At 74.6% G+C, this 57,134-nt stretch carries 46 protein-coding genes and 1 riboswitch (2 of these 47 only partly in view); of the genes, 19 read left to right on the forward strand and 27 right to left on the reverse strand.

The features are described from left to right. Both ACH4SL_RS23110 and ACH4SL_RS23115 read right to left on the reverse strand, forming a co-directional pair. Positions 1–276, reverse strand: partial view of a DUF4232 domain-containing protein gene (locus ACH4SL_RS23110; protein WP_398448464.1) — the 5' portion only. The gene continues 366 nt to the left of window position 1, outside the view; 276 of the gene's 642 nt are visible here — the first part of the coding sequence; it begins with the start codon at positions 274–276; its stop codon lies beyond the left edge, outside the window. A gap of 276 nt (positions 277–552) precedes the next feature. After that, entirely contained in the window at positions 553–1,161 is a 609-nt protein-coding gene (locus tag ACH4SL_RS23115) for a DedA family protein (RefSeq protein WP_398448466.1), read from the reverse strand. A 331-nt stretch (positions 1,162–1,492) separates the two neighbouring features. Here ACH4SL_RS23115 and ACH4SL_RS23120 point away from each other — a divergent pair, with 331 nt between their 5' ends. Next, the gene (locus ACH4SL_RS23120; protein ID WP_398448468.1) at positions 1,493–2,593 is read left to right on the forward strand and encodes a hypothetical protein; all 1,101 of its coding nucleotides are present in this window, start codon (positions 1,493–1,495) and stop codon (positions 2,591–2,593) included. An 81-nt stretch (positions 2,594–2,674) separates the two neighbouring features. On the opposite strand, the gene ACH4SL_RS23125 is transcribed toward ACH4SL_RS23120, so the two are convergent. The 3 genes from ACH4SL_RS23125 to ACH4SL_RS23135 form a co-directional block, all read right to left on the reverse strand. Further along, entirely contained in the window at positions 2,675–3,760 is a 1,086-nt protein-coding gene (locus ACH4SL_RS23125; RefSeq protein WP_398448470.1) for a P1 family peptidase, read from the reverse strand. Between the two features lie 29 nt (positions 3,761–3,789). Further along, positions 3,790–4,149, reverse strand: a complete 360-nt coding sequence (locus tag ACH4SL_RS23130) for a hypothetical protein (protein WP_398448472.1) — start codon at positions 4,147–4,149, stop codon at positions 3,790–3,792. 70 nt (positions 4,150–4,219) lie between these two features. Next, positions 4,220–4,540 (reverse strand): DMT family transporter, encoded by a 321-nt coding sequence (locus tag ACH4SL_RS23135; RefSeq protein ID WP_398448474.1) that lies wholly within the window; start codon positions 4,538–4,540, stop codon positions 4,220–4,222. A gap of 31 nt (positions 4,541–4,571) precedes the next feature. After that, a riboswitch (guanidine-III (ykkC-III) riboswitch) is annotated at positions 4,572–4,632 on the reverse strand. Positions 4,633–4,875: 243 nt separating this feature from the next. Here ACH4SL_RS23135 and ACH4SL_RS23140 point away from each other — a divergent pair. Further along, on the forward strand, positions 4,876–6,519 hold the full coding sequence (locus tag ACH4SL_RS23140) for a GDSL-type esterase/lipase family protein (RefSeq protein WP_398448476.1): 1,644 nt from the start codon (positions 4,876–4,878) through the stop codon (positions 6,517–6,519). Here the strand turns inward: ACH4SL_RS23140 and ACH4SL_RS23145 are convergent. The 3 genes from ACH4SL_RS23145 to ACH4SL_RS23155 form a co-directional block, all read right to left on the reverse strand. Then, positions 6,509–8,122 (reverse strand): CocE/NonD family hydrolase, encoded by a 1,614-nt coding sequence (locus ACH4SL_RS23145; RefSeq protein ID WP_398448478.1) that lies wholly within the window; start codon positions 8,120–8,122, stop codon positions 6,509–6,511. The genes ACH4SL_RS23140 and ACH4SL_RS23145 overlap by 11 nt on opposite strands. A 296-nt stretch (positions 8,123–8,418) precedes the next feature. Beyond that, positions 8,419–11,280 (reverse strand): glycosyl hydrolase family 95 catalytic domain-containing protein, encoded by a 2,862-nt coding sequence (locus ACH4SL_RS23150; RefSeq protein WP_398448480.1) that lies wholly within the window; start codon positions 11,278–11,280, stop codon positions 8,419–8,421. Positions 11,281–11,758: 478 nt separating this feature from the next. Further along, positions 11,759–12,835, reverse strand: coding sequence for a LacI family DNA-binding transcriptional regulator (locus ACH4SL_RS23155; protein ID WP_398448483.1), 1,077 nt, complete (start codon positions 12,833–12,835; stop codon positions 11,759–11,761). 204 nt (positions 12,836–13,039) lie between these two features. Here ACH4SL_RS23155 and ACH4SL_RS23160 point away from each other — a divergent pair, with 204 nt between their 5' ends. From ACH4SL_RS23160 to ACH4SL_RS23190, 7 genes are all read left to right on the forward strand, one after another. Continuing rightward, positions 13,040–14,329, forward strand: a complete 1,290-nt coding sequence (locus ACH4SL_RS23160) for an ABC transporter substrate-binding protein (protein ID WP_398448485.1) — start codon at positions 13,040–13,042, stop codon at positions 14,327–14,329. Between the two features lie 28 nt (positions 14,330–14,357). After that, entirely contained in the window at positions 14,358–15,257 is a 900-nt protein-coding gene (locus tag ACH4SL_RS23165; RefSeq protein WP_398448487.1) for a carbohydrate ABC transporter permease, read from the forward strand. Next, entirely contained in the window at positions 15,254–16,180 is a 927-nt protein-coding gene (locus ACH4SL_RS23170; RefSeq protein ID WP_398448489.1) for a carbohydrate ABC transporter permease, read from the forward strand. The genes ACH4SL_RS23165 and ACH4SL_RS23170 overlap by 4 nt, the downstream gene beginning before the upstream one ends. Next, positions 16,177–18,867: a hypothetical protein gene (locus ACH4SL_RS23175; protein ID WP_398448491.1), complete on the forward strand. Its 2,691-nt coding sequence runs from the start codon at positions 16,177–16,179 to the stop codon at positions 18,865–18,867. Before ACH4SL_RS23170 ends, ACH4SL_RS23175 begins: the two co-directional genes overlap by 4 nt. A gap of 562 nt (positions 18,868–19,429) precedes the next feature. Beyond that, positions 19,430–21,475 (forward strand): DNRLRE domain-containing protein, encoded by a 2,046-nt coding sequence (locus tag ACH4SL_RS23180; protein ID WP_398448493.1) that lies wholly within the window; start codon positions 19,430–19,432, stop codon positions 21,473–21,475. 230 nt (positions 21,476–21,705) lie between these two features. Continuing rightward, positions 21,706–22,731: a LacI family DNA-binding transcriptional regulator gene (locus ACH4SL_RS23185; RefSeq protein WP_398448496.1), complete on the forward strand. Its 1,026-nt coding sequence runs from the start codon at positions 21,706–21,708 to the stop codon at positions 22,729–22,731. A gap of 167 nt (positions 22,732–22,898) precedes the next feature. After that, positions 22,899–24,371, forward strand: coding sequence for an MFS transporter (locus ACH4SL_RS23190; protein WP_398448499.1), 1,473 nt, complete (start codon positions 22,899–22,901; stop codon positions 24,369–24,371). Between the two features lie 110 nt (positions 24,372–24,481). Here the strand turns inward: ACH4SL_RS23190 and ACH4SL_RS23195 are convergent, their stop codons facing one another. From ACH4SL_RS23195 to ACH4SL_RS23230, 8 genes are all read right to left on the reverse strand, one after another. Next, positions 24,482–25,102, reverse strand: coding sequence for a TIGR03086 family metal-binding protein (locus ACH4SL_RS23195; RefSeq protein WP_398448501.1), 621 nt, complete (start codon positions 25,100–25,102; stop codon positions 24,482–24,484). Beyond that, a complete protein-coding gene (locus tag ACH4SL_RS23200) occupies positions 25,090–26,121 on the reverse strand; it encodes an RNA polymerase subunit sigma-70 (RefSeq protein WP_398448503.1) in 1,032 nt (343 codons plus the stop codon). Before ACH4SL_RS23200 ends, ACH4SL_RS23195 begins: the two co-directional genes overlap by 13 nt. 115 nt (positions 26,122–26,236) lie before the next feature. After that, complete coding sequence (locus ACH4SL_RS23205) at positions 26,237–26,992, reverse strand: SDR family oxidoreductase (protein WP_398448506.1); 756 nt, start codon at positions 26,990–26,992, stop codon at positions 26,237–26,239. Between the two features lie 112 nt (positions 26,993–27,104). Next, positions 27,105–27,473 carry a DUF427 domain-containing protein gene (locus ACH4SL_RS23210; protein WP_398448508.1) on the reverse strand — a complete coding sequence of 123 codons (369 nt, stop codon included), beginning with the start codon at positions 27,471–27,473 and terminating at the stop codon, positions 27,105–27,107. A 60-nt stretch (positions 27,474–27,533) separates the two neighbouring features. Next, complete coding sequence (locus tag ACH4SL_RS23215) at positions 27,534–29,561, reverse strand: GTP-binding protein (protein ID WP_398448510.1); 2,028 nt, start codon at positions 29,559–29,561, stop codon at positions 27,534–27,536. Positions 29,562–29,747: 186 nt separating this feature from the next. Continuing rightward, positions 29,748–30,497, reverse strand: a complete 750-nt coding sequence (locus ACH4SL_RS23220; protein ID WP_398448512.1) for a succinate dehydrogenase/fumarate reductase iron-sulfur subunit — start codon at positions 30,495–30,497, stop codon at positions 29,748–29,750. After that, positions 30,494–32,452 carry a fumarate reductase/succinate dehydrogenase flavoprotein subunit gene (locus ACH4SL_RS23225; protein ID WP_398448514.1) on the reverse strand — a complete coding sequence of 653 codons (1,959 nt, stop codon included), beginning with the start codon at positions 32,450–32,452 and terminating at the stop codon, positions 30,494–30,496. Before ACH4SL_RS23225 ends, ACH4SL_RS23220 begins: the two co-directional genes overlap by 4 nt. A gap of 10 nt (positions 32,453–32,462) precedes the next feature. Beyond that, complete coding sequence (locus ACH4SL_RS23230) at positions 32,463–33,167, reverse strand: succinate dehydrogenase cytochrome b subunit (protein ID WP_398448516.1); 705 nt, start codon at positions 33,165–33,167, stop codon at positions 32,463–32,465. Positions 33,168–33,260: 93 nt separating this feature from the next. On the opposite strand from ACH4SL_RS23230, the gene ACH4SL_RS23235 reads away from it, so the two are divergent. Beyond that, positions 33,261–34,193 carry a LysR family transcriptional regulator gene (locus ACH4SL_RS23235; RefSeq protein WP_398448777.1) on the forward strand — a complete coding sequence of 311 codons (933 nt, stop codon included), beginning with the start codon at positions 33,261–33,263 and terminating at the stop codon, positions 34,191–34,193. A gap of 30 nt (positions 34,194–34,223) precedes the next feature. Here the strand turns inward: ACH4SL_RS23235 and ACH4SL_RS23240 are convergent, their stop codons facing one another. Further along, a complete protein-coding gene (locus ACH4SL_RS23240) occupies positions 34,224–35,672 on the reverse strand; it encodes an MFS transporter (protein WP_398448518.1) in 1,449 nt (482 codons plus the stop codon). A 98-nt stretch (positions 35,673–35,770) separates the two neighbouring features. Here ACH4SL_RS23240 and ACH4SL_RS23245 point away from each other — a divergent pair, with 98 nt between their 5' ends. Continuing rightward, positions 35,771–36,181 carry a winged helix-turn-helix transcriptional regulator gene (locus ACH4SL_RS23245; RefSeq protein WP_398448780.1) on the forward strand — a complete coding sequence of 137 codons (411 nt, stop codon included), beginning with the start codon at positions 35,771–35,773 and terminating at the stop codon, positions 36,179–36,181. A gap of 24 nt (positions 36,182–36,205) precedes the next feature. On the opposite strand, the gene ACH4SL_RS23250 is transcribed toward ACH4SL_RS23245, so the two are convergent. Together ACH4SL_RS23250 and ACH4SL_RS23255 are read right to left on the reverse strand one after the other, a co-directional pair. After that, positions 36,206–36,829: an RraA family protein gene (locus ACH4SL_RS23250; RefSeq protein WP_398448520.1), complete on the reverse strand. Its 624-nt coding sequence runs from the start codon at positions 36,827–36,829 to the stop codon at positions 36,206–36,208. 61 nt (positions 36,830–36,890) lie between these two features. Continuing rightward, a complete protein-coding gene (locus ACH4SL_RS23255; RefSeq protein WP_398448523.1) occupies positions 36,891–38,948 on the reverse strand; it encodes a phosphocholine-specific phospholipase C in 2,058 nt (685 codons plus the stop codon). A gap of 318 nt (positions 38,949–39,266) precedes the next feature. On the opposite strand from ACH4SL_RS23255, the gene ACH4SL_RS23260 reads away from it, so the two are divergent. The 3 genes from ACH4SL_RS23260 (at position 39,267) to ACH4SL_RS23270 (ending at position 44,240) form a co-directional block, all read left to right on the forward strand. Next, on the forward strand, positions 39,267–40,874 hold the full coding sequence (locus tag ACH4SL_RS23260) for a purple acid phosphatase family protein (protein ID WP_398448783.1): 1,608 nt from the start codon (positions 39,267–39,269) through the stop codon (positions 40,872–40,874). A 222-nt stretch (positions 40,875–41,096) separates the two neighbouring features. After that, on the forward strand, positions 41,097–41,765 hold the full coding sequence (locus ACH4SL_RS23265) for a helix-turn-helix domain-containing protein (RefSeq protein ID WP_398448525.1): 669 nt from the start codon (positions 41,097–41,099) through the stop codon (positions 41,763–41,765). A gap of 90 nt (positions 41,766–41,855) precedes the next feature. Continuing rightward, positions 41,856–44,240 (forward strand): glycoside hydrolase family 65 protein, encoded by a 2,385-nt coding sequence (locus ACH4SL_RS23270; RefSeq protein ID WP_398448527.1) that lies wholly within the window; start codon positions 41,856–41,858, stop codon positions 44,238–44,240. A gap of 12 nt (positions 44,241–44,252) precedes the next feature. On the opposite strand, the gene ACH4SL_RS23275 is transcribed toward ACH4SL_RS23270, so the two are convergent. From ACH4SL_RS23275 to uppS, 3 genes are all read right to left on the reverse strand, one after another. Next, complete coding sequence (locus ACH4SL_RS23275) at positions 44,253–45,317, reverse strand: alcohol dehydrogenase catalytic domain-containing protein (protein ID WP_398448530.1); 1,065 nt, start codon at positions 45,315–45,317, stop codon at positions 44,253–44,255. A gap of 95 nt (positions 45,318–45,412) precedes the next feature. Then, positions 45,413–46,132 carry a class I SAM-dependent methyltransferase gene (locus tag ACH4SL_RS23280; protein ID WP_398448532.1) on the reverse strand — a complete coding sequence of 240 codons (720 nt, stop codon included), beginning with the start codon at positions 46,130–46,132 and terminating at the stop codon, positions 45,413–45,415. Between the two features lie 41 nt (positions 46,133–46,173). Further along, positions 46,174–46,950, reverse strand: a complete 777-nt coding sequence (gene uppS, locus ACH4SL_RS23285) for a polyprenyl diphosphate synthase (RefSeq protein WP_398448534.1) — start codon at positions 46,948–46,950, stop codon at positions 46,174–46,176. Between the two features lie 351 nt (positions 46,951–47,301). Here uppS and ACH4SL_RS23290 point away from each other — a divergent pair, with 351 nt between their 5' ends. Next, positions 47,302–48,771, forward strand: coding sequence for an MFS transporter (locus ACH4SL_RS23290; RefSeq protein ID WP_398448536.1), 1,470 nt, complete (start codon positions 47,302–47,304; stop codon positions 48,769–48,771). A gap of 33 nt (positions 48,772–48,804) precedes the next feature. Further along, positions 48,805–49,581: a TetR/AcrR family transcriptional regulator gene (locus tag ACH4SL_RS23295; RefSeq protein ID WP_398448538.1), complete on the forward strand. Its 777-nt coding sequence runs from the start codon at positions 48,805–48,807 to the stop codon at positions 49,579–49,581. A 540-nt stretch (positions 49,582–50,121) separates the two neighbouring features. On the opposite strand, the gene ykgO is transcribed toward ACH4SL_RS23295, so the two are convergent. After that, the gene (gene ykgO, locus ACH4SL_RS23300) at positions 50,122–50,244 is read right to left on the reverse strand and encodes a type B 50S ribosomal protein L36 (protein WP_398448540.1); all 123 of its coding nucleotides are present in this window, start codon (positions 50,242–50,244) and stop codon (positions 50,122–50,124) included. A 116-nt stretch (positions 50,245–50,360) separates the two neighbouring features. Here ykgO and ACH4SL_RS23305 point away from each other — a divergent pair, with 116 nt between their 5' ends. Beyond that, the gene (locus ACH4SL_RS23305) at positions 50,361–50,627 is read left to right on the forward strand and encodes a hypothetical protein (RefSeq protein WP_398448542.1); all 267 of its coding nucleotides are present in this window, start codon (positions 50,361–50,363) and stop codon (positions 50,625–50,627) included. A 3-nt stretch (positions 50,628–50,630) separates the two neighbouring features. Here ACH4SL_RS23305 and ACH4SL_RS23310 read toward each other — a convergent pair whose 3' ends face one another. After that, the gene (locus ACH4SL_RS23310; RefSeq protein WP_398448544.1) at positions 50,631–51,551 is read right to left on the reverse strand and encodes a LysR family transcriptional regulator ArgP; all 921 of its coding nucleotides are present in this window, start codon (positions 51,549–51,551) and stop codon (positions 50,631–50,633) included. Between the two features lie 68 nt (positions 51,552–51,619). Here ACH4SL_RS23310 and ACH4SL_RS23315 point away from each other — a divergent pair, with 68 nt between their 5' ends. After that, positions 51,620–52,234 carry a LysE/ArgO family amino acid transporter gene (locus tag ACH4SL_RS23315; RefSeq protein WP_398448546.1) on the forward strand — a complete coding sequence of 205 codons (615 nt, stop codon included), beginning with the start codon at positions 51,620–51,622 and terminating at the stop codon, positions 52,232–52,234. A 24-nt stretch (positions 52,235–52,258) separates the two neighbouring features. Here the strand turns inward: ACH4SL_RS23315 and ACH4SL_RS23320 are convergent, their stop codons facing one another. Both ACH4SL_RS23320 and ACH4SL_RS23325 read right to left on the reverse strand, forming a co-directional pair. After that, entirely contained in the window at positions 52,259–54,346 is a 2,088-nt protein-coding gene (locus ACH4SL_RS23320; protein ID WP_398448548.1) for a SpoIIE family protein phosphatase, read from the reverse strand. A 225-nt stretch (positions 54,347–54,571) separates the two neighbouring features. Continuing rightward, a complete protein-coding gene (locus tag ACH4SL_RS23325; protein WP_398448551.1) occupies positions 54,572–55,615 on the reverse strand; it encodes a LacI family DNA-binding transcriptional regulator in 1,044 nt (347 codons plus the stop codon). A gap of 320 nt (positions 55,616–55,935) precedes the next feature. Here ACH4SL_RS23325 and ACH4SL_RS23330 point away from each other — a divergent pair, with 320 nt between their 5' ends. After that, positions 55,936–56,775, forward strand: coding sequence for an aldo/keto reductase (locus ACH4SL_RS23330; RefSeq protein ID WP_398448553.1), 840 nt, complete (start codon positions 55,936–55,938; stop codon positions 56,773–56,775). 44 nt (positions 56,776–56,819) lie between these two features. Here ACH4SL_RS23330 and ACH4SL_RS23335 read toward each other — a convergent pair whose 3' ends face one another. Next, positions 56,820–57,134 carry the 3' portion of a LacI family DNA-binding transcriptional regulator gene (locus ACH4SL_RS23335; protein ID WP_398448555.1) on the reverse strand. Its footprint extends 693 nt past the window's final position, so 315 of the gene's 1,008 nt are visible here — the last part of the coding sequence; the start codon falls outside the window, past its right edge — the gene reads right to left on this strand; its stop codon occupies positions 56,820–56,822.

Below are 57,134 nucleotides of genomic sequence, written 5' to 3' on the forward strand. Positions count from 1 at the left end.
CTTGAGGTCGGTGACGGTGCAGCGGGCCGCGGCCTGCTGCTGCGTACCGCCGGAGGAGCCCGCCGAACCCGACGACGCCGGGGGCGAGGTGGTGCCCGCGGGGGGCTCCGGGGTGGTCGTGGCCTGTCCGGCGGAGGCGCCGTCGGTGGGCGTCGCGGTGCCGGACGTGGTGGCCGGGGCGGACTGCGAGGTGTCGTTGCCGTCGGCGGTGGGCCCGGCGGCCGAGCCGTCGCCGCCGCTGTTGCAGCCGGCGGCAGCGGCGGACAGCAGCGCCACCGCCGTGACGGTGAGGACGGTCGGACGGCGACGTGACCGCGACCGGTCCGCCGTCGCGGAGTGAGAGGACGAGTTAGCCATACTGCTCGGTTTCTCACGCCGGGCCTTCTTCGAACCTCCTCCGCGCCGATTGTTGCTGTTTCCGCACATTGTCACCGCGCGGAACAGCGGAAACAGCACACTCGTACGGCACGCGTACGTACGGGCGAACCGGGCCCTGGCAAGGCCTTGACCGGGCATTGTGTCCGGGCCGCCGTGCCGGTCCGCCGCCCGGGCTCAGTCGCGCTCGCCGCGCCGCTTGCGGACCTGCCACACCACGAGCGCGACCACCACGACCACCGCGACCACGATCGCCACCGCTGTCCCCGCGGTCTTCTCGACGCGCTTGTAGGCGCTGCCGGCGAAGTAGCCCAGCAGGGTGAAGCCGACGCCCCACACCAGCCCGCCCATCGCGTTGAAGAGCAGGAACGTCGGGTAGCGCATCCGCGAGATGCCCGCGAGCGCGGGCATCATGGCGCGGAAGAAGGCGATGAAGCGCCCGAGGAAGACCGCGGCGGGGCCGCGCCTGCGGATGAAATCCCGCGCCTGGTCGATCCGCGCGCGGTGCCCGCGCAGCGTCCTGACCTCCAGGATCCGCGGCCCGTACCGCCGTCCGATCTCGTAGCCGACCGAATCCCCGGCGACAGCCGCCAGCACGACCACGGCGGCCAGCCAGTACACCGAGACCCGCCCCTCGTTGGCGATCACGCCGCCCAGCACCACGGCGGTCTCGCCGGGCAGCACGAAGCCGAAGAAGAGCGCGTCCTCGCAGAAGACGAGCGCCCCCACGACGGCGTAGACGGCGGGGCCGGACAAGCGCGAGAGCCAGTCGGTGATGGAGTGCATGGAGGAAGCCTTCCCCCGCTCGCCCGCCTCCCCGCACCCGCGGCGCGGGCGGGTTCCGGGAACGGGCGGGCGCGGGTTCCCGGGAGCGGGCGGGCATCGGGACGGGTGTGCGGAACGTGGCGTCCGGGACAGGCGTGCGCACGGTGGCATCCGGGGCGGGTGCTCGGGGCAGACGTCCACCGCGGGTGTGCGGGGCGGGTGTTCGGTGGGTGAAAAGGGCGTTGGGCGCGCATTCACACACTCCTCACCGGAAATTACCTCCCCTGGCCGCAACGGGACGGGCCCCCTGCTCGTCCAATGGGTACGGGCACGTGGCAGGAGGCGGGGAGCTATGGCGGGGGCGGGGACGCGGGCCGTACGGCGGGGCGGCGCGGCGGGGGCGGCGGTGGCCGCCGTGCTGGTGTGGCTGCCGGGGGCGGCGCAGGCGGCGCCGGGCGATCCGTCCGGCGGGTGGACGCTGCCCACCTTCACCGCGCAGCCCGCCGCGACGGACTACGGCGACCGCACGGTGACGCTGGCCGGGCGGCTGGAGCGGGGCGGCCGGGAAGGCGGCGGCCCGCGGGAGCCCGTGGCGGGTGCGACGGTGGACATCGTCGCGGGGGATCCGTCCGGCGCCGGAGCGCAGTTGCTGGGCACCGTGACGGCCGGTCCTGGGGGCGCCTTCCGGCTGCCGGACGCGGAGATCGGCCTGCGCCCGGCCGACGCGGGCCCGGGGCCGTGGACGGTGCCGGTGCACGCGCTGCACCGTACGCCCGGCCCTGGCGGGGGCGCGTACGGCGACTGGGACGCCGAGGCCGAGGTGGACGTCACGGCGGCGCCGAGCACCGTACGGCTGACGGCGGCCTACACGCTGGGCGCCCCGGCGGCCCAGGGCCGTGACGTCACGGCGGCGGGCCTCGTCGAGCGGGCCGCGGACGGCAACTGGGTCCCGGTCGCGGGCGTGCCGGTGCGGATCGGCTACGTGCCGGACGGCGGTTCCGCGCCGGTGGCCCGTACGGTGCGTACCGGGCCCGACGGGCGCTTCTCCGCGGACGTCACGGCGACCGCGGCAGGCACGGCCTCCACCTCCCTGGAGGCGGCCGACGACCCCTACCTCGACGCGAGCGGCGCCGCGCCGCAGACCCTCCGGGTCCCGGTGGCGGCCTTTGACCCGGCGCCGGTGACGAGCGCGCCCGCCACGGCGCGGCACCGCGCCGCTCCGGCCGCGCGGCACGTCACGGCGGCGCCCGCCACGAGCGCCGCCCGCAGGACGGGCGCCGCCCCGGCCCCGTCGCCGACCGTGACGGGCGCCGCCGAGCAGCCCGGCAGCCTCGCGATGACCGGCTCGGGCGGCTTCACCCGGGCGGCCTTCCTGACCGGCGGCAGCACCCTGATCGCGGCCGGGCTGCTGCTGGCGGTGGCCCGCCGCCGCATCGCCCGCGCGGCGGACTGAGGGGGGCGGCGCCGCACGGGCTCGGCTCCCGTGGAGCCGCCGGTGGAAGGCTCAGCTGCAACAGAGCTGCCGGTGGAAGGCTCAGCCCCCGTAGAGCTGCCGGTAGGAGGGGAAGTCGCCGCCCGGGCCGGTGACGGGCTCGGCCGCCAGCAGGGCCTTGCGGATGGCGCGGGCCAGGGTGTCGGCGCCCGCGGCGAAGATCGCGTCGAGGGCGCCCGCGGCGAGGTGGACGCCGAAGGCCGGATCGGCGGTGGGCTCGCCGGGCGGGAGGAGCGGGCGGTCGCCGGTGGCCATGGCGAAGACGGCGTCGCCGTCGGAGAGCAGGTGGACCGGGCGGATGGCGCGGGCCAGCCCGTCGTGGGCGGTGCCGGCGAGCTTCTGGGCCTGGGAGCGGGAGAGGTCCGCGTCGGTGGCGACGACCGCGAGCGTGGTGTTCACCGGACCTGCCACCCGTTCGGCGTAGCGCGCGGCCGCGGCGCCGAGGCGGTCGCGCGCCCGTTCCCGTACGTCCTGCGGCAGGGGCGTGCCGCCCGGGGCCGCGGCCCAGAGCAGGCCGGTGGCGGGGTCGACGGCGGAGCCCGCCGCATTGACGACCGCGAGGGCCGCCACGGTGACGCCCGAGGGCAGGACGGTGCTCGCGGTGCCGGTGCCGCCCTTGAGGCCGCCGACGACCGCCCCCGTTCCGGCACCGGCGGCGCCCTGCGGCACGGGGGCGCCCTGCGGGGACGCCGCTGCGGCCGCGGCGGCGGCGCGGCCCATGGCGGCGTCCGGGCGGGCGTACCAGTCGCCGCCGCGCCCGAGGTCGAAGAGCGAGGCCGCGGGCACGACCGGCACCACGCGTCCGGGTCCGCCGACCGGGAAGCCGCGGCCCTGCTCCTCCAGCCAGAGCGCGACGCCCGAGGCGGCATCGAGGCCGAAGGCGCTGCCCCCGGACAGGACGACGGCCTCGATCCGCGGGACGATGTTGCGCGGGTCGAGCGCGTCGGTCTCCCGCGTGCAGGGGCCGCCGCCGCGCGTGTCGACGGCGGTCACGGCGCCGCCGGGCGGGGCCAGGACGACGGTGACGCCGGTGAGCCAGCCGTCGCCGGTGCGCTGCGCGTGGCCGACCCGCAGCCCGGCCACGTCGGTGAGCGCGTCGGCCGCGCCGGGTGCTGTGCGCTCCTCCATCGGGCTTCCTCCTCCGTGCGGGGCGGGCGTCAGGTCTCGACGTCCGGTCCGGCGCCCTCGGACCGCGCGCCCGGGACGCCGTGCGCGTCCAGCGCGGCCAGGAAGGCGCCGGCGTCCGCGGGCGTGACGAGCGCCCGCACCCGGCGTCCGGTGTCCAGCAGGACGCCCTCGCTCTTGCGCATCCGGCCCGGGTCGAGGCTCGCCCACACCGTCCAGCTGGCGGTGCCCCAGATCCGGAGCTGCCCGGTCATCGGGCCGAGCCGGACCCGCTTGGCCGCGGCGAGCGAGCCGTAGGGGATCTTCTTGGTGCCCCAGGGGAAGTAGTAGCCGCGGATGCGTATCGCGTCGTCGGTGCAGTGGATCCAGGTGTCCCGGTAGGTCGCGGTCATGGCTCCAGTCTCCCCCCGGGCGCGGGTCCGCAGAAGACTCCGCCCCCGGAGGAGTCGCGTCCGGTGCTGGTCAGTGGCCCGAGGTGGCCTTCAGGCCGACGACGGAGACGATCAGCAGCGCGACGAAGAAGATCCGCGCGGCGCTCGTGGGCTCGCCCAGCAGCAGCATTCCGGCGACGGCGGCACCGGCCGCGCCGATGCCGACCCAGACGCCGTAGGCGGTGCCGATGGGCAGTGTGCGGGCCGCCTGCGCGAGCAGCACCATGCTGGCGGCGATGCCCGCGCCGGTGGCCACGCTGGGCCACAGCCGGGTGAAGCCGTCGGTGTATTTCATACCGACCGACCAGACGACTTCGAGCAGGCCTGCGACGACAAGTAGGACCCATGCCATGACGGCACCTCCGTGATCGGGGATCTACAGGGGTGCGCCGTCTTTGCAGGGTCCCGGTACGACGCGCTCGTCGGGTTCCCCCAAGAGTAGCAAATACCGTCATTACGGTCAGGCCCACGAAGGGGGCGCGGATCCGGTCGCTCGCGGGCAAGCCCTCTCCAGAGATCCGATGTCAGCCGACTCCTTCGCCAAGGAAGGCCATTGTGAGCCGCGTTGACCGCGGAATCATCCGAACTCTGCACTGCCGTACGGGTGTCGACGCGGTCCCCACGGGGAATGAGCGAGCCGAATCCCCCACACCACAGGAGGCTCCTGTGCAAGGTCATGTGCGCCCTGTGCGACGCACCGCGGTCCTGGCGACCGCCGCTCTGGCCGCCGGACTGTTCCTGACGGCCCTTCCCGCGCGTGCGACCGCCGCCACCCCGGCCGCACCCTCCCCCCACTCCCCCGCCGCCGCGCCGCGGGCGGCCGCCGACGGCTGGACCGGCAGCTGGTCGGTCTCGCCGCAGAGCGGCGGGCCCTCGTACGACCACCAGACGCTGCGGCAGATCGTGCACACCAGCATCGGCGGCAGCGCCGCGCGGCTGCGTATCTCCAACGCCTTCGGCTCGGCGCCGCTGACCGTGTCGGACGTGCACGTCGCCCGGCGCACGTCCGGCTCCTCGGTGGACACCGGTACCGACCGGACGGTCACCTTCGGCGGCGCGACGACGGTGACGGTGCCCGCGGGCGGCACGGCGGTCAGCGACACGGTCGGCTTCACCGTGCCCGCGCTGTCCGACGTCGCCGTCAGCCTCTACCTGCCGCAGCCCACCGGCTCGGCGACCTACCACCAGCAGGGCACCGCGACCAACTACACCGCGAGCGGCGACGTCAGCGGCTCCGGTGGCATCAACGTGTCCTCCACCAGTGGCAGTTACTCCTTCCTCACCAACCTCGACGTGCAGAACCCGGCCGCGCAGGGCGCGGTGGCGACGCTGGGCGCCTCGATCACCGACGGGGTCGCGTCGGCGCAGGACTCCAACCGCCGCTGGCCCAACGACCTCGCGGTGCGGCTCGCCGCGAGCGGCCGTACGGTCGGCGTGCTCAACCAGGGCATCAGCGGCAACAAGCTGCTCAGCGACGGCGCCGGGCAGAGCGCGCTGGCCCGCTTCGACCGGGACGTCGTCGGGCAGCCCGGGGTGCGCTGGGTGGTCTTCTCCGACGACCCGATCAACGACCTGGGCGCGGGCAACCGCCCGAGCGGCGACCAGCTCGTCGCCGGGCTCCAGCAGCTGATCACCCGCGCGCACCAGGCGGGCATCTCCTTCCTGTGCTCGACGCTCACGCCCTTCCAGGGCTCGGGCGGCTGGACGCAGCAGGGTGAGGACGCCCGGGCGCAGATCAACGCCTTCGTCCGCGGCGCGGGCAGCGGCTGCGACGGCGTCGTGGACCAGGACACCGCGACCCACGACCCCGCCAACCCGGCCCGCTACCTGCCCGCCTACGACGCGGGCGACCATCTGCACCCGAACGAGGCCGGGTTGCAGGCCATCGCCAACGCGGTGGACCTGTCGCTCTTCGGTCCCGCCGGGCAGCCCGGCGGCAACTGGATCGCGCTGCGGTCGCACGCCAACGGCAAGTACGTGACGGCGCCGAACGGCGGCGCCTCGCCGCTGATCGCCGCGGGCACCTCGGCGGGCACCGCCGAGCAGTTCGACCAGGTCAACCTGGGCGGCGGGCACATCGCGCTGCGCGCGCACGCCAACGGCAGGCTCGTGACGGCGGAGAACGCGGGCGCGGCCTCGCTGATCGCCAACCGCGACGCGGCCGGCGCGTGGGAGACCTTCACCCTGCTCCACAACCCGGACGGCAGCGTCACCCTGCGGGCCGAGGTCAACGGCCGGTACGTGACGGCCGAGGCCGCGGGCGCGCAGCCGCTCATCGCCAACCGCGACGCCATCGGCCCGTGGGAGGAGTTCGACCTGGTCATGCCGTGACCGTCCGCGGCGCCCCCGCCGTGACCGGCAGTACCAGCCGGGAGGGGCAGGCGGCGTCGCGGAAGACGGTACGGGCGCCGGGCGGGCCGGCGACGTCCCAGCGCGGGTGGCTGCTCGCCGCGACGTGCAGCCGCACCCGGTGGCCCCGGCGGAAGACGTGCGCCGTCGACCACAGGTCGACGTCCAGCTCACGCGCCCCGTGCCCGCCCTCGGGGCGCACCCGCAGCACACCGTCGGTGAGGACGCGCGAGGTGCCGTCGGGCGCGACGTCGCACAGCCGCACCACCCAGTCGGCGGGCCCCGCCTCCGCGGCCGCGAAGAGCGTCGCCCGGACCCGGCCGGCCACTTCCAGCGGCGCGGCGAGCGGCCCGCCGGTGTGCACCAGTACGTCCCGGCGGGCCTCGACCTCCCGCTGGTCGGCCGGGCCGGCCGGATACCCCGCGGTGAGCAGCAGCGGGCCGCCCCGGGTCGGGACCGGGTCGGCGGGGTCGTGCCGGAAGGACGCGCCCGGCTCCCCCGCGTCCGGCGCCCCGGCCGTCAGCCCGCCCCCCGCGCGCAGATACAGGGCCGTCGGCACGGCGGGCGGCGGCCACGCGTCCAGCCGGCGCCACTCGTCGGCGCCCATGAAGAAGACCAGGGCGGCCGCGCGGCCCTCCTCGGATGCGACTGTGCTCGGGCGCGCCAGGACCGACGCGAGCCACTCCAGGGTGCGCTCGCGCAGCGACGGGCCGCCCGCGAGCGCCGCTTCCCCGGCCGCGGGGCCGAAGTCGCGGGCGGGGAAGCGGCCGGTGCGGTCGTCGTGGGTCCAGGGGCCGACGACGAGGGCGGCGGTCACGCCCGCCGCGCGGGCCGCGAGGTGGTTGTCGAGGCTGCCCTGCAGGAAGGCGTCGTACCACCCGGCGACGGTGAGGGTCGGCACCGCGAGCCCGGTGTGGTCGGCGGGCACGCACGGCAGCGGCGGGCCGCCGGGCCGCGCGGGCAGCGGGAGGGAGCGCAGCACCGTGGGCTCCCACCCGCCCGCCGCGAGACCGTCCCGGGCGCGGTCCAGCTCCCGCAGGGCGCGGGCGCGTTCCACGGGGTCGGCGGCATGGCGGCGGCTCAGCACCTCTTGGCCGAGGCCGAGCGTCCACTGGGCGAGCAGCCCGCGCTCGGCGGCCCCGCCGCGTGCGACGAGCCCGTCGCGGGGGTCGGCCCAGGTGAACTCCGGTACGGCGGCGGCCAGTTCCGGCGGCCCGGCGGCGATCGCGGCCCACTGGGTGTGCCCGAGGTAGCTCGGCCCGTACATCGCCACGCGCTCGTCGGACCCCGGCAGCCGCGCCGCCCAGCGCACGGTGTCGTGGCCGTCCTCCCGCTCGTGGACCAGCGGCTCCCACACCCCGCCGGAGTCGCCGCGCCCCCGCACGTCCTGCACGACCACGAGGAAGCCGCGCCGCAGCGCCGCGGCCGGGTCGAGCCGGGCGAGCACGCCGGGGTCGCGCCGGCCGTAGGGAGTCCGCGCCAGCAGCACGGGCCACGGCCCCCCGCCGCGCGGCCGCCGGACGTCGGCGCACAGCACGGTCCCGTCCCGCATGACGGCCCGCACGGTCTCGGGTTCCCCGGGCATGGTCGCTCTCCTTCACGAGGTGGGTCCCCGCCGCGATGTCACGGCGGGGACGGGGTGGCAGAGAAGCGGCTGCGGGGCGCGGCTGACGATCAGGCGGCCTGACGATCGGCCCCGCCCGACCGTCAGCCGCCCTGACGATCGCCGCGGCTCGACCATCCGGCAGCCGGACGGTCAGGCGGCCTGACGATCCGCCCCGCCCGACCGTCCGACCGTCCGACCGCCGCACGGTCAGGCCCCCGCACGGTCAGCCCGCCCGACCGTCAGCCCGCCTGACGATCCGCCCGCTGGAGGCAGTCTCAGCTGATCGTCAGGTCGTCTACGTACCCGCGGTATCCGCCGCCCGTGCTGCCCGGGTGGTCGTAGCCGATCAGGATGCGGGCGATCTGCTTGCCGGAGCTGTGGGCCGCGAGGTCGACCGTCACGTGGTTCCAGGTGTCGGGAGTCAGGTGGCCGCACTGCTGGGCGGGGTGGGCGCGGGTGCCGTTCTGGTCGGTCGCGCCGGAGTCGCGCAGGGTGCTGCCGTCGGTGAAGACGAGGTCGACGGCGACGCATTCGCTCTCCGCCGATCCCGCGGGCACCCACGGGGTGGTGGCGTGGGACTGCGGGTAGATCCAGTAGCCGAGGGTCTTCGCGGTGCCGACGGCCAGGGGCGAGCCGGCGAGGTCGAAGACCTTCAGGTAGGCGTGCGGTGAACTCCCCGCCGCGGAACCGGAGTACATCAGCGCGGAGCCGCCCGTGCGGGAGGTCTCACCGGTGCGCACACCCGCCTGCGGGCCCGGGGAGTCACCGTTGATGCCGGTCACACCGGTCGCGTTGCCGCCCGCGGTGTCGACGGTGTCGGTCCAGCTCGGCTGCGCCTGGCCCGGCTCGAAGCCGGAGGCGAAGCTGCTGCTCGTGCCGCCGCTGCCGCCGGACGACGCGAGCGGCTGGGCGAGTTCGGCCTGGACGGTGGCGTACGAGGTGCCGGGCGGCGCCAGCGTGACGGTCTCGCCCGCCGTGGTGGCCAGCGTGATCCTCGTGCCGCTGACCGTCCCGGCGCCCGCGCCGTTGCGGTAGACCTGGACGGCGGAGCCGGGCCAGGGGTTGGTGAAGGTCAGGCCGCCGCCCTTCTGGCTGACCGCCCGCACGTACTGCACCGCGTTGCCCGACCGGCTGCTGGAGACGAGGAAGCCGCCGTCCGCGAGCAGGTCGCCGAATTTGGCGTCGGTGCCCGCGGGCCAGTCGGGGAAGACCTTCACGTCGTGCTGGAAGGACTGGAGCAGCATCTCGTCCAGGCCGGAGGTGGTGACGTTGAGGTTCTCGATGCCGCCGCCGCTGTGGTGGATGCCGAGGTTGGGGTAGCTGTTGGCGGTCGCCTCGGTGTGCAGGTGGGACAGCAGGGTGGCCGGGTCGTAGCCGACGCGCGCGGCGGCGGCGTAGAAGGTGGCGGGGGCGTTGCCGCCGTGCCAGGCGCTGGTGAGCTGGCCGACGGTGTTGCGCGCGGTCTGCAGGAGCGCGGGGGCGCTGTCCAGGCCGACCTGGCCACCGGGGTAGACGGCCTGGATGTCGATGTCGTTGCCGTCGTTGACGAAGGCCGCGCCGGTGGAGGTCTCGCGGAAGACGGTCTGGCCGTTCTGCGTCATGGTCGGCAGCGGCGCGAGGTGCGCGTCGATGTCGCTCCAGGTGGCGCGGGTGCCCGAGTCCTGGTTGAGCGCGGTGGAGATGTCGACGAGGCCCTGCATGAGCAGGTGCACCAGGCCGAGCGACAGGATGCTGTTGGTCTGCGGGTAGGCGTTGTCCTCCTGCGGCGCGTCGTTCTCGATGGTGTACGTGCCGGCGGAGTCCTTGCTGAGGTAGTGCTGCCAGAACAGGCCGACCTGCTTGAGGAAGGGGTAGACGGTGGCGGCGTACGCCGTGTCGCGGGTCTGCTCGTAGCGCATGACCATGTCGCTGGCGAGGTTGACGGCGTTGGACTTCTGGTTGTGCAGGTTCATGTCCGCGCTGGTGGCGTTCGGCGAGATGCCCACCGGATACAGGACGCCCTGGAAGCCGTTCTGCGCGGCGAGTTGCTGCCCGCGGCTCATCCAGTCCAGGACGGGCTTGTCGTACGCGGCCATCTGGTCGATGTGGTTGGTGGTCAGGGCGGCGTAGAAGGGCGCCTGGTAGTTGTAGTTGGTGTGGTAGTCGCCGTTCCAGTTCATGTTCCCGGTGATCCAGTTGCCCCACAGGCCCGGCGCGTACTTGCCGGGGCGTGACACGCACCCGAGCAGGTACAGCGAGCCGTACCAGCTCTTCTCGACGGCCTTGTCGGGGATCTGGACGTACGACTGCGACCAGTACGACTGCCACCAGGCGCGGTGGGCGGCCTGGTGGCTGTCCACGTCGCCCTGGGTGAGGCTGCCCACGAGGGCGTCGGCGGCGGCCTGGTAGCCGCCGGAGTCGGCGCTGGACTGGATGCCGGCGACCAGGGTGGAGGAGGTGCCGGGCTGGAGGGTCAGGGTGAGGGTGCTGCCGGAGATGCTCTGGCTCTGGCCGATGGTGCGGGCGGCGATCCGGGCGCGCGGGTCGCCGCTGCCGCCGGTGTCGGCGACGACGTCGGCGTCGAGGTCGTTGCCGGTCCTGGCGACGGCGGGGGCGCCGCCGGAGCCGTTCTGCAGGGTGACGGTGATCTGCTGGGTGCTGCCGCCGGTGAGGGCGAAGGACGTGACGAGGATGTTCCGGTTGGCGTCCACCCAACTGGTGGTCCGCAGCGTCTGGCCGTTCTTGGTGTACGTGCCGCGGACCTCGGCGTGGGCGATGTCCTGGACGACGTCGTAGCTCGCCCCGGCCAGGCCGCCGGCCTTGACCACGACGCGGCCGAGGGGCTTGATGGCGTGGCTGGTGGCGGACCAGAAGTCGTTCTTGCCGAGGTAGAAGGTCTGGTTGTCGATACCGCCGCCGATCGCGACGCCGACGTCGCCGTTGCCCAGCTCGGGGGCGTCGACGGTGCCGCCGCCGGTCAGCTGGGTGGGCGGGGAGGTCCATTCGCCCTGGTAGTGGGACACGGTGTCCATGCCCTGGGCCGCGGTGACCGAGTCGGCCGCGGCGGGCGGGGCCAGCGCGGCGGTCAGCATGGCGCCGACCAGGGCCGCTGCTGCCACGGCGCCCGTCGCACGGAGGGCGGGCCGGGTGAGCCTCATGAGCTGCTGCCTTTCTGGTGGGGGGATGCCGCCGTCGCGGCGCCCGCCGGCCGGTCGCCGTCGCCGGATCGCACCGGTGCCGTGTCCGAGGGCCGCCCACCCGACAAGACATCGGATGACTGGCGATCGAAGAGGCAGCGAGAGCCACGAGGGGCGACAGCGTACTGACAGCGTTGTCACACCCGCGGGGCGGCGCGGTTCCGGCGGCAGCCGGGGCCGAACGGTCGAAGCAGGGACGCGCATCGTGGGGGACCTACGAGCGATGAGGCGGGGAAAGCGGCTGCGAGCCGGGTCCCCCGGGCGCTCACCGGGGCGCCCCCGAGAGGAAACAGGGGCGCTTCCGAGAGAACGTTATCGTCGGATGTCTTGGACGTTTATAGAGGCGGTCCCGCGGCTTGTAAAGGGCCCGCGCCGCACGGCCGCACCCCGCAGCGCCGCCCGCCCACGCGTTCCGGCGGGCGGCCCTGTCACGGCGCGGTCAGGGCGCGATCTCCCCCGAACCCCTCGTGACCAGCGACGTCGTGACGATCACGGTGCGCACCGGCCGGGCCGGCTCGGCCAGCCGCGCCCGGAAGAGCTCGATCGCCGTCCGCCCGATCTCCCGCTCGCCCTGCGCCACCACGGTCAGTCCGGGCCGCAGCAGGTCGGCGAGCCCGAAGTCGTCGAAGCCGACGAGCGCGGTGCTGCCGTAGTCCGGGCCCAGCGCGCGGATGACGGCGACCGAGGTGGAGAAGTTGCCGGTCACCAGGGCGGTCACCGGCTCGGGGCCGCGGCGCAGGCTGTCCAGCGCCGCGCCGATGCGCTCCTCCTCGATCGGGCCGGGGTGCACCAGCCCGTCGGCCGGCAGGCCGGCCGCGCGCAGGCACTGGCGGAAGGCCGCGGCGCGCTCGTGGCCGGTGTAGATGCGCTCGTCGTCGCCGATGTAGCCGATCCGCCGGTGGCCCTGGGCGGCCAGGTGGGCGAAGGCCTGCCGGATGCCGCCGCGGTTGTCCGACAGCACGGTGTCGACCTCCACACCGGTGGCCGGGCGGTCGAACGCCACCACCGCGAGGCCGGAGTCGATCTCCGGCTGGAGGTACTGGTGGGCGTCGGCGATGGGCTCGATGACGATGCCGTCCATCCGGCGGCCGACCATCGAGGTCACGGCCTCGCGCTCGCGCTCCGGGTCGTCCTCGGTGGACATCGCGACGACGGTGAGCCCGGCCTCGCGGGCGGTCTCGTCGACCGCGCGCAGCACCGGGTGGGCGTCGGCGATGTGCCGGACCGCGGCGCCGAGGGTGCCGGTGCGGCCGCTGCGCAGCTGCCGGGCGCGTACGTCGGGGCGGTAGCCGAGGTGCTCGATGGCGCCCCTGATGCGCGCGGCCAGCTCGTCGCCGACCGTCGCGTCGCCGTTGACCACCCGGGAGACGGTGCGCAGCGCGACCCCCGCCTCGCGGGCCACGTCGACCATCGTCGGCCTGCGGGTCCTGCCGGGCCGCGCGGCCCCGCCGGGCCCGGCACCGGGCTTGTCACCGCGCTCGCCGCCGGACCTGCCGGTGTCACCTCGACCGGGCACCTTCGCTTCCCTTCGCCGGACTGCCGTGAACGGCCCCCGCGGCGGCCCGAGACCGGTCCGTGATCGCGAGGGGGCTTGACTTGCTGTCGCGGAACCTTACTGTACTCGACGAGATAACGTTATCCCGGTCGCAGGCACGAGCCGCCTGATCCGCGACCGCGGGCTCCCGGGATCTCCCCGACACCCTCACCGAAAGGGACGGCCATGTACCGACGTGCCGCTTTCAGACGCTGCGCCGCCACCGCCGGCGCCGCCGGCCTGCTGCTCCTCGCCGCCTGTTCCAACTCCGCTTCCAGCGGCGGCAGTTCGGCAGGCGGCAAGACGCTGACGTACCTCACCTTCAACACCCCCTCGCTCACCCCGGCGTTCTGGAAGGACTCCATAGCGCGGGCCGAGAAGCAGGCGCCCGGGGTGACGGTCAAGCAGGTCGTGGCGCCGAGCACGGACCGGGATTCGTACGCCAAGCAGCTGCAGGCGTCCGGGCAGTTCCCCGACCTACTCCAGTCGATCACGCCCTCGCAGTACACCGAGGCCGGGCTGCTCACGCCCTACGACCAGTCCTGGATCGACGCCAACTTCCTGCTGCCGCAGGGCAACGCGATCAAGGGCAAGGTCTACATCCCGCCGACCAACTCGCAGATCATCCCGCTGGTCTTCTACAACAAGTCGCTCTTCACGAAGGCCGGGGTGCAGCCGCCCACCACCTGGGCGCAGTTCCTCCAGGTCAACGACAAGCTCAAGGCCGCCGGCATCACCCCGATGGAACTCGGCGGCAACGACCCGTTCGCCGCCGCGATGCCGCTGACCGGCGCGATCTCCGCCGATGTGCTCGGCAGGAACCCGCAGTGGATCCAGCAGCGCTACGCGGGCAAGGTGAAGTTCACCGACGCCGACGTGGTCGCGGCCGCGGGGAAGATGCGCACCCTCGTCGAGAAGGGCTACTTCGAGGACGGCGCGCTCAACGTCAGCTACGCCGACTCGATCAAGAACTTCAACGCCGGCAAGGCCGCGATGTACCCGATGGGCAGCTGGTACCTCGGCTCGATCCCCAAGGACAGCTGGGACAACATCGGCGTCTTCCCGTGGCCGACGGACGACGGCAAGGTCGTCGTGCCCTTCGCGGTCGGCGGCTCGATGGCCGTCAGCGCCAAGGCCAAGGACGTCAAGGCAGCCACCGCCTTCGCGCAGTCCTGGTCGCTGGACCCGGACAACCTCAAGGCCCTGATCGAGGGCGACGGCGCCTACCCGATGCTCAAGAACAAGACGCTGGGGGACTACGGCGCCACCGTCTCCCCCGCCTTCACCAGCTCCTACGCCTACGTGACGGCGACCAACACCAAGGTGAGCGCGATCGGCTGGGCGACCAGCGACGACGCCCTGCCCGGCACCCTCAACAACGACTTCTACGCGGCAGCGCAGGCGCTGTTCAACAGCTCCGACGTCGAGGGCCAGATGTCCAAGCTGGACAAGTCCTGGGACACCGCGACCAAGTGAACGCGCGCACCACGAAAGGACACCTCCGGTGAAGCCGCTCTCCCGCTGGTTTCGCGACACCTCGCAGGATCTCGGGCTGCGGCTGATCGCCGCGCTCGGCCTGCTGCTCTACCTGGTCTTCATCGTCGTGCCGGTCCTGATGAGCCTGCGCAGCAGCTTCACCGACGAGAACCCGCTCAAGGCGGGCAGCAGCTGGATCGGCCTGGCCAACTACTCCGAGATGCTGCACGACGACCAGCTGCGCAGCAGCGTCGCCTTCACGCTGCTGCTGGCCCTCGGGGTCACGGTGGTCTCCAACGTGCTCGGGCTGGCCTTCGCACTGCTGCTGGACCGCAGCACGCTCGGCTACCGGGTGCTGCGGACGATCGCCTTCCTGCCCCAGGTGGTCTCCGGGGTCATCGTCGGCTTCGTGTGGAAGACGATCCTCACCCAGGACGGGCTGCTCAACAGCGTGCTGAAGAGCCTGCACGTGGTGCACGACCCGGTGGACTGGCTGGGCAAGCCGCATCTGGCACAGTTCTCGGTGGGCGTGGTGGTCGCCTGGGTGCTGTCCGGCTTCACCACCGTGGTCTACCTGGCGGCGCTGCAGAACATCCCGCGCGAGCTGTACGACGCGGGGGCGATCGACGGCGCGGGCACCGTCCAGCAGTTCCGGATGATCACCTGGCGGATGGTGGCCCCGGCGACGACGATCAGCGTCACCATCTCGCTGATCACCGTGCTGAAGCTCTACGACGTCATCCAGGTGCTCACCTCCGGCGGGCCGGCCAACGCCACCCAGTCCACCGCGCAGTACATCGTCAAGATGGCCTTCACGAACGACCGGTTCGGCTACGCCTCGTCCATCGCGATGTTCCTGCTCGCCCTGTCCGCGGTGATCGCGCTGTCCGTCACCGGAATCCTGCGCCGCAGGGAGGTCGACCTGTGACCGTCCAGACCCCGTCCGTCCACCGTCCGGCCGCGCGCCGTCCGGTGCGCCCCCGCCGCGCCACCCGTCCCCGCCCCGCGCCGCGGGAGAAGGGCCGGCGCGGGCTGCTGAGCCCGCTGCGGCTGGTGATCGCGCTGGCCGTGGTGCTGGTGTTCGTCAGCCCGATCTACCTCACGGTGGTCAACGCGTTCAAGAAGGAGGACGACATCGTCTCCTCCCCCGCCGCGCCGCCCGTCCACCCGACGCTCGGCAACCTGTCGACGGCCCTCCAGCGCCCCGACCACCTGCTGCAACTGGGCCTGCGCAACTCGCTGGTCGTCGTGGTGTGCTCGGTCCTGCTGCTGATCCCGCTGGGCTCGGCCTTCAGCTTCTACGTCTCGCGCCGCCGCACGAGGCTGCGCGCGCTGGTGCTCGCCGTGCTCGCCGCCGGGCTGATGATCCCGCCGCAGGTGGTGCTGCTGCCGACGATCCGCATCCTGGACTTCCTCGGCCTGGACCACTCCTATCCGGGCCTGATCCTGTCCAACCTGGGCGGCGGCTACTTCTCCTTCGCCGTCTTCGTCTACGTCGGCTTCATGCGGGCGGTGCCCGACGAGGTCGTCGAGGCGGCGCGGCTGGACGGCGCCGGGGGCCTGCGCATCTGGTGGACGATCATCATGCCGCTGGTGCGGCCGGCCACCGCCACCGTGGCCATCTTCCTCTCGCTGTGGATCTGGAACGACTTCCTCAACCCGCAGTTCATCCTCGGCCCGTTGCAGGGCCAGACCATCACCACCGGTCTCTATCTCTCCGTGGGGCAGTTCCAGATGGATTACGGACAACTCTTCGGCATCATGTTCCTGGCCGGGGTGATCCCGGTCGCCGGCTACCTGGCGATGCAGAAGCAGTTCATCGCCGGTCTGACCTCGGGGTCGGTCAAGTGAGCGCGCCCGCCGCGGAGCGGCGGCAGGACGCCCGGCCCGCCGGTCCGCCCGAGGGCGTGCCGGAGCTGGACGAACTGGCCGGCGACTGGCTGCCGGCCGACGCGCTCGCGCATCTGCCGACGCTGCGCAACCAGTGGGGCCAGGGCCATGTGAACCGGGACCTGACATCGTTGTCGTGGCTCGCCTTCACGCCGTACAGCGGGGGTTACCACACCGGCGTGCTGCGGGTCGACGGCTGCCCGCTGCCCGCCGCGCGGATGCGCTGGTCCCCGTGGGGCGTGCAGCGCACCGCGGAGCACGGGCCGCTCACCGTGCACACCGAGGTGCGCATGGGCTACGAGCGCAGCCGGCTGATGTGGCGCGTCACGCTGCACAACGGCTCGGACCGGCAGGCCGCCGCGACCGTCGCGCAGGAGCTGCTGGCGATGGTCGCGCACCACGAGACGGACTGGGGCTGGCTCTACGGCACCCCGTGGAATTCCGGCCACCACCACGACTTCTACGCCACCGAGCGGCTGCGCGACGAGGTGACGGCGGAGCGCCCGCGCCAGGTGCAGACACTGCCGCACGGCGAGCGCTGGATACGGCTCGGCTCGCCGCGGATCCCGGGCATCCAGCGCGACGAGGACTCCGCGCCGATGCTGCTGGAGTCGGAGCTGCCCGACCACTCCACCCCCGACTCCGGCCGGGTCAGGGCGCCCGGCGCGCCCTGCCTGCTGCGCGCCCTGCGGGTGCTGCGGGCGGACGGCACGGCCGAACCGGTGGGCGACCCGGCGGCGGCGTACACCGTGCGGGCCGGAACGGACCTGCGGGTCGGCACCGCGGAGCTGGCAGCGGGCGACACGCTGGGCTTTGAAGTGCGGGTCGACCAGGAGGGGGTGTCCGGGGTGGTCGCCACCCACGGCAACCACCCGGATTCGGCCCAGCTCTCGCTGGACGGCGGCCGCCCGGCGCTGCGGATCGGCGGCGAGTACGCGGTCGCCGCCGAGCCGCTGCCGCTCGGCGGCTGGCACCGGCTCGCGGTGCGGATCGGCGGGGAAGGAGCCGAGCTGGTCGTGGACGGAGCGGTCGCCGCGCGCACCGCGCCCTGGTGGGGCGGGCAGCGCTGGACGGCCGCCGCGTCGGGCGGCGTGCTGCGGGTCGCCGACTCCCGCAGCACGGCCCGCTGCGCGTACGCCTTCGCCACCGCGCCCGACGCGCTCGACGCGGAGGGCGCGCGGGGGCTGGCCCGCTGGGACGTGGTGCTGGCGCCCGGCGAGACCCGGGAGCTGGGCTTCGTCCTGGAGATCGGCGCGGGCCAGGACGTGGTGGACGCGGCCGCGACCGCCGCCGCGGGCTCCTTCGCGGCGGCCTTCGACGAGGTCGCGGCGCGCTGGCGGAACACCTGGCGGCAGGCGTTCGCGCCGGGCGGCACGGAATTCTCCGGCTACCTCCCGGCGCTCGTCACCGGCGACGCGGAGCTGGCGCGCACGTACTACCTGGGCGTGCTGCTGGCGGTCTACCTGCGCAACACCCGGGTGTCGCGCACCGGTCCGGTCTTCCTCACCGGCGGCCCGCGGCTCGGCCCGACGACGACGTACTTCTGGGACCAGTCGGAATTCGCCCGCACCGCCGCGCTGCTGGAGCCGCACGGGATGCGGGCCTGGATCCTGGCCGCGCTCGCCCGGCCGTACGACCACTGCCACTCCTTCGACACCTACAACCTGCTGCCGGTCGGCAACCACTACGCGGCCAACGACCACGCCCTCTTCCGCACGGTGACCGCGTACGTGACGGTGACCGGCGACACCGGGCTGCTGCGCGAGAGCGCGGGCGGCAGCAGCGTGCTGGACCACCTGCGGGCCATGGCCTACCGGCCGCGGGCGCGCCGGGCGGCGTTCGGGGGCGGGGTGCTGGTGGACCTCGGCCGGGACGCCTGGGAGCTGCTGGAGTGCGTGCCCAACTACCGGGACGCGGTGGTGTCGTTCAACGCCGGTTACGCCGGGATGCTGCGCACGCTCGCGGCGCTGCTCGAACTGCTCGGCGAGGACAGCGCCGAGGCGGCCGCCGCGCGGGCGGACGGCGACGCGCTGGCCCGTGCGGTGCTGGGGCAGTACGCGGGCGGCGGGCGGTGGCGGATCGCCCGCCCCGACGGCTCCGACACCATCGGGCACGTCCTGGACTTCGCGCTGGTGGCCGCCGACATGGCCGGGGACCTGACGGACGCACAGCGCGCAGAGCTGGTCGACTTCGCCGCGACCCGGCTGGTCGACGGCGACTGGATGCGGGCGCTGGACCCGCGGGACCCGGTCGCGCCGCTGTCCGACCGCCCCGACCACGGGGCCGCGGGCGCCTTCGCCGCCTGGCCGGGCGCGACCGCGTACGGCCTGTGCCGGCTCGGCCGCCGCGACCTCGCGGCGGGCGTGCTGCGCCGCGCCCACCGGGCGACGTCCGGCGGGCTGTGGGGGCAGGCCATGGAGGTGACCGCGGACGGCACCTACCGGGTCGCCGAACGCGGGGTGTCCAACCGGGAGTCGGTGGCCGCGGTCGCCGTGACCGAGGCGGTGATCGCCGGACTGTTCGGCATCGAGGCCGACCTCGCCTCGCTCACCGGCCCGCCCGCGGGCGCGACCGCCGGGGAGTTCGGCGAACTGCGCGGCGTACGGGCGGTCGGCTTCGACCTGGAAGCCGCACCCCCGGCGAGCTGACCCTTGCCGGAGGCGGCGCCCGGCCCCGGGCTCCGCCGAGGCGGGGGCCGGCCGCCGCTGCCGGGGCCCTCCCCCGTCACCTCCGGGTACCCGGCCCCCCGGCCGGGTGCCCTCATGATCTGCGCGGGTGGTCTGCGGTGCACCGGCCGGCCGCGCAGGCCGCGGGCCGTACGCGGTGGGCCGTCGCACCGTTGCCCGGTGCGCGCGGGCCGCCGCCCGGCGCGCGGGGCCGCCCGGCCTCCCGTGGGCGCGCTGCCGAGGTCGGCTCGGGGCGCGCGCCGGCGGGGCCGCCGGGCGGCGCCTCGGGGCCGGGGAGGACCGCCGCCCACGCGGGGGGCGGCTCCCGGCGCGGCGGGAAGCACGGCGCCGTCGCAGGCGACCCCCGATCGCCGAAGGCTCCCCGGCGCGGGCGGGAAGCACGGCGCCGTCGCAGGCGACCCCCGATCGCCGAAGGCTCCCCGGCGCGGGCGGGAAGCGCGGAAGCGCACGCCCGCGCGGGTCGGGAAGGCTAGCCTTGTCGCGAAAGCCTGATCTGTGACGGTCGGTTACCGGGGAGCGGCTCATGAGGAGATACGGCGCGGGCTTAGCAGCGCTGGGACTGGCGGCGGCGTCCCTGACCGGGCTCGCCGCGGGCGGACGGGCGAGCGCGCTGACGCCGCCGGTGGCGATGACCGCGGACGACCTGCCGACCTGGCAGACCAACGGCGTGGTGTGGTCGCTGGCCCAGGCGGACGGCGTGGTCTTCGCGGGAGGCACCTTCTCCTCGGTACGGCCGCCGGGCGCGGCGGCGGGCACGGGCGAGCAGCAGGCGCTGAACTTCCAGGCGTTCGACGCCGCGACGGGCGCCCCGACCTCCTGCCACCCGTCCTTCACCGTCGGCAGCGGCACCGCCACGGTGCGGGCGCTCGCGGTGTCGCCGGACGGCAGGACGCTGTACGTCGGCGGTACGTTCGGCTCCGCGGACGGCGTCGCGGTGAGCAACCTGGCGGCGGTCGACATCGCCAGCTGCACCGTACGCACCGACTTCAAGGTCCCGGTGTCCGCGCAGGTGCGGACCATCCTGGCGACGGGCGACACCGTCTACTTCGGGGGCAACTTCACCTCGGCCGGCGGCCAGGCCCGGCAGCACTTCGCGGCGGTGGGCACCACCGGCGCCCTGCGCCCCTTCGCGCCCGCGGCCGACCAGGCGGGCAAGGCCCTGCTGCTGACGCCGGACGGCTCCCGGGTGGTGCTCGGCGGCGACTTCGACACCGTCAACGGCGCCGACTCGCACGCGCTGGCGGTGGTGGACGCCACCACCGGGGCGAACGTCCGGACGTACCCGGGCTTCATCGGCCCGACCTCGACCGTGCAGGACCTGGCGTCCGACGCGACCGGCTTCTACACCGCCAACGAGGGCACGGGCGGCTTCGACGGCCGTATCGCCGTCGACTGGGCGACGCTGAACGAGCGCTGGCGCGACACGTGCCTGGGGGCGACCCAGGCGGTGCAGGTCTACCACGGCGTCCTCTACAGCGCCTCGCACGCCCACGACTGCTCCAGCATGGGGCAGTTCCCGCAGATGAACGACCGGCAGCACCTGCTGGCGGAGTCGGTCGGCAACCCCCGCCCGCTGCTCGGCTGGTTCCCGGACACCGACGACGGCCCGGCCGGGACCGAGCAGATCGGCCCGCGGGCCATGACGACCGCGAGCAAGGGCGGCACCGACTACCTGTGGGTGGGCGGCGAGTTCACCCGTATCGCCAGCAACGGCAACCGGCTGCAGCAGGGCCTGGTCCGCTTCCCGAACACCCCCGACACCCGCAGCCCCACCGTGCCGCAGCAGCCGACCGCGGTCGCCGCCCCCAACGGGGTGCGCCTGACCTGGCAGGACTCGCTCGACCTGGACGACACCGCGCTGACCTACACCGTCTACCGCAACGGGGTCAAGATCGCCGTCCTCGGCGCCTCCTCCACCTTCTGGAACCAGGGCCGGTCGGCACTCGCCGACACCACCGCGCAGCCGGGCACCACGTACAGCTACCAGATCACCGCGTCCGACGCGGCGGGCAACACCAGCGCGAAGTCGGCCGCGGTGAGCGTGACCACCTCCGGCACCCCGACGGCCACCACCGTGACCGTCCCGGCGGACGCCGACAGCTACACCAACGCCGCCGCGACCGCCGCCAACTACGGCGGCGACCAGCAGCTGGCGGTCCGCGGCAGCTCCGCCTACCGGACGTACCTGCACTTCACACTGCCCGCGGCGCCGTCCGGGATGACGCTGAAGAGCGCGTCGCTCACCGTGCGCACCAGCTCCGACGCGCTCGCCAACTCCGCGGACACGCTCGGCGTGCAGCATGTCGCGGGGGCGTGGACCGAGACGGGCGTGACATGGGCGAACCAGCCCGCGCCGGACGCCGGTTCGCTGGGCACCCTGCCCGCACCCACCGCGCTGCAGACCGACTACACCGCCCCGCTCACCGCCTCCGCGCTGAGCCCCGCGCTCGGCGGCGGCTACAGCCTGGCGCTGACGTCGGCAGGTACGGACTCGGCGTGGTTCTGGTCCCGCGAGGCGCCCGGCACGGCGGGCCACCCGCAGCTGACGCTGACCTTCGCGAAGTCCTGAGGCCGGGCAGCCCCGCCCGCCCGCAGCTGATCCCTCGACAGCTGCCGTCCGGCGGGGCGTCCCGCGCCCTTCCCGGCCGCGGCGCGGGGAGGTGGCGAAACGGTGGAACACGATGTAACGCCGGAGCGCCCGGACGGGAGGTCTTCCAGCACACCGCTCGGCCCCTCCCCCTGTCAATACGCTTGCAGGCGCCGCTAGTCTGCTGCGTATGAAACAGAGTGGTGTAACGCGTGGCTAGGCAGCCGGGCTCCCGGGCGACGGTCCGGGCCATCGCGGCCGAGGCGGGCGTGTCGATCGCGACCGTCTCACGGGTGATGAACGGCCACGCCTCCGTCGCACCCGACACCCGCGAGGCGGTGCGCCGGGCGGCGGCCCGGCTGGGCGCGCACGCACCTGCCCGGCGCGGGGCCGCGGACGGCGCGATCTACGTGCGCTGCCCTTACGTGCTCAGCGACTACTTCGGGGTGATCGTCTCCTCGATCGCCGAGACGCTGGAGCTGTACGGGCGGCGCCTGGTGCTCAGCGCGGGCGACGCGGCCCGCGACCGCGAGGTGCTGGGCGGGCTGCCGCAGGACCCGGCGATCGCGGGCGCGGTGCTCATCGTGCCGCCCGAGCCGGAGCGGGACCTCGCGGCGCTGCGCGCCGCCGACTTCCCCTTCGTCGTCGTCGATCCGCGCACCCCGCTGCCGCAGGACATCGCGTCGGTCTCCGCCGCCAACCTCACGGCGGCGCGCGCCGTCACCGCCCATCTGGTGCAGCTCGGCCACCGGCGGATCGGGGTGATCGGCGGCCCCGGCGACTGGCTCGCGAGCCGCTCCCGGCTCGCCGGGCACACCTCGGCGCTCGCCGACACGGGGGTGCTGCCCGCCCCCGAGCTGCTGCGCAGCATCGAGCCGACCGCGGACTGGGGCTACACCGCGGCCTGCGAGCTGCTCGACCTGCCCGAGCGCCCGACCGCGCTGGTCGCCTTCAACGACAAGGCGGCGGTCGGCGCGCTGCGCGCGGCGTACGAGCGGCGGCTGCGGGTGCCCGAGGACCTGTCGATCACCGGCTTCGACGACATCGACCTGAGCCGCAGCACCGTGCCGCGGCTGACGACCGTCCGCCAGCCGCTGGAGGAGATGGGCCGGATGGCCGTGTCGCTGCTCATGCGGCTGCTGGACCGGCACACCGTGGACGCGCTGCACGTCGAGCTGGCCACCCAGCTGGTGCTGCGCGGCTCGACCGGTCCGGCGCCGGACCCCGGCGCACGATGACTTTCCCCCAGCGGGCTGGTCTGTATTCCTGAGGGCCGCGTCCGCCCCCTTCCCCCTTCCGACCGTGCCGCTCGCGACGGCACGCGTTCCGGGGGACGGCGGGGACGGCGCCGCCCGCAGGTGCCCGCGGCGCTCTGCCCGGGCCGGACCGGAGGTCGTCTCTTCCCATGGCAACAACACCGACAACCACGACAACACCGCCTTCGCCGACGGCTCCACCGGCGGGGGAACCGGCCGCGCGGACGGCCTGGACGCTGGTCCTCGCCTCACTGGGGGCCTTTCTGACCTCGCTCGACGTGGTGGTGGTCGCCACCGCGCTGCCCACGCTGCGCGCCGACCTGCACGCGAGCCTGGCCGAGACGGAGTGGACGCTCAACGGCTACAACCTGGCCTTCGCCTGCCTGATGCTCACCGGCGCGGCGCTCGGCGACCGCTTCGGACGGCGCCGGACGTACGCGCTGGGCGTCGCCCTCTTCACACTGGCGTCGATCGCCTGCGCGAGCTCCGGCTCGGCGGCGGCGCTGATCGCCGCCCGGGTGGTGCAGGGCGCGGGCGCCGCGGTGGTGCTGCCGCTCACGCTCACCCTGATCAGCCACGCCTTCCCGGCCGAGAAACGGGGCGCGGCGATCGGCGTGTGGGGCGCCGTCACGGGTCTCGGGGTCGCCCTGGGGCCGGTGCTCGGCGGGGTCGTCATCCAGGACATCTCCTGGCAGTGGATCTTCTGGATCAATGTGCCGGTCGGCCTCGCGGTCGCGGTGCTGGCCATGGTGGTGCTGGAGGAGAGCCGCGGCAACCGCCCGCAGCTGGACCCGGCGGGCGTGGCGCTGGTCAGCGCCGGGCTGCTGGCCCTGGTGTGGGCGCCGGTGCGGGCGCCCTCGGTGGGCTGGGGCTCGGCGGAGGTCGTGGCCGCGCTCGCGGCGGGTGCGGTGCTGCTGGCCGGCTTCCTCGGCCGCCAGCGCAGCGCGCGCTTCCCGATGCTGCCGCTGGGCTACTTCCGGATGCGCGGCTTCTCGGTGGCCAACGGGACCGTCTTCTTCATGACCTTCTCGCTCATCGGGTCGCTCTTCATGATCACCCAGATGTTCCAACTGGGCCTCGGCTACAACCCCTTGCAGACGGGGCTGCGCATCCTGGTGTGGACGGCGATGCCGATGCTCGTCGCACCGCTCGCGGGCGCGCTGTCCGAACGGCTCGGCAACCGGCCCTTCATGGTGCTCGGCATGCTCCTCCAGGCGGCGGGCCTGCTGTGGCTGGCCCTGGTCGCGGACGCCGGCACCGGGTACGGCAGCGTGGTCGGTCCGCTGGTCGTGGCGGGCATCGGGATCTCGATGGTCTTCCCGACGGTGGCGAACGCGGTGGTCGGCGCGGTGCCGGCCGAGGACGCCGCCGTGGCGGCGGGCACCAACAACACCGTGCGGGAGGCGGGCGGTGTCTTCGGCGTGGCCGTGCTGGTGGCGGTCTTCGCCGCCAACGGGGGTTACGGGTCGGTGGGTTCGTTCATGTCCGGCTTCCGCGCCGCCGAGATCGTCGCCGCCGCGGCGGCCGCGCTCGGCGCGGCCGTCGCGCTGCTGGCGCCGGGCAAGCGGGAGGAGGACGCCACGCGGGCGCGGCGTCCCGAAGCGGCGGAGGCCACGGTCTGACCTGCCCGCCGCGAGGCGGAGGAGATCGCCGCAGGACCCGGGAGGGGTCCTGCGGCGGTCTCCTCGGCTGCGCGTCCGGCCGTACGCAACACACCCGCGCCGTACGGGCGTCAGGCCGCGGGGTCCGGTGGGACGCGGTCCGGCGGGCGGCCGAGGAAGGCGACGAGCCGGTCCCCCGCGCACGCGTGCGGCGGTACGGGCACGGGCGCCGCGAAGAGCGCGGGGCGGGTGCCCGCGTCGGCCACCTGCGGGGCGCGGCGCAGGATGGCCAGTGCCAGCGGCGCCGGGATGGGGCGGGCGCGCCCGCAGGCCTGGGCGACGTCCCAGCCGTGCACGGCCACTTCGAGCGCGCCGACCAGCGCCACCGTCTCGCCGGGTATCGGCATCCCGCCGACCGCGACGGGCGCGCAGGACGGGCCGGGCCGGGCCGCCCAGCACCGCCAGCTCTCCAGCAGCTCGCCCGCGCCGTCGCGTACGGCGGCAACCGGGTCCGCGGGCGGCGGACCGCCGGGACCGGCGGGCAGCAGCGCGACTCCCCCGCGGTCGGAGGCCTCCCGCAGCGCCGCCATCGACTCGTGCAGATGCCACAGCAGGCGTTCCAGATCCCAGCCCGCGCAGGGCGTCGGCCCCCGCAGCCGGGCGGGCGTGACGGCCTCGACGCTGCCGAGCCCGTATCCGACGGCCTCCTCCAGCAGCAGCACCGCCCGGCCGCGCTCGGTCAGCGCAGCCATGACACCTCCGGCGCCGTGCCCGGGGCGAGGGCCCCGGGCAGGCCGAGGAGCGGGAAGAGCGCGGGGTCGCGGAAGACGACGGCGCGGGCGATTTGCCGCTCGCGCAGCGTCAGGACGCTGACGGCGTGCGGGTGGAAGAGGCCGTCTGCGCCGCGCCAGTAGAGCGCGAGGGCGGGTTGGCCGTCGTTGACGGTCAGGCCGCGCGACCGCTGGTCGGGCAGGACGGGGAAGACCTGCCGCCGGAGGAATTCGAGCGCGACCGAGCGGTCGGCGAACCAGACGGGCTCGGGCGGCATCTCCAGCCGTACATCGTCGCGCAGCAGCCGGGCGAGGGTGTCGGCGTCGGCGTCCTGGAAGGCGCGGGCGAAGGTCTCGACGAGGGCGCGCCCGTCGGCGTCGAGGGCGTCGTGGACGTCGTCCTCGTGCGGCGCCGCGCGCTCCAGCCGCTCCCTGGCCCGCTGGAGGGCGCTGTTGACGGCGGCGGTGCTGGTGCCGAGCAGCTCGGCGACCTCGGCGGCGCGCCAGGCCAGCACGTCCCGCAGGATGAGCACCGCCCGCTGCCGCGGCGGGAGTTCCTGCAGCGCGACGATCAACGCCAGCCGTACGCTGCCGCGTTCGGCGACGACGGCCGCGGGGTCCGGCGGCGGGTCGGCCATCGGCTGCACCCACTCGATGCCGCCCGCGGGCGGCCCCGTCACCACGTCCGGGTCGTCGCTCGGCGCGCCGAGCCCGGCGGGCACGACCCGGCGGCTGCGGTGCTGCAGCGCGGTCAGGCAGGCGCTGGTGGCGATGCGGTAGAGCCAGAAGCGCAGCGAGGAGCGGCCCTCGAAGCCGTGCTGGCCGCGCCAGGCGCGCAGCAGCGTCTCCTGGACCAGGTCCTCCGCGTCGTGCACCGAGCCCAGCATCCGGTAGCAGTGCGCCATCAGCTCCGGGCGGTAGGCGGCGGCCCGCTCCAGGAAGTCGTCGCCGTCGTCGGGCGCGGTGTGCGCGGTGGTGGTGTGACCGCTCAGGGTGTTCACGTGACCTCTCCGGGTGCTCGGGGACCGGCGTCCACCAGTACAGACAGCGCCCGGCCCGCAAAGTCATCGCACCCGGGGCGCCCCGCGGTGTGCGGGGCGCCCTGAGGTGCCGAGGTCAGTCCGCGAGCGGGGTGAGGCCGTCCGCGGAGAGCCCGTACGCGAGCGCGTCCGTCCGCTGCCCGCGGGCCAGTTCGAGCACCGCGGCGCCCGCCGCCTGCGGTGTCAGCAGCGGGCCCATGCGGTCGACGAAGGCCTCGGTGGTGATGCCCTCGTACGCCGCGTAGGCGGCAGCCGCCCCGACGCCGAGGTCGGTGGTCGGGGCGAGGGAGGGCAGCAGGGCGGTGAAGCGGATGCCCAGTCCGTGGCGCCGGGACTGGCCGTCGGCGTAGGCGGCCACGAAGCGGACGGCGGCCTTGGCGCCCGCGTAGCCGCCGCTGAGCGGCGATCCGCGCAGGGCGGCGCCGCTGGAGAAGGCCACCACGGTGCTGCCGGGCGGCAGCGGCTGCCGCAGCGCGGCGCGCGACCAGCCGAAGACGTGCCGTACGTCGGTGTCCCAGGCGGCGGAGAAGGTCTCCCAGGTGTGGTCCTGGAGCGGCAGCATCGCGGGGGTCGCGCCCGCGGCGAGCACCACCGTGCGCGGGGCGTGCCGGGCGAGCAGGTCCGCTGCCAGGCCGGGGTCGGTGGCGTCGCCGGGCACGGGCACGAAGGCGTCGCCGAGGTCGGCGCGTGCCTTCTCCAGCGCCTCCCGGTCGCGGGCCAGGCCCAGGACCCGGGCGCCGGCCCGGATGAGTTCGGCGGCGACGCCTCGGCCGAAGCCGCGGCCGGCGCCGGTGACGACGGCGGTGCTTCCCGCGAGTTCGCTGACGGGCATGGTGTCTCCCTCGGTGCGTTGTCCTCGTCCGGGGCCCCGCGGTCCTCGCGGGGCCTCACGGATAAGGACAACGGCGCACGGGAGAAATCGTCGGCCCGTACGGGAGCCGGGCTCAGTCCTCCGTCAGCTCGACGTGCTGCGGGTAGAAGGCGACGTGCCCGGCGATCGGGCCGACCGCGGGGAAGGGCTCGGTGTACGTCCACACCGCGTCGGGCACCGTGCCGTCCGCGGTGACCAGCGCGTAGTAGGAGGCGTCGCCCTTGTACGGGCAGTACGTGCTCTTGTCACCGGGCACCAGCGCGCCCGGCTCGACGTCCTCCAGCGGGATGTACTGGACCGGCGGGTACGTCCCCTCCCGGAGGGTCAGTGCCCGCGTGGTGTCGGCGACGACCTTCCCGGCGGCCCGTACGGTGACGCGGGCCGGGTTGGGCTCGACGGTGATGGGGTGGTCCGGACCGGGCGTCTTCACGGTGCGCTCCACGGGGTCCTCCCTGAGGTCGGCAGCGGCAATTGCGACCGTAGGCAGATCGTCCGGGCACGGTCAAGCACCCCCCGGCGCGGTGCCGAGCCGGCGCCGCACCGCCAGCAGGTATTCCTTGCGGTCCCGCGGGTCGGGGCCGGTGCGGCGGCGCACCGGGATCTCGCCGGTGACGGGGGCGTAGTGGCCGAAGGCCGTCTCCAGCACCCCTTCGCCGCCGGTCAGGGTGGGCAGCTGTCGCTCCAGGGCGTGCACGGCGGCGGCCGGGATGTCGCCCTCCAGCACATGGCGGCGGCGGCCGGCCGCCGCCGGACCGCGGGGCACCGCCCGCAGCTTCGCGAGCGCGGGCAGCACCGCGCCCAGCGCGTCGGCGGGCAGCTCCAGCCGGAAGCGGTGCACGGGCTCGTGCACCCGGGTGCCGGCCTGCCGCAGCGCGGCCGCCAGCACCAGCGGGGTGAGGTTCCGGAAGTCTCCGGAGGTGCTGGACATGCTCTTGTCGAAGACCGCGTGCGCGTGGCTCTGCCGGGCGCTGTAACCCGAGTGGGTCATCGTCACCGTGCAGTCGGCGACCTGCCAGCCGTACAGGCCCTGGGTGAGCGTGGCGTGCACGGTCTCCTCGACGGCGGTGAAGAACGCGTAGGGCAGCGAGCCGAGTTCGACCTCGCGGCGGAAGGCGACGCCGCTGCCGGGCGGCGCCGGGTCGACGCGCAGGCCGACGGTGGCCAGGAAGGGGTTGGCGTCCTTCTTGTTGAACTCCACCGCCGCGCCGCTGCCGGTGACCCGCTCGATGTGCAGGGTGGTCGTCGGCTCGAAGACCACGTCCACGCCGTAGTCGGCGGCCAGGGTCGCCTGGATGACCTCCTTCTGCACCTCGCCGTAGAGAGACACCGCGATCTCCCCGCGGTCCTCGTCGCGCCGCAGCGCGATGAGCGGGTCCTGCTCGGCGAGCCGGCCCAGCGCGGTGTGCAAGGCCGCGCGGTCGGCGGTGCGGCGGGCGGCGACGACGGTCTCCAGGGTGGGCGGTGCGAAGTGCCGGGCGGGCGCCGCCGCCGGGTCGGGGACCCCGATGGTGTCGCCGATCCGCACCGCGCCGAGGCCCCACACCCGGGCGATGCGCCCGGCGGACACGCTCGCCGCCGGGGTGTCGGTGCCGTCGGCGAAGACGCTGAGCGCGGTGACCCGGCCCTCCCCCGCCGCCGCCCCGGCGCGGTGCAGCGGCGGCCGGTCGCGCACGCGCAGGGTGCCCGCGCCGATCCGTACGTACGCCACGCGCTCCCCCGCGGCGCCGCGCTGCACGGCGAAGACGGTGCCGGACAGCGGCGCGTCCGGGTCGCCGCCCGCGCCGGGCAGCAGCCGGGCGATGCCGTCGGCGAGCGCGGCCACCCCGGCGCCGGTCACGGCGGACCCGGCGTACACCGGGTGCACCGCGGCCCGCGCGGTCTGCGCGGCGAGCGCGGGGCGCAGCCGCCCGTACGGCAGCCCGGCGCCGCCGTCCTCGGCCCAGGCGGCGAGCAGCGCGTCGTCGTGGCCCGCGAGCACCTCGGTGAGCCGCGCGGTGAAGGCGGCGTCCCCGGGCGCGTACGGGACCGCGGCGGCCTGCGCCGTGCCCTGCCGCAGGGCGGCGGTCATCGGCACGACGTCCGGGGTGAGGCGGTCGGCGACGGCGGCCACCGTGCGGTCGAGGTCGGCGCCGGAGCGGTCGAGCTTGTTGACGAAGACCAGCGTCGGGATGCGCAGCCGGCGCAGGGTGCGCATCAGCACGGTGGTCTGCGCCTGGACGCCCTCCACCGCGGAGACCACGAGGACGGCCCCGTCCAGGACGCCGAGCACCCGCTCGACCTCGGCGATGAAGTCGGGGTGGCCGGGGGTGTCGATGAGGTTGACGGTGGTGCCGCCGAGCGGGAAGGAGACGACGGCGGACCTGATGGTGATGCCGCGCTGCCGCTCCAGCGCGAGGGTGTCGGTGCGGGTGGTCCCGCGGTCGACGCTGCCGGCGGTGTCGATGACACCGGCCTCGTACAGCAGCCGTTCGGTGAGGCTGGTCTTACCTGCGTCGACGTGCGCCAGGATGCCGAGATTGAGTGAAGCCACGGGCTGTCATGTCCTCAGGAGGTGAAGGGATTCCTGTCGGGGCGGGCATGACGGGACCGCGCATTGCTCAGGGCTCCTTCGTCGGCGATGAGGACCCGACGACTACACCAGAGCGCCCCCGCGGGCGGCAACCGGATACCCGGCGGCCGCGGCGCGAGGGCGCTCGGATGCGGTCGGCGCGCGGCCCTACCGGCGGGAGACCTTGCGGTTGGCGCGCAGCCATTCGCGGTTCATCGACGCGATGGACGTCAGCGGGATGCCCTTGGGGCACGCGGTCGCGCACTCGCCGGTCAGGGTGCAGCCGCCGAAGCCCTCGGCGTCCATCTGCGCGACCATGTCCAGCACCCGGGTCTCGCGCTCGGGCGCGCCCTGTGGCAGGACGTTCAGGTGGTTGATCTTCGCCGAGGTGAAGAGCATCGCGGAGCCGTTGGGGCAGGCGGCCACGCACGCGCCGCAGCCGATGCACTCGGCGTGCTCGAAGGCGGTGTCCGCGGCGGCCTTGGGCACGGGGGTGGCGTGGGCCTCGGGGGCGGAGCCGGTGGGGGCGGTGACGTAGCCGCCGGACTGGATGATCCGGTCGAAGGACGAGCGGTCGACGACGAGGTCGCGCACCACCGGGAAGGCGGCCGCGCGCCAGGGCTCGATGTCGATGGTGTCGCCGTCCCGGAAGGACCGCATGTGCAGCTGGCAGGTGGTGGTGCGCTCGGGGCCGTGCGCGTCGCCGTTGATGACCAGGCTGCACGCGCCGCAGATGCCCTCGCGGCAGTCGTGGTCGAAGGCGACGGGCTCCTCGCCCTCGACGGTGAGCCGCTCGTTGAGGGTGTCGAGCATCTCCAGGAAGGACATGTCGGACGAGATGCCGTCCACCTCGTAGGTGGTCATGCCGCCGGGTGCGGCCGCGTCGTGCTGGCGCCAGATGCGCAGGGTGAGCCTCATGCGTAGCTCCGCTGGGTGGGGTGGACGTGGTCGAAGACCAGGTCTTCGCGGTGCAGGACGGGGGCGTCGCCGGTGCCGGTGAACTCCCAGGCGGCGGCGTAGGAGAACTCCTCGTCCCGGCGGGCGGCCTCGCCGTCGGGGGTCTGCGACTCCTCGCGGAAGTGGCCGCCGCAGGACTCGGCGCGGTGCAGCGCGTCGAGGCACATCAGCTCGGCCAGCTCCAGGTAGTCGACGACGCGGTTGGCCCGCTCCAGCGACTGGTTGAACTCGGCTTCGGTGCCGGGCACCTTGATGCGGCGCCAGAACTCCTCGCGGATCTGCGGGATGCGGTCGAGCGCCTTGCGCAGTCCCTCCTCGGTGCGCGCCATGCCGCAGAACTCCCACATCAGCTCGCCGAGTTCGCGGTGGAAGGAGTCGGCGGTGCGGTCGCCGCCGACGCTCACCAGGCGGTGCAGCCGGTCGGCGGTCGCGGTGAGCACCGCGGCCACCTCGGGGTGGTCGGCGCCGGGCGTGTCGTGGCCGGGGTGCCGGGCGAGGTAGTCGTTGAGGGTTGCGGGCAGCACGAAGTAGCCGTCGGCCAGGCCCTGCATGAGGGCGGAGGCGCCGAGCCGGTTGGCGCCGTGGTCGGAGAAGTTGGCCTCGCCGATCGCGAACAGGCCGGGGATCGTGGTCTGGAGGTCGTAGTCGACCCACAGCCCGCCCATCGTGTAGTGCACGGCCGGGTAGATCCGCATCGGGACCTCGTACGGGTTCTCCGCGGTGATCCGCTCGTACATCTCGAAGAGGTTGCCGTACTTCGCCTCGACGGCCTTGCGGCCCAGCCGGGCGACGGCGTCGGCGAAGTCGAGGTAGACGCCCTGGCCGCCGGGGCCGACACCGCGGCCCTCGTCGCAGACGTTCTTGGCGGCGCGCGAGGCGATGTCGCGCGGCACCAGGTTGCCGAAGGAGGGGTAGATGCGCTCCAGGTAGTAGTCGCGCTCGTCCTCGGGGATCTCGGCGGCCGGGCGGGTGTCGCCCTGGGCCTTGGGCACCCAGATGCGGCCGTCGTTGCGCAGCGACTCGCTCATCAGGGTGAGCTTGGACTGGTGGTCGCCGGTGCGCGGGATGCAGGTGGGGTGGATCTGGGTGAAGCAGGGGTTGGCGAAGTACGCGCCGCGGCGGTGGGCCCGCCAGATCGCGGTGGCGTTGGAGTTCATGGCGTTGGTCGACAGGTAGAAGACGTTGCCGTAGCCGCCGCTGGCGAGCACGACCGCGTCCGCGAAGTAGGGCGTGATCTCGCCGGTGACCAGGTCGCGGGCGACGATGCCGCGGGCCCGGCCGTCGACGACGAGCAGGTCCAGCATCTCGGTGCGCGGGTGCAGCTCGACGTTGCCGGCCGCGATCTGCCGGGAGAGCGCCTGGTAGGCGCCGAGCAGCAGCTGCTGTCCGGTCTGGCCGCGGGCGTAGAAGGTGCGGGAGACCTGGACGCCGCCGAAGGAGCGGGTGTCGAGCAGGCCGCCGTACTCGCGGGCGAAGGGGACGCCCTGGGCGACGCACTGGTCGATGATCTCCACCGAGATCTGCGCCAGCCGGCGGACGTTGGACTCCCGGGAGCGGAAGTCGCCGCCCTTGACGGTGTCGTAGAACAGCCGGTGGATGGAGTCGCCGTCGTTGCGGTAGTTCTTCGCGGCGTTGATGCCGCCCTGCGCGGCGATCGAGTGGGCCCGGCGCGGGGAGTCCTGGTAGCAGAACTGGACGACGTGGTAGCCCTGTTCGGCGAGGGTGGCGCCCGCGGAGCCGCCGGCCAGGCCGGTGCCCACGACGATGACGGTGTGCCCGCGGCGGTTGGCGGGGTTGACCAGCTTGGCGGTGAAGCGGCGGGTGTCCCAGCGCTCCTCGATCGGGCCGTCGGGCGCCTTGGTGTCGGCGACGGGCTCGCCGGTGGTGTAGTCGGCGTATGCGGTGGGGTTGCTCATGTCGGATCCCTCAGCTCACGAGGCCGGTCATGACGCCGACCGGCACGGCGATGAAGCCTGCCGTCAGCAGCAGGGCGAGGACGTTCGCGGTGCCCTTGAGCACCCGGTCGCGGGTGGCGCTGCCCGCGCCGAGGGTCTGAGCGGCGCTCCAGAAGCCGTGCCGGACGTGCAGGCCGAGCGCGAGCATCGCCGCGATGTAGAAGACGTTGTTCCACCAGTCGTGGAAGGCGGCCACCACGTTGTGGTACGGGTGGCCGGGCACGAAGCCGCGCTGCACGGTTCCGGTGGTGAGGTCCAGGATGTGCCACACGATGAAGAGCGCGAGGATCACGCCGCCCCAGCGCATGGTGCGGGTCGCGTAGCTGGAGCGGGCCTTGCGGTGGACGTAGCCGACCGGGCGCGAACGGATGTCGCGGCGGCTGAGCTGGTAGGCGCACACGCCGTGCGCGACCACGGCGACGACGAGGCCGGCCCGGACGATCCACAGCGCCCACTCGTAGTGGAAGAAGGGCTCGCCGAGGGTGCGCAGCCAGTGCGCGTAGCCGTCGAAGGTGCCGGGACCGAAGAAGATCTTCAGATTGCCGTACATATGGACGACCAGGTAGAGCAGCATCACCACGCCGCTCACCGCCATGACCGCCTTCTTGCCGACGGAGGAGTCCCAGACCGTGCGGACCGCCGAGGGGCGCCGGTCCGGCCGCGTTGCCAATGCCATGGACACGACGCTACGGCCGCGGATGTCCAGTGGTCCAAGACATGATCGGGCTGGAGTCGATAGGCCCTGGCTATGGAGGGCTACGCTTGCGGTGTGCAGTTCCAGCAGCTCGCGTACTTCGTGGCCGTCGCGGACACCCGGCATTTCACCCGGGCCGCGCAGGCCCTGCACGTCTCCCAGCCGTCGCTGTCGCAGCAGATCAGGGCGCTGGAGAAGGAGCTGGGCGCGGCCCTCTTCAGCCGGGCCCGCGGCAACATCGCGCTCACCGACGCCGGTGAGACGCTGCTGCCGCTGGCCCGGCGGATCCTCGCCGACGCCGACACCGCGCGGCACGAGGTGCTGGAGCTGGTGCAGCTGCGCCGCGGCCGGGTGCGGCTCGGCGCGACCCCGAGCCTGGCCACCGGGCTGCTGCCGGACGTGCTGCGGGCCTTCCACGACCGGCACCCCGGCATCCGGCTGCTGGTCGAGGAGGGCGGCTCGCACGACCTGGTGCGGCATCTGGCCCGCGGCGCGCTGGACCTCGCCCTCGTGGTGCTGCCGCTGCCCAGCCCGTCGCCCGCGCTGACCACGGTGGAGCTCTTCCAGGAGGACCTGGTGGTGGTCTCCTCCGCGGCGGACCCGCCGCCCGCGGAGCCGGCCGCCGGGCCGCTGCGGATCGCCGATCTGGAGGGCCGCCCGATGGTGATGTTCCGGCACGGCTACGACCTGCGCGACCTCACCCTCGCGGCCTGCCGGGCGGCGGGCTTCGAGCCGTACCTGACGGTCGAGGGCGGCGAGATGGACGCGGTGCTGGGCTTCGTACGGGCGGGGCTCGGCATCGGCGTCGTCCCCGCGACCGTCGCCGCCCGGGCCGGGAGCGACCTGCGCGTCACCCCGCTGGCCCGCCCGGGGCTGCGGCGCACGGTGGCCCTGGCCCACCGCAGCGACGTCGCCCCGCCGCGGGCCGCCCGCGTCCTGCAGGACGTGCTGCTGACCGCGGCCCGCCGGGCGGTGGCCTCGCCGGGCCTGCACCCGGGCCGGTCCTGAGCCGGGGCGGGTGCGGGCCCGGGGTGCGTACTAACCGTCCGTCCGCAGCCGCGGCAGCAGCAGCGCCACCAGCAGCGCGGCGAAGGCGAAACCGGCGCCGATGAGGAAGGCCTCGTGGAAGCCGCTCGCCCGGGCCGCCCGCAGGCCGCTCGCGGACGGGCCCGACACCGCGTGGCCGATACGGGTGAAGGCCGCGGTGGACACGACCGCCACGCCGACCGCGCCGCCCGCCTCCTGGCTGGTGGTGATCAGCCCGGCGGCCACCCCCGACTCGCGCCCGTCCACCCCGAAGGCCGCGGCGATCTGCAGCGGCACGAAGGACATCCCGAGCCCCACGCCGACCAGCAGGAAGGGTGGCAGCACCCGGCCGGCGTACCCGGCGTCCACGGGCAGAGCGGCGAGCAGCAGCAGCCCGGCCGTGGCCAGGGCGAGGCCCGCGGCGAGCACCGCCCTGGCCGGGAGCCTGGTGACCAGGCCGGAGGCGACGCCCGCCCCCACGATCACGGCGACGGCCAGCGGGACGTAGGCCAGTCCGGTCCTGAGCGCGTCGTAGCCCAGCACCTGCTGCATGAACAGGCTCGCGAAGAAGAACAGCGTCCCCATCGCCCCGAGCATCAGCATCGCGCCGATGTTGGCGGTGCGCAGTGCGCGCAGCCGGAAGATGCGCATCGGCAGCAGCGGCGCCGCGGTGCGGAGTTCGACGGCGACGAAAGCAGCGAGCAGCAGCGCCGCGCCGGCCAGGCCGCCGACGGTGCGCACGGTGGCCCAGCCCGCCGTGACGGCCTGGTCGAGGGTGAAGATGAGCAGCAGCAGTCCCGCCGTCAGGCTCGCCGCGCCCGCGGCGTCGAAGCGGCGCGGCCCGTCGTGCTCCACGCGGCTCTCGGGCAGCACCCGCGGTGCCAGGAGGAGGGCGGCGAGCGCGACGGGCACGTTGATGAAGAAGATCCACCGCCAGCCGGGGCCCTGGGTGAGCAGGCCGCCGAGCAGCACCCCGACGACGGAGGCGACACCGGCGAGCGCGCCCCAGATGCCGAGCGCCTTGTTGCGCTCGGCGCCCTCGGGGAAGGTCGTGGTCAGCGCGGACAGCGCGGCGGGCGCCGTCAGCGCGGCGCCCAGGCCCTGGACGGCGCGGGCGGCGATCAGCACGCCGGGCTCGTGCGCGAGCCCGGCGGCGAGCGAGGCGGCGCCGAAGAGCGCCATGCCGGCCCGCAGCAGGCGGCGCCGGCCGAGCATGTCGGCGAGCCGCCCGCCGAGCAGCAGGAAGCCGCCGAGGACGGTGCCGTAGGCGGTCACGACGAGCTGCAGGTCGCCGTCGGCCATGCCGAGGCCGTGCTGGAGGGAGGGCAGGGCGACGTTCACGATCGTGACGTCGAGGTAGACCATCGACTGCACCACGCAGAGGAAGGCCAGGACCAGGCCGGGGCGCACGACGGCCGGGAGTTGCGGTGCGGAGCCGCGCCGGGCGGCGGTGAGTGACATGGCCGGGACGCTAGCAACGCGGATATAGTAGGTACCTAGAGGATAGTGACTCCGGTCCTCCCGTCCGAGTCCGGAAAGGCGAAGCAGCCATGCCCGAGATGATGTCCCCGCCCGCCGGCGCACGTCCCGCGCGGGGCGCCGCCGCGGGGGTCCAGGCGGAGCCGTGCCCGATCGGGCCGGTCGTGGACCTGGTGTTCAGCCGCTGGACGACGCCGATCCTGTGGGCGCTCAACGAGTTCGGGCGGCAGCGCTTCGTGGAGCTGGAGCGCCGGATCGGCACGATCACCCCGAAGGTGCTCACCCAGCGGCTGCGCCAGATGGAGCGCGACGGCCTGGTGGTGCGCACGTACCACCCGGAGGTGCCCCCCCGGGTGGAGTACGAGATCAGCGAGCTGGGGATGAGCCTCGCCCCGCTCTTCCACCACCTCACCGAGTGGTGGCGCGAGCACGCCGGCGACGTGGCCACGGCCCGTACCGGCTACGACGACCACGGCGCTCCGATGCCCTGACGGCGCCGGACCGGGCGGCACAGGTCAGTCCCGGTGGCCGCCCCCGGCGAGAGCCGCGTCGATACGGGCGCGGTGCTCGGCCTCCCAGGCGTCGAGGTCCTGGGCGGCCTCCTTGGCGAGCTTCGTGCGGGCCGCCGCCAGCACCTCGGCCGCCCGCCCCGCCGGGACGACGGCGACGCCCTCCTCGTCGGCCACAACGATGTCACCGGCGTGCACCCGGACGCCGCCGCAGTCGACCGGCTCGCCCAGCGGCAGCACCGCGGACTTCACGCCGGGGCAGGGCACGATGCCGCGGGCGAGCACCGGGAAGCCCATCTCCCGGATCTCGGCCAGGTCGCGGATCACCCCGTCGATGACGAAACCCGCGATGCCGCGGCGCTGCGCGACGGCGCAGACGTTGCCGCCCGCGACCGCGTAGTCGGTGTCCCCGGCCGCCATGACGACCACCGAACCCGCCGGGGCCCGGTGGATCGCGGCGTGCAGCATGAGGTTGTCGCCGGGCGGGCAGCGCACGGTGAAGGCGGGACCCGCGATCCGCGGGGCCGGCCCCCACAGCGGACGCAGCCCGTGGTCCATCACCTGGCCGCGTCCGAGGACGTCGGCGAGGGTCGTCGGGGAGATCTCCCGGAAGTCGTGCGCGTCGCCCATGAGCGGCCTTTCCGTGCGGGGCGCTCCCGGCCGGGAGCGCCCCTGGCACGTTACCCGGCGGTCAGCCGGTCGCGAGGGCGGGGTCGCTGACGCCCGGCAGGCCGTTCTCGACGTGCCCGGCGAGGCGGCGCAGGAAGGCCTGGTCGTGGTCGGCGGTCACCGTCAGGTCGTACCAGCGCCTGCTGCGGGCCAGGTCGACCGTGTGGGTCTCGCGGTGGCCGGGGCGCAGGGTGCAGGCGGCGTGGTGGCCGTCGTAGGAGTTGCGGACGGTCAGCCGGACGTCGGTGCGGCCGTTGTTGACGAGGGTCAGCTCGACCCGGCCGGTCGCGGCCTGGTGCCGGGCGGTCACCTCGGGCCCGGCGTGCGCGGTGGAGCCGCGGAAGGCGCGCAGGAATCCGGCCGGGCCGTACGCGGTCACGTCGTAGCCGCCGTCGCGGTCCGCGGTCTCCCACCGGCCGCTGACGGTCCGGCCGGCCGCCGCGGTGTACGTCCGCGGGGCGTCCTCTCCCGCGGCGGTGACGTGGAAGCACGCGCCCGCGCCCGCTCCGGCGAAGAAGGTGAGGGTCAGCGCGCCCTTGTCCGGGGACACCGAGGCGTCCACCAGCGGGGCGTACGGCAGCGGGCGGGTCGGGCGGCTGCCGGGCTCCTGCACGGGCAGCTTCTGGTGGGCCGGCGGTACGGGCACGTAGCTGTCGTGCCGGTCGCCGTCCTGCGGGCGGTAGCCGTCGGTGGCGGGCAGCGGGGCGGGCCGCTCGCGGGCGAGGGAGAAGTCGAAGGCCGAGGTCAGGTCGCCGCAGACGGCGCGGCGCCACGGTGAGATCTGCGGCTCGTGCACCCCGAAGCGGCGCTCCATGAAGCGCACCAGCGAGGTGTGGTCGAAGACCTCGGAGCACACGTAGCCGCCGGTGCTCCACGGGGAGACGACCGTCATCGGCACCCGCTGCCCGAGCCCGTAGGGCCCCGCGGCATAGGTGCCGTTGCCCGGGAAGACCTCCAGGTCGGTGCTGACGGTGGAGGCGCCGCGGCCGGCCGCGGGCGGGGCGAACGGCGGCACCACGTGGTCGAAGTAGCCGTCGTTCTCGTCGTAGGTGAGGAACAGCGCGGTCCTGCTCCACACCTCGGGGTCGGCGGTGAGCGCGTCCAGCACCTGCGAGATGTACCAGGCGCCGTAGTTGGCGGGCCAGTTGGGGTGCTCGGAGAAGGCCTCGGGGGCGGCGATCCAGGAGATCTGCGGCAGCCGCCCGGCGGTGACGTCGGCGCGCAGCACGTCGAAGAACCCGTCGCCGGCCGCGGCGTTCGTGCCGGTGCGGGCCTTGTCGTAGAGCGGGTCGCCGGGCTGGGCGTTGCGGTAGTTGTCGAAGTACAGCAGCGAGTTGTCGCCGTAGTTGCCGCGGTAGGCGTCCTGGATCCAGCCCCAGGAGTGCGCGGCGTCCAGGCCGTCGCCGATGTCCTGGTAGACCTTCCAGGAGATCCCGGCCCGCTCCAGCCGCTCGGGGTAGGTCGTCCACGAGTAGCCCAGCTCGGAGTTGTCGACGACCGGGCCCGCGCCCTTGCCGTCGTTGCCCGTCCAGCCGGACCACATGTAGTAGCGGTTCGGGTCGGTGCCGCCGATGAAGGAGCAGTGGTAGGCGTCGCAGACGGTGAAGGCGTCGGCGAGCGCGTAGTGGAAGGGGATGTCCTCGCGGGTCAGGTACGCCATCGTGGCTGCGGACTTGGCGGGGACCCAGCGGTCGTAGCGGCCGTCGTGGACGGCCGCGTGGCTGCCGGTCCACTCGTGGTTGAGGCCCTCGATGAACTGCATGCCGAGGTCACCGGCGTCCGGGTGGTAGGGCAGCACCTCGTTGCCCGCCCCGTCGGGCTGGTGGAAGACCGGCTTGCCGTTGCCCAGCAGCACCGGGCGCGGGTCGCCGAAGCCGCGTACCCCGCGCATCGTGCCGAAGTAGTGGTCGAAGGACCGGTTCTCCTGCATCAGGACGACGATGTGCTCGATGTCCTTGATGGTGCCGGTGCGGCGCCGGGCCGGGATCGCGGCGGCGCGGGCGATGCTGCCGGACAGGGCGCTGAAGCCGGCGGTGGCGCCGGCGATCTGCAGGAACCGCCGCCGGGTGGGTTCGGCCATGGGTCGGAACACCTCTTAGCTCGTCGAGGGTGCGGGAGTCCGGGGATACGGAGGGAAGGCGGTCCCACAGCAGCGACCCCGGGCGAATCGCCCGTGTCGGCCGTGTGACTTACCGCGGTACGCGTCGCGAACAGCCGCCCGCGGTACGGCGGAAGCGCAGGGGCCGGGCGGCGGCCGGCGGCGCGGACCCGCGGCGGCGGTCCGCGGTGCGGCGCGGCCGGCTGCTTCCGCCCCGCGGTGGACAGCCGGTGTTCAACTGGGCGTCGCCGGAGGGCGCGAGTCTTCACGCGATCCCAGCCCATGCACCAAGGAGCAATGATGGTCGCACAGATGGAGACCCCGGAGCCGTCCGCGTCCGGTGACCGCCTCAGCCGGCGCACCGCGGTCGGCCTGCTGGGCAGCGCGGGGGTGGGCGCGGTCGCCGTGCCGCTGCTGGGCGCGGGCACCGCGGCGGCCGCCCCGGCCGGCGCGCCCGCCTTCCACCCCGCACCCGACGCGGGCGGCGCCTCCCCGGTGCTGGGCCTGCACCTGACGTTCGGCAAGGACCCGTCCAGCCAGATGGCGGTGTCCTGGATCACCGACGGCCCGGTCAAGCGCCCCCGGGTGCTCTACGGCACCCTGGAGCACGGCCTGGGCTCCGGCGCGGCGGCGCGGACCCGCACCTACACCGACGGCAAGTCCGGCCGCACGGTGTACGTCCACCACGTGCTGCTCGGCGGGCTGCGCCCCGGCACCGACTACTACTACCTCGCCTCGCACGACGGCGGCACCCCGGACAGCGGCACCTTCCGCACCGCGCCGCGCGGCCGTCAACCGCTCACCTTCACCAGCTTCGGCGACCAGTCCGCCCCGCAGGTGACCTGGGCGGCGGACGGCACGGTGGCGCTGGACGCCAACTCGACGCCCGCCACGATGGACATCGTCGCCGGCGTCGAGCAGGTCGCGCCGCTCTTCCACCTGCTCAACGGCGACCTGTGCTACGCCAACCTGGACGTGGACCGGGTGCGCACCTGGAACAACTTCTTCGCCAACAACGCGCGTTCGGCCCGCTTCCGGCCGTGGATGCCCGCCGCGGGCAACCACGAGATCGAGTCCGGCAACGGCCCGCTGGGACTGGGCGCCTACCAGGCGTACTTCGAACTGCCCTCGACCGAGACGGACGACGAACTCGCGGGCCTGTGGTACGCCTTCACGGCCGGATCGGTGCGGGTCATCGTGCTGCAGAACGACGACGTGGCCCTCCAGGACGGCGGCGACAACTATGTGCACGGCTACTCCGGCGGGCGCCAACTGGCCTTCCTGGAGCGGGAGCTGAAGGCCGCGCGGCGGAGCAAGGACGTCGACTGGATCGTCGTGGCGATGCACCAGGTGATGATCAGCTCCTCGGACGCCAACGGCGCGGACCTCGGCCTGCGGGCGGCGTACGGGCCGCTGTTCGACCGCTACCAGGTCGACCTCGTCGTGTGCGGCCACGAGCACAACTACGAGCGCTCGCTCGCGGTGCGCGGCGTGGTGAGCGGCAGCGAGACGCTGACCCCGAACCCGGCGTCGACCCGCACCGACGACATCGACACGAGCCTCGGCACCGTCCACATGGTGCTGGGCGGCGGCGGTGTCTCGGGCACCACCAACCAGTCGTTCTTCAAGGACGGCACGGCCAAGGTGATCACCGCGGTGGCCGACAGCCGCCCCTCGGGCGGCGGCAAGCGCGCCGCGACGTACGTCAAGGAGCAGGCGGTCTGGACGGGCGTGCGCGACGTCGAGCACCCGTACGGCTTCGCGGCCTTCACGGTCGACCCGGGACGCTTCCCCGGTGACACGACCCGGCTGCACGTCACGTACTACAACGTGAACAAGCCGCACGGCCAGCTGTCGGTCTTCGAGCAGTTCACGCTGCACCGCAGGCGCTCGGACGGCCGCGGCTGACACCCGGCCGGCGAGCGGAGGGCGGCCCGCGGGACTCCGCAGGCCGCTTTCCGCACCCTCCGTCGCGGCGACCGGGGGTCACCGGCCGTGCGCGGAGTGCCCGCCCGTCCCGCCCAGTGGCGCCGGGCGGGACCGCCGCGTGGCGCGGAAGGCGAAGGTGCGCAACCCTTGACGTACGGGTGTGGCATCTTGCCCGAGGTTCGGGCGGAGGGAGAGTCCGACATGGCCGGCGAAACGCGCACCGGCGGGCAGCGGACCGACCGGGATCCGATCGTGCGGCGCATCGCGGAGCGCCGTGCCCAACTGGGCCTGAGCGAGAGCGCTCTGTCCACCCGGGCGGCGATGTCCCCCCGGTATCTGCAGCACCTGCTGGACTCCGGCCCGGATTTCGACCCGGGCGGTCTGGTACGGGTGGCCGCGGCGCTCGACCTCACCTACCAGGAGCTCATGGAGGGCCGCCGCGACCCGCCGCCCGGGCAGCCGGAGGCGGCGCCGCGCCCGGTGCTCGCCCACCTCAGCACCGACGAGTGCTGGGACCGGCTGGGCACGCACGGCGTCGGCCGCATCGCGGTGCCGGTGCAGCCGGGGCCCGCGGTGCTGCCGGTGAACTACCTGGTGGACGGGGGCACGGTGGTCTACCGCACGGCGTCCGGCGGGCCCGCGGCGCCCGCGCCCGGCGAGGGCGTGTCCTTCCAGGTCGACCAGATCGACGACCACCTCAGCCGCGGCTGGAGCGTCCTGCTCACCGGCACCGCCGAGCACGTCGACGACCCCGCGCAGACCGAGGTGCTGGCCTCCCGCGCCCAGGAGCCGTGGGCGGGCGGCGACCGCCCGCTGTGGATACGGGTGCGGCCCAAGAGCGTCACCGGCCGCCGTATCGACACCGAGTGACCGGACCCCGGTAGCCGCGGCGCGGCCCCGTACCGACCCACGACCGACTGCCGGCGGTTCCCGCGCCGGGCGAGCCGAAGGGACCGCGGCATGGAGGACGGCTGGGCCTGGCGCTACGCGGGCTACGACCCGGAGCGCGAGCAGCTGCGCGAGGCGCTGTGCACGCTCGGGAACGGCTACTTCGCGACCCGCGGCGCGGCGGCCGAGTCCCCGGCGGGCGGCGCGCACTACCCGGGCACGTACGCGGCCGGCTGCTACAACCGGCTGACGTCGCAGGTCGCGGGGCGCGAGGTCGACAACGAGGACATGGTCAACCTGCCGAACTGGCTGCCCCTGCGGGTGCGCCCGGCGGGCGGCTCCTGGTTCGGCCCCGACGACTGCGAGGTGCTCGACCACGAGGTCGTCCTCGACCTGCGCCGGGGCACGCTGGAACGCCGGATGCGGCTGCGGGACGGCGCGGGGCGCATCCTCGCCACGACCGAGACCCGCCTGGTGCACATGGGCGACCCGCATCTCGCCGCGCAGCGGCTGGTGGTCACCGCGGAGGGCTGGAGCGGCGAGCTGGAGATCGAGGCGGGGCTCGACGGCGACGTCACCAACAGCGGCGTCGCCCGCTACCGCGACCTCGACGGCCGCCATCTGACCGGCCACCGCACGGGCGCGCGGGGCCAGGACACCGGCTGGCTGACCTGCCGCACGTCCAGCTCCGGCATCGAGGTGGCGCTGGCCGCCCGCGTCCGCGCGACCGGCGCGGACGTGCGCGCGCAGCCGCCCGTGCCGGGCGGGCGCGGGGTGCTGCGGCGGCTGACCGCGGCGGTGGGCGGCACCCGGGAGGTGACCGTCGAGAAGGTTCTCGCGCTGCACACCTCACGGGACCCGGCGATCCACGACCCGCTGAACGCCGCGCTGGAGCGGGCGGCGCGCGCGGGAGACGTCGCGGTGCTGCTCGCGGAGCACACCACCGCGTGGGCGCGGCTGTGGGAGCGGGCCAGGATCCAGGTGCCCAACGCCGTGGGCGGGGTGCTGCGGCTGCACCTCTTCCACGTCCTCCAGACGCTGTCGCCGCACACCGCGGACCTCGACGTGGGGGTGCCGGCCCGCGGGCTGCACGGCGAGGCCTACCGCGGGCACGTCTTCTGGGACGAGCTGTTCGTGCTGCCCTTCCTCAACCTGCATCTGCCCGAGGTGTCGCGGGGGCTGCTGATGTACCGGCACCGGCGGCTGGACGCGGCCTGCCGGGCGGCGCGGGCGGAGGGGCGGCAGGGCGCGATGTACCCGTGGCAGAGCGGCAGCGACGGCCACGAGGAGACCCAGCGGCTGCACCTCAACCCGCGCTCGGGCCGCTGGCTGCCGGACCACACGCATCTGCAGCACCATGTCGGCTCGGCGGTCGCGTACAACGTCTGGCAGTACTGCCTGGCCAGCGGCGACACCGCCTTCCTGCACGGCGAGGGCGCCGAGATGCTGCTGCAGGTCGCCCGCTTCTGGGCGGGCACCGCGGTGTGGGACCCGGGGTACGAGCGCTACCGCATCCGCTCGGTGGTGGGCCCCGACGAATACCACACCGCCTACCCGGGGGCGGACCGCCCGGGGCTGGACGACAACGCGTACACCAACGTCACGGCCGCGTGGGTGCTGGCCCGCGCACTGGAGCTGGTGGACGCGATGCCCGCGCCGCGCCGCGACGAGCTGTTCGAGCGGCTGGGGATCGGCGCGGACGAGCCGGAGCGCTGGCAGGACGTCTCGCGGCGGCTGCGGGTGCCCTTCCACGCGGGCGTGATCAGCCAGTTCGACGGCTTCGGCGAGCTGGACGAGCTGGACTGGGACGGCTACCGCGCGCGCTACGGCGACATCCGCCGGCTCGACCGGATCCTGGAGGCGGAGGGCGACAGCGTCAACCGCTACCAGGCGTCCAAGCAGGCCGACGTGCTGATGCTCGGCTACCTCTTCCCGCCCGCGGAGCTGACCGCGCTCTTCGCCCGGCTCGGGCACACCCTGGACGACGAGCTGTGGGCGCGGACGGTGACCCACTACCTGGCGCGTACCAGCCACGGCTCGACGCTCAGCGGCCTGGTGCACGGCTGGGTGCTGGCCCGGCTGCGCCGCGAGGGCGCCTGGGCGCACGTGCGGGAGGCGCTGCTCGGTGACGTCGCCGACCTCCAGGGCGGCACCACCGGCGAGGGCATCCACCTGGGTGCCATGGCCGGGACGCTGGATCTGGTGCAGCGCGGGCTGACCGGCCTCCAGCCGCGGGGCGACTGCCTGCGGCTGGACCCGGTGCCGCTGCCGCAGCTGTCGCGCTTCTCGCTGTCGCTGCGCTACCGGGAGCACTGGGGCGTCGACCTGGCGCTGCACGGCGGCCGGCTGCGGGTCGGGGTGCCCGACTCCGGCCAGGACCCGATCGCGGTGGCGGTCGACGGGCGCTCCTACGAGGTCGCACCGGGCCGCGAGGTCACGGTGGAGCTGCCGCGCTGAGGGCGCCGCCGGTCAGGTGCGCAGCGTCAGCTCCTCGTGCCGGGGCTCGCCGAGCACGACCTTGAGGGCGCCGGTGTCGGCGGCGCCGGCGAAGACCTGGTACGCCTCCTCCATCCGCCCGAGCTCGAAGGTGTGGCTGACCAGGACGGACGCCGGGAGCCTGCCGTCCACCAGCATGCGCAGCAGGTCGGGGGTGGAGTAGGTGTCGACCAGGCCGGTGGTCAGGGTCAGGTTCCTGATCCACAGGTCCTCCAGGTGCAGCGTGACCGGCCTGCCGTGCACGCCGACGTTCGCCAGGTGGCCGCCGGGGCGGACCATGCGGGCGCACAGCTCGAAGCTGTCCGGGCGGCCGACCGCCTCGACCACCACGTCCGCGCCGAGGCCGCCGGTGAGGTCGGCGACCAGCTGCTCGCTCTCGGCGACGCCGGCGATCGCGTCGGCGCCGACCCGCTTGGCCGCGTCCAGCCGCCCCGGCGCGAGGTCGACGGCGATGGTGCGGGCGGGCGAGAACAGCTGGGCGGTGGCGATCGCGGCGAGCCCCACCGGCCCGGCGCCGACGACCACGACGGTGTCGCCGGGCCGCACCCGGCCGTTGAGGACGCCCACCTCGTAGCCGGTGGGGAAGATGTCGGCGAGCAGCACGGCCTGCGCGGCGTCCACCGCGGCGGGCAGCGGGTGCAGCCCGAAGTCCGCGAAGGGCACCCGTACGTACTCGGCCTGCGTGCCGTCGACGAGGTGGCCGAGGATCCAGCCGCCCCCGCCCAGGCACTGCCCGTACGCGGCCTGCCGGCAGTAGCGGCAGCGCCCGCAGCCGGTGACGCACGACACCAGCACCCGGTCGCCGGGGCGGACCCCGTGGACCGCGGCGCCGGTCTCGACGACCTCGCCGACCGCCTCGTGGCCCAGCACCGTGCCCGGCCGCACGTCCGGCACGTCGCCGCCCAGGATGTGCAGGTCGGTGCCGCAGATGGTGGTGGCCTCGACCCGCACGATGGCGTCACCCGCGTCCTGGAGCACGGGGTCCGGCACATCCTCCCAGCCGGACCGGCCGGGACCGTGGAAGACCATGGCCTTCATGGGGATCATCTCCTCGCAACCCGCGGACGCCCCCTGGCTCCATGGTGGCCGCAGCCGCCCCGTCACGCATGTGGCGCGGCCGCGCGCCGGGCGGGTCAGCGGCGGCGGGCCAGCACCAGCCGGGCGCGGGGGCTGCCGTCGGGGCGGCGGCCGAGGGCGGTCAGCGGGGTGAGGGTGACGTCGAAACCGGCCGCGGTGAGGTCGGCGCGGACGGCCGGGAGCGGGAAGGTGCGGTAGTACATCACGAAGGGCGGGCGGCGCACCGCGTTGCGTACCCGCATGGCGGCGTCGAAGCCCGCGAAGGCCCAGTACCAGGGCGACCGCAGCGGCGGGGGCGCGCCCACGGGGAAGGCGAACAGCCCGCCGGGGCGCAGCGCGCGGTGGACCTGTGCGAAGAGCCCGGGCCGCTCGGCGGGCAGGAAGTGGCCGAAGGCGCCGAAGCTGACGGCCAGGTCGAAGGCTCGCGCGAAGGGCAGGGCGCGCGCGTCGGCCCGTACCCACGTGCGTCGCGGGCCCTCCGCGGGGGCGGCCCGGGCGCGGGCGAGCATCCCGGCGCTGAAGTCGACGCCGGTGATCCGGGTACGGCACAGCGGCGCGAGCACCCGCGTCCCGGCGCCCGTGCCGCAGCACAGGTCGAGACCCGCGTCGAAGGGGCCGAGCGGGGCGAGCGCGGCGGTGGTGGCGTCCAGGAAGAGGTCGGGGGTGCGGAAGGGGGTGGCGTCGAAGGCGGGGGCGAGCAGGTCGTAGCCGCGCTCGACGGACGACAGCGCCTGGACCGCCAGCTCGCGCAGGGTGGGCCCCTCGGGTGAGAACACCCGGCCAAGGATAGGCGGGCCGCCTGCCCCCCGCGGGGTGCTCATCTGCCGCGGCGGCGCTCCCGGGCGGCGTAACTGCGCAGCGCCCGCAGGAAGTCGACCTCGCGGAAGGCCGGCCAGTGGGCGTCGCAGAAGTACAGCTCGGCGTACGCGGCCTGCCACAGCAGGAAGTTGGACATCCGCTGCTCGCCGCTGGTCCTGATCACCAGGTCGGGGTCGGGGTGGCCGGCGGTCCACAGGTGGCGGGCGATGTCGGCCGGTTCGAAGGCGGCGGCGGCATCGGCCAGCGAGCGGCCCTCCTCGGCGTGCTCGGTGAGCAGTTCGCGCACCGCGTCGACGACCTCCTGGCGGCCGCCGTAGCCGATCGCGAGGGTGACGTGGTTCCCGGTGGTGACCTCCCGCCCGGCGTCCACGGCCTCCTTGAGCGCGTGCGCGGTACGGTCGGGCAGCACCGACAGGTCGCCGGCGACGTGGAGCCGCCAGCGGGCGCCGGGGCGGGCGAGCCGCTCGGTGACGACCTGGGTGATCAGGTCCATGAGGAAGCCGACCTCGGCCTCGCCGCGGCGGGCCAGGTTCTCGGTGGAGCAGACGAAGACGGTGACATGGCGGATGCCCAGCGACTCGCACCAGGCCAGGACGTCGTCCACGTGCTCGGCCCCGGCGCGGTGGCCGAGGCTGGGGCCGGCCAGCCCGGCCTTGCGGGCCCAGCGGCGGTTGCCGTCCATGATCAGCCCGATGTGCCGGGGCAGCGCGCCGCCGCGGAGCCTCCGGCGCAGCCGGCGGACGTAGAGGGCGTATACGGGTGTCGTGATCCGCACGGCGGTCTCCCCTTCCCTGGCGCCCCTGAGGTCCCGAGGCGCTCCCTGGGCTCTCCCCTTGCTTTCCTGACCGAAGACTAGGGTGAGCGGGCCGATCTAGGGGCTGCGACCGGCAGCGGCACCCCGTAAGGGGGAGCGCGAGGGCGGGAAAGTGCTCTCCTCGACCCCGGTGCCCGGGTCCGCGGGGGGTGGGGTGGAAGCCGCAGCCCGGTGGCGGCGTGCGCGGGCGGGCGAGCGTATTCCCGGTATCGATGTGCGCTTTCCCTCATCGTCATGAAACGGAACCGTCATTCCTGATGGCTTATCCTGTATTCCGGAATGATCGTTCCGCTTCACTTCTGAAGGAGTTCCATGGCGTCCGAGACCCGGCGCACGCACCACCAGGTCACGTTCGCGGTCCTTGCGGCGGGTGTGACGGCGTATTCGCTGCTCCAGTCCCTGGTCACGCCGGTGCTGCCGACGATCCAGGAAGACCTGCACACCAACCAGAACACCGTGACGTGGGTCCTGACCGCCTATCTGCTGTCGGCCTCGATATTCACGCCGATCATGGGCCGCATAGGCGACATGATCGGCAAGGAGCGGGTCTTCGTCGCGACCCTCGGCGCGCTGGCCGCCGGGTCGCTGCTCGCCGCGCTGGCGACCAACGTCCAGGTGATGATCATCGCCCGGGCGATCCAGGGCATCGGCGGCGGTGTGCTGCCGCTCGCCTTCGGCATCATCAGGGACGAATTCCCGCGCGAGAAGCTCAACGGCGCGGTCGGCATGATCGCCTCGCTGCTGGCGGTCGGCGGCGGGCTCGGCATCGTGCTGGCCGGCCCGATCGTCAACGCCCTGGACTACCACTGGCTGTTCTGGCTGCCGATGATCCTCACGCTGGCCTCGGCGGTGGCGGCCTTCTTCTTCGTCCCCGAGTCGCCGGTGCGCACCCCGGGCCGGATCAGCTGGACACCCGCGGTGCTGCTGTCGGCCTGGCTGGTGGCACTGCTGGTCGCCCTGAGCGAGGCCCCGACGTGGGGCTGGGCCTCGGGCAAGGTCATCGGCCTGCTCGTGGCGGCCGTGGTGCTCGCGGTCGGCTGGGTGCTCGTCGAGAACCGCGCGGCCACCCCGCTGATCGACATGAAGATGATGGCCCGCCCGGCGGTGTGGACCAACAACCTGGTGGCGCTGCTGGTCGGCGTCGGCATGTACGCGGTCTTCGCCTTCCTGCCGGAATTCGTGCAGACCCCGAAGTCCACCGGCTACGGCTTCGGCGCGAGCATCACGCAGTCCGGCCTGATCCTGGTGCCGATGTCGGTGATGATGTTCCTGGTCGGCCTGGGCAGCAACAACCTGTCCAACCGGATCGGCGGCAAGAAGGTCGTCTTCATCGGCTCGCTCATCGGCACCCTGTCGATGGCGCTGCTGGCCTTCGCGCACACCAGCACCTGGGAGCTGTACGTGGCGACCGGCATCATGGGCGCGGGCTTCGGCCTCACCTTCGCGGCCATGTCCAGCCTGATCGTCAGCGCGGTCCCGCCCGCGCAGACCGGTGTCGCCAGCGGCATGAACGCCAACATCCGCACCATCGGCGGCTCCATCGGCGCCGCGCTGATGGCCAGCGTCGTCACCGCGAGCCCGGCCGCCGACGGCCTGCCGCGCGAAGCCGGCTACACCAACGGCTTCGCGATGCTCGGCGGGGCGCTGCTCATCGCGGCGGTCGCCGCGCTGCTCATCCCGGTCACGCGGCGCACCACCCGGATCGACTTCGCCGACGAGCCGCAGCACCCGGAGTTGGCGATGGTCCCCGGGGGTACGGTCGTGGGTGACAAGCCCGAATGAACCGGGGCGGCCCGCGGGAGTGAGTGAGCGACGATGACAGGTCATGCGCGCACCAGGGACCGGGCGCCCGAACAGGCGGCGCCCCACCCGCGGACGCCGTCCGCGCCGCCCGCCCCGGACGCCCGCGCTGCGGAGGACCGCGGCGCGGACGGGCCGGAGGGCCAGCCCGCCCGGCCCATGCGGCGAGACGCCGTACGCAACCACCAGCTGGTGGTCGAGGCGGCGCGCGACGTCTTCTCGGAGTTCGGCACCGACGCCAGCATGGAGCTCATCGCCTCCCGCGCCGGGGTCGGCGTCGGCACGGTCTACCGGCGCTTCCCCAACAAGGAGGCGCTGGTCGACGAGATCGCCGGGCTGATGCTCAAGGAGCTGACCGAGGTCGCGCGGCGCTCGCTCGCACTGCCCGACGGGGCGGGCCTGGAGGCCTTCCTGCGGGTCATCGGCCGCTCGCTGAGCGAGCACCGCGGCTACGCCGACAAGCTCGTCGGCCACAAGGCCTCCTGCGTGGAGCTGCTGCGCGACCGGATCACCGAGCTGCTCGTCCAGGCGCAGCAGTCGGGCCGGGTCGCGGCGGGCGTCGAGCTGGGTGACGTGATGGCGCTGATCTGGGGCCTGCGCGGGATCGTCGAGACCGGCGGCTCGGTCGTGCCGGACGCCTGGCGGCGGCATCTGGACATCCAGCTCGCGGGCCTGCGCTCGGTGGCCGTCCCGCAGGACAGCCCACCCGCCGCCACCCGCGAGCAGCTGCGCCGGATCGGCACGGCGACGGCCGCCGCCCGCCACGGCGCGGGACACCACCAGCGCGGCTGAGCGGACCGCCCGGGTACGGGGCGCGGGCACGGGCCCGGACCGTACGGCCGGTGCGCCCCGCGCGCCCGGAGCGCGCATCCCGGCGTACCGGGGCACGCCGTGCATGTGGCCGCGCCCCGCGCGCCCCGGAGACCCGCACACGAGAGCGGCACGCCGGGAACGGCGTGCCGTGACGTGCAGGCGGGGCGGTCGGCCCGCACGGAGGTGCGGCTCGGTCGGCCCCGCACGGGGTGCAGGGCTGTCGGCCCCGCACGGGCTCCGCGGACCGGCCGACCCCCGCACCGGGGTGCGGTGCGTCAGCCCCGCGCGCCCCGGAGACCCGCACACGAGAGCGGCACGCCGGGAACGGCGTGCCGCGATGTGTCGGCGGAGCGGTCGACCCCGCACCGAGGTGCGGGACGGCCGGCCCCGCACGGGCCCCGCACGGCGATCAGCCCCGACGGAGGGGGCGCGGGGCGTCAGCCCTGCGCGAGGATGCAGGGCGGTTGGCCCCGCACGGGCTCCGCGGAGCGATCGACCCCCGCACAGGGGCGCGGGGCGTCAGCCCTGGCGGGCCTTCGCTCGCGGGTCCTTGCGGTTGATCACGTAGACCTTGCCGCGGCGGCGGACGATCTGGGCGCCCGGCCGGTTCTTCAGCGAGCGCAGCGAATTGCGTACCTTCATTTTCCGGCCTTTCTCCTCGTATGCCGGCCAGCCGGTCATACTTTGTCGTGCACGCACCACAACGGCGGCAGCCCGGCGTTCATTCCGCACGGCGCCGCGCGCACGGAGGGCACGGCATGAGCCAGGATTCCGCGGCCGGGGACGACGACTTCTCCCCCGGTTACTCCAGCCCCGACTTCTCCAGTCCGGACTTCTCCGGCCCGGACGACACGATCGGCGATTTCAAGGTGCCCGACTTCACCGTCCCGCCCTTCGAGGGCCCGGACTACGAGGCCGAGGACGCCGACGACCTCGTCCCCGAGGAGGCCGGGTTCTCCCGGCCGGGCTATTCCAGCCCCGACTTCAGCTCGCCGGACGACACCGGCACCGACCGGGAGGACTGACCCTCAGCCGCGCCGCGGCGGCTCCTGCTCCAGGGCCGCCGCCGCGGCGCGGACGACCGCGGCGGTGAGCGCGGCCAGCGGCGGCGAGTCGAGCTTCCACTGCTGCCAGTAGAGGGGTACGTCCACCGGCCGCTCCGGCGCGAGGGCGGTCAGCGCTCCCGCGGCCACGTACGGCGCGGCCTGCCCGTCCGGGATCGCGCCCCAGCCGAGCCCGGCGGCGACCGCGGCGGCGAAGGACTCCGACGCGGGCACGTACGTCCGCGGCTGGCCCGAGGTGCGGCGGCCGGGCGCGAGATCCCGCAGGAAGGCGTCCTGGATGTCGTCCTTGCGGTCGAAGACGATCATGGGCGCGGCGGGCAGCTCCTCCGCCAGCGGGCCGCCGGCGAGATACCGGGCGGCGAAGGCCGGGGCGGCGTACGCGCGGTAGGTCATCCGGCCGAGCGGGCGCACCGAGCAGCCCTGCACGGGCTCCGGCGACGACGTGACCGCGGCCATCACCCTGCCCTGGCGCAGCAGCAGCGCGGTGTGGTCCTGGTCGTCGCGGTGCAGGTCGAAGCAGATGTCCGCGGTGGCGGCGGCCTCGGCGAGCGCGGGCAGGAACCAGGTGGCGAGCGAGTCGGAGTTGACCGCTACCGACAGCGTCGCGGGCCCGGTCGCGCCGGCCAGCCCCAGCTCCGCGCCCGCGTCCTGCTCCAGCCGGGCGAGCTGCCGCCCGAAGCGCACGACGACCTCGCCGGACGCGGTGGGCCGCACCGGCTTGGAGCGCAGCAGCAGCACCCGCCCGGTGCGCTGCTCCAGCGCCTTGACGCGCTGGCTGACCGCGGAGGGCGTGACGTGCAGCCGCTCCGCGGCCGCCTCGAAGGTGCCCTCGTCGACGGCAGCGAGCAGGGTGCGTACCTGGTCCAGCGGAAGTCCGTCTGTCATCACATTCGCTAATCTTACCTAAGAAACCTGAGCTGGACTGTTGCAGTCCGGCTTCCTACTCTCGGAACATGACCACCGCACTGCTCGCCGCCCTGGCCGGCCTCGGCACCGGCCTGTCGCTCATCGTGGCGATCGGCGCACAGAACGCGTTCGTGCTGCGGCAGGGGATACGGCGCCAGCACGTCGCCGCGGTGGTGGCGATCTGCGCGCTGTCCGACGCCGTCCTGATCTCGGCGGGCATCGGCGGCGTCGGATCCGTGCTCCGCGCCTGGCCGTCCGCGATCACCGCGATCGGCCTGCTCGGCGGCGCCTTCCTCGTCTCGTACGGGCTGCTGGCCGCCCGCCGCGCGGTGCGCCCGCAGGCGGCGCTGACGGCGGCGGACGGCGGTGGCGGCTCGCTGCGGACGGCGGTGCTCACGTGCCTGGCGATGACCTGGCTGAATCCGCACGTCTACCTCGACACCCTGCTGCTGCTCGGCTCGGTCGCCAACGGCTACGGCCACTCGCGGTGGGGCTTCGGGGCGGGCGCGGTCACCGGCAGCGTGGTGTGGTTCACCGGTCTGGGCTTCGGCGCCCGGCTGCTGGAGCGGCCCTTCTCCCGCCCCGGCTCGTGGCGGGCGCTGGACGCGGCCATAGCGTGCACGATGATCACTCTGGGCGTGCTGATGGCGGTACGGGCCTGACCCGTACCGCCCCCGGCGCGGGCGTCAGGCGGCGTCCGGACGCGGCTCGCCGTTGCCCCGGATCGGCCGGAAGCCGATGACGGCGGCGTCGTCGCGCCGGTCGGCCGCGGACGCCAGCAGCCGGGCGCACAGCGCGGTCAGCGACAGCCCCTCGGTGCGCGACCGTGCCGCCTCCCCGGCCAGCGCCGCCATGCCCTCGCTGATGTCGGTGCCCGGCACCTCGATCAGGCCGTCGGTGTAGAGCAGCAGGGTGTCCCCGGCCGCCAGGTCCTGGTGCCAGGTCCTGCGGGCCATGGACGGCGACACGCACAGCGGCAGGTCCGGCCCCGCCCCCTCCAGGAAGCGCGGCGGGCCCGCGGCCGGGAGCAGCAGCGGTGGGGGGTGCCCGGCGTTGGACCAGGCCGCCTGCCAGCCGCCGGCCCCGCGCGGTACGAGGTGCGTGTGCACCGCGGTGACCAGCGGCGCGATGCCCAGCCCCTCCACGACCCGGTCGAGCCGGGCCAGGCTCTCGGCCGGGGTGCCGGGGTGCGCCGGGTCGTAGGCGATGACCCGCAGCATGCTGCGCAGCTGGCTCATCGCGGTGGCGGCGTCCAGGTCGTGCCCCGCGATGTCGCCGATCGTGAGGGTGACCGAGCCGTCGGGCAGCAGCAGCGAGTCGTACCAGTCGCCGCCGATCTCGGCCGTGGTGCTCGCCGGCTGGTAGTGCGCGGCGAGCTCCGCGCCCGGCACCCGGGGGGTGGGCGTGAGCAGCGAGCGCTGGAGGGTCAGCGCGGTGTGCCGGGTGCGCTGCAGCTCCATGGCCTGCCGCAGCGGGTCGCGCACCTCGTGCAGGACCTCGCCGAGCAGCTGGAGGTCGGCGGGGCCGGGCGGCGGGCTGTCGGCGCAGCCCACGGCGGCGGCGAAGGCGGCGACGGCCGCGTCGATCACGATCGGGACCAGGGCGACGCTGGTGGCCCGCGCCTCGCGCAGCCACTGCGCGGACATCTCCGCCAGCGCCCCGGCCGGCGGCTCGCCCGGGGGGAAGGTCAGCAGCCGCGGACGGCGGGTCTCCACGACCTCGCGGGCGACCGGGCCGAGCGGCCGCGGCTCCCCGCCCAGCGGCGGGGTCGCGGGCAGCCCGTCCCGCGCGGTGGCGGCCACCCGGGAGGCGGACGGGCCGCCGCCGGGGGCCTCCTGGCCCATGCCGTGGCCGGGCAGCAGGAAGACGGTGCAGGCGTCGGCCAGCTCGGGCACCACCGCGGCGGTGACGGCGGCGAAGGCCTGCGGCACGTCGGCGGCGGCCGTCACCGTCGCCACCCGGGCCAGCAGCCGCTCGCGCAGCCGGTTGCGCCACTGGTCCTCGACGTCCGCGGTGGTGCCGATCCACTCGACGGCGACGTTGCCGCGCACGATCGGCACCGCGCGCGACTGCACGTGCCGGTACGTGCCGGAGGCGGTGCGCATCCGGAAGGTGCACACGAACATCGACGGGGTGTCGGCGGCGGCCTCCCGCCAGGTGTGCACCAGCCGGTTGCGGTCGTGCGGGTGGACCGTGGCCAGCCACTGCTGGTCGATCACCGGGCGCCACGGCACCCCGGTGAACTCCTCGAAGCCGCCCACCAGCTCGGAGATCTCGCCGCTGGGCTGCATCAGCCAGACGATCTGGCTGACCGCGGACATCAGCGCCTCGTAGCGCTGGAGCGCCTGGTGGCGCTGCTCGGAGAGCTGCTCGGCGCGCACGGCCGCCGCGACCTGCGCGCTGGTGTCGATCGCCACCGCGAGCACGCCGGGGCCGTGCCGGGAGACCACCGGCGAGCAGCTGTAGACGAAGTGCTGGGCGCCGGGCGAGCCGGGGGCGCTGCCGTCGGTGGTGCGCGGCGAGGTGACCTGGCGGGCGACGCCGTCGCGTCGGACGTCGTCCAGCATCTCCACGAACCGCGCCGCGGCGGGCTCGCCGAAGGCCTCGCGGGCCGGGGCGCCGAGCGGACGCGGACCGAAGAGCCGGTGGAAGGCGGCGTTGTAGTAGACGAGCACGTGCTCGGCGCCGGCGGTGATGGCCACGGGCACGATGGCGTTGTCGAACACTTCCGGTTCGAGTTCGGGCACGCCCGTGTCCTGGCCGCTGCGGCTCATCCTCCGATCATCCCGCGGAGCGGCCCACGGGGCGCGCCGAGCCAGCCCCAGCCGGGTTCCGGCCCGCCCCCGGGAGAGCGCTCCCCGGACCCCGGCCCGCGGGAACGCGGCGCGGGCGGCCCGCGCACGCCCGGGACGGTAGGCCCCCGGCCCGCGTGGGCGGCACGGACGCAGTGGGAGAGCGCTCCCCCGGCCCCGCGGCGTCCGCCATCAGCCGTCGCGGGGTCAGGCCGAGGCGCGCAGGACCAGGCGGGTCGGGGTGATGATCGGCGCGGCGGCGGCGCCGTCCGGGCCGTCCTGGAGTTCCAGGGTGCGCAGCAGCAGCTGGGCCATGAGGCGGCCCATCTCCTCGATGTCCTGCCGGACGGTGGTCAGCGGCGGGTCGGTCCACTCGGCGACCGAGACCATGTCGTCGAAGCCGACCACCGCGACGTCCCCCGGCACCCGCAGCCCGCGGGCCCGCAGCACCCGCAGCGCGCCCGAGGCCATGACGTCGGAGGCGGCGAAGACGCCATCGAGGTCGGGAGAGCGCTCCAGCAGCTGCTCCATCGCGCGGGCGCCGCCCTCGGGCGTGAAGTCGCCCTCGGCGATCAGCGCGGCCCCGCCGTCGGGGGCCACGTCGCGGAAGCCGTCGAGGCGGTCGACGGAGGCGGGCTGGTCGAGCGGCCCGGCTATGTGCCCGATACGCCGCCGGCCGATCTCCAGCAGCCGCCGCACCGCGTCCCGCGCGCCGCCGCGGTTGTCGCAGTCGACGTAGAGGGTGCGGCGCCGCGCGTCGGGGTCGGGCCAGGTGGGGCGCCCGCCGATCACGGTGGGCACGCCCGCCTTGCGGGCGATCGCGGGCAGCGAGTCGTCGGCGTGCAGCGAGAAGATCAGCGCGCCGTCCACGTGCCCGCCGGTCAGATACCGGCCGACCCGCTCGCGGTCGGCGGCGCCCCCGGTCAGCAGCAGCAACAGCTGGTTGTCGTGGGCGGACAGCTCACGGCTGATGCCGCGCACCTGCTGGGCGAAGAACGGGTCGGTGAAGAACCGCGACTCCGGCTCGGCGACCACCACCGCGATGGCCCCGTTGCGCCGGGTCACCAGGGTCCGGGCGGCCTGGTTGGGCACGTACCCCAGCTCCTCGACCGCGGCCCGGACCCGCTCCACGAGCGGGCTGCGCACCCCCGCTCCCCCGTTGACCACCCGGGAGACCGTGGCCCGCGACACCCCGGCCCGGGCCGCGACGGCTTCCAGCGTGGGGCGGGCGGCTGCGGGCGGCTCGGACAACGGGGGGACTCCTTCGCGCGGCAGGCGGCGGGGCTGCGGGGGGATCGGGGGCCGGGACGGGGGGGAACGGGTCGGCGGGGGGACGGCAGGGGCACAGCGTATCGGGTCGTGAACCCCCGTGAGAGCGCTCTCCCAAGAGTCGTCCGGCCGCCCGCGCATGACCTCCCGCGGACCGGGCAGCCGCCCGGAAGAGGACACCGGCCGGGCCCCCGGCCGTCGCCGCCGGACACCACCGGCCCCGGGACCGGCACGAACGGGCCCGAACCGGTCCGGCACGTACAGGGACGCCAGGAACGCGGGGGGAGCAAGGGACCGTATCCATGACGCACATCCCCAACCTCACGCTCAACAACGGCACCTCGATCCCCCAACTCGGCTTCGGGGTCTTCCAGATCCCGCCCGACGACACCCGGCAAGCGGTGCTCACCGCCTTGGAGAGCGGTTACCGGCACATCGACACCGCCGAGATGTACGGCAACGAGAAGGAGGTCGGCCACGCCGTCCGGGAGTCCGGACTCGCGCGCGGCGACGTCTTCGTCACCAGCAAGCTCAACAACGGCTACCACGCCCACGACGCCGCGCTGACGGCTTTCGACCGCTCGCTGGACGACCTCGGCTTCGGCTACCTCGACCTCTTCCTCATCCACTGGCCGCTGCCCGGGATCGGCGACTTCACCGAGACCTGGCACGCGCTGGAGGAGATCTACGCCTCGGGCCGCGCCAAGGCGATCGGGGTGTCCAACTTCAACCCGCACCATCTGGAGCGGCTGGCCCAGACCTCCTCCACCATCCCGGCGGTCAACCAGATCGAGATCCACCCCTATCTGGCCCAGGACGACGTCCGCGCCTACGACACCGCCCACGGCATCGCGACCGAGGCGTGGTCGCCCATCGCCCAGGGCAAGGTGCTGGACGACCCGGTGATCACCGCGATCGCCGGGCGGCTGGAGCGCACGCCCGCGCAGGTCACCCTGCGCTGGCACATCCAGCGCGGCGACATCGTCTTCCCCAAGTCGGTGACCCCGGCCCGGGTGGCGGAGAACTTCCGGATCTTCGACTTCAACCTGACCCCGGACGACATGGCGGCGATCACCGCCCTGGACCGCGGCGAGCGCACCGGTCCCGACCCGGACACCTTCAACTGGGTGCCCGACGACTGACGCCCCGCCACCTCGCACGGGGGACCCGCCCGCCGCAGGAGCGTTCAGGCTCCGGCGGGCGGTGGTCCGCCCGAGCCGCGGATCACGAACCGGGTCAGCAGCACGACCGAGCGCGGCGCGGAGCGGTCCCCGGCGATGCGGGAGAAGAGCAGGTTGGCCGCGGTGCCGCCGAGGGCGACCGGGTCCTGGCTGACGACGGTCAGCGGCGGGGTCAGCCGCTCGGCGAGCGGCAGGTCGTCGAAGCCGACCAGGGCGAGCGGTGCCGGGTCGCCGAGGGCGTCCAGGACCCCGAGGGTGATCACGTCGTTGCTGGTGAAGACGGCGGTCGGCGGGTCGGGAAGGGTGCGCAGCGCGGCGAG

The organism is Streptomyces sp. NPDC021020 (genome assembly GCF_044333285.1).
GTDB lineage: Bacteria > Actinomycetota > Actinomycetes > Streptomycetales > Streptomycetaceae > Actinacidiphila.

Coding starts and splice junctions, on each gene's coding strand:
- ACH4SL_RS23115 (WP_398448466.1), bottom strand. CDS start 1,161: ATGCACTCCATCACCGACTGGCTCTCGCGCTTGTCCGGCCCCGCCGTC.
- ACH4SL_RS23120 (WP_398448468.1), top strand. CDS start 1,493: ATGGCGGGGGCGGGGACGCGGGCCGTACGGCGGGGCGGCGCGGCGGGG.
- ACH4SL_RS23125 (WP_398448470.1), bottom strand. CDS start 3,760: ATGGAGGAGCGCACAGCACCCGGCGCGGCCGACGCGCTCACCGACGTG.
- ACH4SL_RS23130 (WP_398448472.1), bottom strand. CDS start 4,149: ATGACCGCGACCTACCGGGACACCTGGATCCACTGCACCGACGACGCG.
- ACH4SL_RS23135 (WP_398448474.1), bottom strand. CDS start 4,540: ATGGCATGGGTCCTACTTGTCGTCGCAGGCCTGCTCGAAGTCGTCTGG.
- ACH4SL_RS23145 (WP_398448478.1), bottom strand. CDS start 8,122: ATGCCCGGGGAACCCGAGACCGTGCGGGCCGTCATGCGGGACGGGACC.
- ACH4SL_RS23150 (WP_398448480.1), bottom strand. CDS start 11,280: ATGAGGCTCACCCGGCCCGCCCTCCGTGCGACGGGCGCCGTGGCAGCA.
- ACH4SL_RS23160 (WP_398448485.1), top strand. CDS start 13,040: ATGTACCGACGTGCCGCTTTCAGACGCTGCGCCGCCACCGCCGGCGCC.
- ACH4SL_RS23180 (WP_398448493.1), top strand. CDS start 19,430: ATGAGGAGATACGGCGCGGGCTTAGCAGCGCTGGGACTGGCGGCGGCG.
- ACH4SL_RS23190 (WP_398448499.1), top strand. CDS start 22,899: ATGGCAACAACACCGACAACCACGACAACACCGCCTTCGCCGACGGCT.
- ACH4SL_RS23195 (WP_398448501.1), bottom strand. CDS start 25,102: ATGGCTGCGCTGACCGAGCGCGGCCGGGCGGTGCTGCTGCTGGAGGAG.
- ACH4SL_RS23205 (WP_398448506.1), bottom strand. CDS start 26,992: ATGCCCGTCAGCGAACTCGCGGGAAGCACCGCCGTCGTCACCGGCGCC.
- ACH4SL_RS23220 (WP_398448512.1), bottom strand. CDS start 30,497: ATGAGGCTCACCCTGCGCATCTGGCGCCAGCACGACGCGGCCGCACCC.
- ACH4SL_RS23225 (WP_398448514.1), bottom strand. CDS start 32,452: ATGAGCAACCCCACCGCATACGCCGACTACACCACCGGCGAGCCCGTC.
- ACH4SL_RS23230 (WP_398448516.1), bottom strand. CDS start 33,167: ATGGCATTGGCAACGCGGCCGGACCGGCGCCCCTCGGCGGTCCGCACG.
- ACH4SL_RS23240 (WP_398448518.1), bottom strand. CDS start 35,672: ATGTCACTCACCGCCGCCCGGCGCGGCTCCGCACCGCAACTCCCGGCC.
- ACH4SL_RS23245 (WP_398448780.1), top strand. CDS start 35,771: ATGATGTCCCCGCCCGCCGGCGCACGTCCCGCGCGGGGCGCCGCCGCG.
- ACH4SL_RS23250 (WP_398448520.1), bottom strand. CDS start 36,829: ATGGGCGACGCGCACGACTTCCGGGAGATCTCCCCGACGACCCTCGCC.
- ACH4SL_RS23255 (WP_398448523.1), bottom strand. CDS start 38,948: ATGGCCGAACCCACCCGGCGGCGGTTCCTGCAGATCGCCGGCGCCACC.
- ACH4SL_RS23260 (WP_398448783.1), top strand. CDS start 39,267: ATGGTCGCACAGATGGAGACCCCGGAGCCGTCCGCGTCCGGTGACCGC.
- ACH4SL_RS23265 (WP_398448525.1), top strand. CDS start 41,097: ATGGCCGGCGAAACGCGCACCGGCGGGCAGCGGACCGACCGGGATCCG.
- ACH4SL_RS23270 (WP_398448527.1), top strand. CDS start 41,856: ATGGAGGACGGCTGGGCCTGGCGCTACGCGGGCTACGACCCGGAGCGC.
- ACH4SL_RS23275 (WP_398448530.1), bottom strand. CDS start 45,317: ATGAAGGCCATGGTCTTCCACGGTCCCGGCCGGTCCGGCTGGGAGGAT.
- ACH4SL_RS23290 (WP_398448536.1), top strand. CDS start 47,302: ATGGCGTCCGAGACCCGGCGCACGCACCACCAGGTCACGTTCGCGGTC.
- ACH4SL_RS23295 (WP_398448538.1), top strand. CDS start 48,805: ATGACAGGTCATGCGCGCACCAGGGACCGGGCGCCCGAACAGGCGGCG.
- ykgO (WP_398448540.1), bottom strand. CDS start 50,244: ATGAAGGTACGCAATTCGCTGCGCTCGCTGAAGAACCGGCCGGGCGCC.
- ACH4SL_RS23305 (WP_398448542.1), top strand. CDS start 50,361: ATGAGCCAGGATTCCGCGGCCGGGGACGACGACTTCTCCCCCGGTTAC.
- ACH4SL_RS23310 (WP_398448544.1), bottom strand. CDS start 51,551: ATGACAGACGGACTTCCGCTGGACCAGGTACGCACCCTGCTCGCTGCC.
- ACH4SL_RS23315 (WP_398448546.1), top strand. CDS start 51,620: ATGACCACCGCACTGCTCGCCGCCCTGGCCGGCCTCGGCACCGGCCTG.
- ACH4SL_RS23320 (WP_398448548.1), bottom strand. CDS start 54,346: ATGAGCCGCAGCGGCCAGGACACGGGCGTGCCCGAACTCGAACCGGAA.
- ACH4SL_RS23330 (WP_398448553.1), top strand. CDS start 55,936: ATGACGCACATCCCCAACCTCACGCTCAACAACGGCACCTCGATCCCC.